We start from the raw sequence: 56004 nt of genomic DNA, 5'->3' as shown, positions 1-56004 counted from the left end.
GCCGGGAACCCGGACCACGGTGGGGCTGGCAATGCCGGCGTCGGCCGCGCCGCGTAGCGCGCCGGCCAGCAGCCCGTCCATGATTTCGGTGTGCCAGCTGGCGGCAATGATGGCCAGTTTCAGCCCTGAGGCCTGGCCCTGCTGTTCAGTGCTGAAGCCGATGACGGGTGCTCCGTGGCCGCTCATTGGATGGGTCCTTCCGGTTGGGTGGGGTTGAGAACTTCAAGGGTGTGGTGCATGCGGTCGCGCTTGGTTTGAAGGTAGCGCAGGTTTTCGGTGCGGGCAGGCACTTCGGTGGGGACCACTTCGGTGACGGTGATGCCGTGCCTGGCCAGGTCCTGGGACTTCAGCGGGTTGTTGCTCAGCAGGCGGATCCGGGACAGGCCCAGCGCCTGCAGGATGCCGGCAGCGTCCGCGTAGTCGCGGTTGTCCACGGGCAGGCCCAGCTGCTCGTTCGCCTCAACGGTGTCGGCACCTGCTTCCTGAAGGCTGTAGGCACGGATTTTGTTGGCCAGCCCGATCCCGCGGCCTTCGTGCCCGCGCAGGTAGACCAGGGTGCCGCCCTGCCGGTGGATCATGCCCAGGGCGTAGTCCAGCTGTTCGCCGCAGTCACAGCGGTAGGAGCCGAAGACGTCCCCGGTGAGGCACTCGGAGTGCAGGCGGACCAGCGGCACCAGGGAACTGCTGCTGTCGTCCGTGCCGTCGGCGCTTACACTGAGGTGCTCGGCGCCGGTGTCCGAATCCACCCACGCCTGGGCCCGGAACAGCCCAAATTGTGTGGGCAATTTCACTACCGGTCCGCCCGTAACATTGGCGTCCTCATCCACGCGGGCCTCCTCTTCCCTGGGCTCGGCGGCGTTACTCATGGTGCACCCCGGCGGCAGCGGCGTTGAGGGCCGGGCCTGCTTCCAGGTGTGCCACGAGGTCGGCAATGGAGATGAGCACCAGCTGGCCGGCGTCGGCAAACTCGCGCAGGCCCTCGAGCCTGACCATCTGGCCGGCGTCATCCACCACCTCGGCAATGCACGCCACCGGCTCGCAGCCGGCCAGCCGGCACAGTTCGACCGAGGCTTCCGTGTGCCCGGGCCGCTGCCGCACTCCCCCGGCCACGGCGCGAAGGGGGAACATGTGCCCGGGCCGGGTGACGGCGTCGGGCCTGGAAGCCGGGTTGGCGAGGATGGTGGCGGTCAGCGAACGGTCGGTGGCGCTGATGCCCGTGGTGACCCCGTGGGCCGCGTCGCAGCTGACTGTGTACGCCGTGCCCTTGGCGTCCTGGTTGTGCGCCACCATGGGCGGGAGGTCCAGGGCGTCGGCGCGGGCATCGTCCATGGGAACGCAAACCACCCCGGAGCTGTGTCTGATGGTCCAGCCCATGAGGGCCGGGGTGCTGTGCTGGGCCGCAAAGATGATGTCGCCCTCGTTTTCACGGTTTTCGTCGTCGACCACCAGCACGGCCTCGCCGCGGGCAATGGCGGCGATGGCCGCGGGGACGGGGTCCAGCAGGGTGTCGGAATTCGTCAGGGCGGTCATGATTGCACCCCCTGCGTGCCGGCGCCTGCCGAGACGGTGCCGCCGTCAATGGGGCCTGCGGCGGAAGGGACCACGAATTGGAGCAGCCGCTCGGCGTACTTGGCCAGGACATCCACTTCCAGGTTGACCGTGCCGCCGGCGGCCTTGGCGCCCAGGCCGGTGTTGGCCAGCGTGACAGGTATGAGCCCCACCTCGAACCACTGTTGCGCCTCGCCGGGCGGACTGACGGCCGTGACGGTGAGGGAGACGCCGTCGACGGCGATGGAACCCTTTTCGGCGATGTAGCGGGACAGTGCGGCGGGCACGGAGAAGCGCAAACGGTCCCAGTTCCCCTGGTTTTCGCGCTCCAGCAGTGACCCCACGCCGTCCACGTGGCCCTGGACCACGTGGCCGTCCAGGCGGCCTCCGGCGGGCACGCAGCGTTCCAGGTTGACGGTGTTGCCGGGGCGCAGGTCGCCGGTGGTGGTGCGCAGGAGCGTTTCACCCATGACGTCCACCTCCACCATGGTGCCGTTGATGCGCACGGCTGTCAGGCAGACCCCATTGACGGCGAGGGAGCCTCCCAGGCCGAGCCCGTCCACGGTGTTGCCCATTGTCGCGGTGTCCAGGACCAGCGTGGCGCTGTCCGTTTCCGTGTGGGTGTCCATGCTGACCACGGTGCCGCGGCCTTCGATGATTCCAGTAAACATTTCTACAGTCCTTCTGCGGGCGTGGCGGGCGCCGGCACCTTTGCCGGCATGAGGGTGAGTTTCAGGTCCGGGCCCAGGCGTTCCACGGGACCGGTGGTGGTGCCGTCCCATTCCCACTGCTGGGCCTGGTCCAGTGTTGTGATGCCAAGGTCGTTCAGCGCCGGCATGCCTGTGCCCAGCAGCGTGGGGGCCAGGTACACGATCAGCTCATCCACCAGCCCGGCCGCCAGGAACGCGGCGTTGATCTTGGAGCCGCCCTCAATCATGAGGTGCCCCACGCCGCGCCGGTGCAGTTCGGCCAGGACCTCGGCAGGGTCGTGGGTGTGGAGTTGCACGAAACCCGGCCCGCCCTGGTGGCGTGCGGCGGCGCCGGCGTCCACCTCGCGCATCCCCATGACCACGCGCAGCGGCTGATGGGGGGATTCGGTGCCGTCCGCGGCACGTGCTGTCAGGCGCGGGTTGTCCGCCAGGATGGTTCCGGTGCCCACCACAATGGCATCCACCCGGCCGCGCAGGGTGTGTGAATCCTGCCGGGACTGGGAGGAGGTGATCCACTGGCTGCTGCCGTCTGCGGCCGCAATGCGGCTGTCCACCGTTTGGGCCAGGCGCGCCGTGACAAAGGGCCGGCCCTCGCGGACGGCAACAAACCACTGCCTGTTCATGTCCTGCGCCTGGCGGGCCATGAGCCCGGAGCGCACATTGATGCCTTCCATGCGCAGCTTGTCGGCGCCACCTGCTGCGGGCGTGTGGGGGTCGTCCACGGCATAAACCACATTGCCCAGGCCGGCATCGAGGATGGCCTGGGTGCACGGGCCGGTCCGCCCCTGGTGGTTGCACGGCTCCAGGGTCACCACAATGGTGGCGGCGGAAAGGTCCCGCTTGACACCCGTGCCGAGCAGCCTGTTGATGACGTCCGCCTCGGCATGGGGGGTGCCGGCGCCGCGGTGGTGGCCGATGGCCAGGACGGTGCCGTCCGCGTCGATGATGACGGCACCCACCAAGGGGTTGGCGCCGCGCACTCCCTGCCGGGCGGCGGCCAGTGCTGTTTCCATGGCAACAATTTCAGCGTCGCTGAAGACGTTGAACTCGGCGTCCACGGTGTCGTCGTGCCCGCTGCTGGCGTTGGCCCGGTTCATAGTTTGACCTCATTCAGGGGAGTTGCGGTGGTGGTTGTGGATGCGGTGTCGCCCTTGCGCCTGATGCGCCACCAAACAAAGAATCCGGCCAGTGTGAAGACACCGTAGAAGATGTACATGAGCGCAGATGCGTAATACCCGGCGCTAAAGAGGAGGGGAACCCCCACAATGTCCACGGCCACCCAAATGAGCCAAAACTCCACCCAGCCCTTGGCCATGCCGTACGTGGCCAGGAGTGAGCCCATGAAAATCCAGGCATCCGCCCATACTGGCTCGTAGGAGCCCATGGCACGGAAGATCGGGGTGAGTGCGGCGGTGCCGGCAACCATGCCGACGACGAGGGCCAGCCGCGCCTTGCCCCCAGCCCAGGCCGGCAGGACGGCGGCAGGCACCTGTCCGTGGCCGCGGGATGCGTCCCGGGACTGCTTCCAGCGGTACCAGCCGTAAATGGAGACGGCAATGAACATCAGCTGCCGGCCGGCCTGGCCGAGCAGGTTGGCGTAGACGGGCGAGCCGAACACGGAGCCCATGAAGACAGTAAAGAGGAGGGCGTTGCCGACGATGCCGACAGGCCAGGCCCAGATTTTCCGGCGCATGCCGCCGAGGGCGCTGGCCAGCCCAAAGATGTTGCCTATGACTTCGCGCCACAGCAGGAATCCGCCACCGGCGAATTCAAGCTTTGCGTCAAAGAGCCATCGCAGAAAGTCCATCGTTACCTTAACCCTTTCGAACCGCGATGGCTCCGGGGGTAACGTTCAGTTCCGGCGCAGCTGCGGGACTGCCCGGCCTGTGTGCCGAAGCGCCCCGGCCGAGGCCGCAGCGAAACTGTTCGTGCTTCTCCCATCCAGACTTTAACTGTCGGTTCCGGAATTTCACCAGATCAACCGTGCACTGCCTGCTGTTTCCAGCCGGCTGAGCGCGGGTCGCGGACTATAACCGCCGGTTCGGAATTACACCGACCCCGGAGCACGTTGATAATTCTTTGCACCGGCTTGCGCCGGTCCACTTACATTATGGCACCTTTCACGGCACCGTTTGCCCTACCCCCTTGCCAACCACACGGGGCGCGGCTTCATTCCCGGGCGGGCGTTCGGCCGAAGGCCAGCTGTGCCCTTGCCCGCAGCGACTCGATGGCTGCCTCAGGTGAATCTTTGCCGTACACGGCCGAACCGGCCACGAAGACGTTGGCACCGGCCTCGGCTGCACGGGTGATGGTTTCCTCCGTGATGCCGCCGTCGACCTGGATCGCGACGGCGGCGCCGGAGCCCTCGATGGCGGCCCGGGCACGGCGGATCTTGGGCAGCGTGACGTCAAGGAATGACTGCCCGCCAAATCCCGGCTCCACCGTCATGATCAACAGCATGTCCAGCTCGGTGAGCATGTCCAGGAACGGCTCCACGGGGGTGGCCGGGCGCAGTGCCATGCCGGCCTTGGCGCCCCTGGCCCGCAGTTCCCGGGCCAGTTTGATGGGGGCATTGGACGCCTCCGCGTGGAAGGTGACCGATGCCAGTCCGGCGTCGGCATAGTGCGGCGCCCACCGGTCGACGTCGGCAATCATCAGGTGCGCGTCCAGCGGAACCGGGCTGATCTCCTGAAGGCGTTCCACGACGGGCAGGCCAATGGTCAGGTTGGGCACAAAGTGGTTGTCCATGACGTCGACGTGGGCGGCGTCGGCATTGGCGATGCGGGCCAGTTCGGCTTCAAGGTTGGCAAAGTCGGCGGAGAGGATGCTGGGGTTGATGCAGCATGTCATCGGGCGGCCGGGCATGGGCGTCCTTTCGGGGTGGGCGGATGGGGGCTGGCGGCTCAGAGCTTGCGGATGAGTGCCAGGAACATGGCGTCGGTTTGGTGGAGGTGGGGCCACAGCTGTGCCGTCATCCGGTGGACCGGCAGCGGCGAGCCGGCATTTCCGGCGTCCAGCTTCCCCGTGAGGCTCACGGCGTCAAGGGCTGCTCCGGCGTCGAGCAGTTCAAGGTCGGTGCGTCCCCGCAACGCGTCGTCCACCACGGCCAGGGTCTCGGCGATGTGCGGCGAACACGTCACATAGGCCACCACTCCCCCGCGTTTTACGGCGGAGAGGGCCGAGTCGAGCAGTTCGCGCTGCAGCGGGCCCAGCTCGGAGACATCGGAGAGCTGGCGGCGCCAGCGGGACTCGGGCCGGCGCCGCAGGGCGCCCAGGCCGGTGCAGGGCGCGTCCACCAGGATGCGGTCAAAGGACTCGGGGTGCTCCCGGCCCACGTCGCGGCCGTCTCCCGTGCGCACCGTCCAGGCGTCTTCCGGAATGGCGGCCATGGCTTGTTCAACGAGCCGGGCCCGGTGCGGCGTGGGTTCGTTGGCCAGGATCCAGGCACCCTGTTCGGCGGCCAGCGCGGCCAGCAGGGCGGCCTTTCCGCCGGGCCCTGCGCACATGTCCAGCCAGCGTTCCTCGCCGTCGGTGCGTTCCGATGTGAGTTCAGCAGCGGCAAGGGCGCGGGCCACCAGCTGCGAACCGACATCCTGGACCCGGACGGTGCCCTCGCGGACGGACGACAGCCGGCCCAGGTCCCCGCCGGGGGAAAGCGCCGAATCAATGACCAGGGGGCCGGGCGTGAACCCGGCGTCAAATGCCTCGTCGAGGCTGCCCAGGCCGGGCAGTGCCACCAGATTCACCACGGGCGCGGCATTGTCGGCTTCCAGCAGCGCCGTGATTTCGGCGGCGTCGCGGCCGTGGGCCACGAGGGCCTGGCGCAGCGAGCGGACAATCCATTCGGGGTGGGATTCGGTGATGGAGGCAATCTTGACATCGTCCGTGAGGCCGTCCGTCAGTTGCGCCAGCCACTCCTGCAGGCTTTGGGCGGACACCCTCCGCAGCACGGCATTGATGAGGGCTGACGGGCCGGCCCCGATGACAGCGCGGGCCAGGCCCACGGTCTGGTCGAGTGCCGCATGGGCCGGCACGCGCATGGCCAGCAGCTGGTGGACGCCGATGCGCAGCGCGTCGAGGATGGCAGGATCAAGTTCGGACAGCGGCCGGTCCACGCAGCGGGCCAGGATGGCGTCGTAGCTGCCCTGCCCGCGGAGGGCGCCATAGGCCAGTTCGGTGGCGAAGCCGGCGTCCCGCCGGTCCAGATGGTGGTGGCGGATGCGTGCCGGCATGACCAGGTTGGCGTAGGCGTCATCGGCTGAAACAGCCCGCAGTACTTCATAGGCCACCAGCCGGGCCGGGTCTGCGGCCCGGGTGCGCTGGGACGGTGCCGCAGTGGTGCGATTCCGCCCGGTGGCGCGGTTGCGTTCGCGCCCCGCGCTGTCCCGGCGGCGTACGCCGCCATGCTCACTGGTCATTCAAACACCACATCTTCCTTGTTCGCCAGGCCGCGGGCCCAGTCGCTTGCGTTCATCAGTTTCTTGCCGGCGGGTTGCACGTCCGCCAGTTGCACGGCGTGGGAGCCGGTTCCCACCAGGACGGCCCGGCCGTCAAGGCGCACCCTGCCGGGGGCCAGCCCGCTGACGTCCGGGCGGAGTGCCACCGGGCCCAGCTTGAAGCGCTGTCCGCCCAGCGTGGTCCAGGCGCCCGGCTCGGTGGTGACGCCCCTGACCCTGCGGCTGATGGCCAGCGCGGGGTGGTCCCAGCGCACATGGCCGTCTTCCAGCGTGAGCTTGGGGGCAAGGGAAACGTCGCCTTGCTGGGGCACCCCGGCCGCCTGCCCGGCGTCGAGCGCGGCAAGGGTCTGCGCGAGGAGCACGGCCCCGCTGTGGGAGAGGCGTTCAAGCAGCGCGGCGCTGGTGTCGGTGGCGCGGACGGTTTCGGTCATGGTGCCGTAGGCAGGGCCGGTGTCGAGCCCTTTTTCCAGCAGGAACGTGGTGGCCCCCGTGACCTCGTCGCCGTTGATGAGCGCGTGCTGCACGGGTGCCGCCCCCCGCCATGCGGGCAGCAGCGAAAAGTGCAGGTTGATCCAGCCGTGGGGCGGAAGGGACAGCGCGTCCTCGGGAATCAGGGCCCCGTAGGCCACGATGGCGGCCACATCGGGGGCAGCTTCGGCGATGGCGGCAACGGCCGCGGCGTCAATGCGGCCGGCCTTGATGACCGGAAGGCCAAGGTCCTGGGCGCGTACGGCAACGGGCGACGGCGTGAGTACCCGTTTGCGCCCCACCGGCGCGTCCGGACGGGTCAGGACGGCGACGATTTCATGTCCGTCCGCCCGCAGGGCTTCCAGGGACGGCAGGGCGACGGCGGGCGTGCCGGCAAAAAGGACCCTCACTGCGCCGCGCCTGCACCAAAGGCGGAGCCAACGGTGCGGGAGCGCTTGGCAACGGTCTGGGCAGTCACGTCGTGGTAGTTGGCCGTGCGGATGGCGCGCAGGGCGTCCTTTCGGTCGTCCCCGTCCAGCCGGTCCACGTACAGCTTGCCGTTGAGGTGGTCGGTTTCATGCTGGAAGCACTTGGCCAGCTGGCCTGTGGCCTCCATGTCAAGGGGCTCACCGTGCAGGTCGACCCCCGTGATCCGCACCCAACGGTGCCGGCGTACGTTGAATCCCAGCCCCGGAACGGACAGGCAGCCTTCGGGTTGGTCCGGCTGGAAGTCGTCGCTGGCCACGATGACGGGGTTGATGACGTGGCCTTCCTGGCCGTCCACGGAATAGGTGAAAATGCGTTTGCTGACGCCCACCTGCGGTGCGGCCAGGCCCGCCCCCCGCACATCCACCATGGTCTCGGTCATGTCCTCAATGAGCTTGGCCAGTTCAGGGCCGAAGTCCGTCACGTCCCCCGCTACAGTTCGCAGGACGGGGTCGCCGATGATGCGGATGCTCAGGATGGCCATGGGTGGGGACCTCACTTAGATGTTGAATTGCTGTCCGTCCAGTCTAGTTGGCGATCGTCACCTGGCGGGCGGGACAATGGGGAGCAGGGGCTGCCCGGCCCGGGCGGCGTCAAGGGAGGTTTGCCAGACCCGCCGCAGCGACGCGAACTTGAACCAGTGTTCCTTCAGGACGGCGGGGTTGGCGCGTTCGGTGCGGACTTCCGTTTCGCCAATCGCCACGCCCAGCAGCACCGGATCCTGCCCGTACCTCCAGGCCTCCCAGGTCCCGGCCGCCTCATCCACAATGGATTCCTCGGCCTTCATCCCGGCCACCAGCTGCATGACCACCTTGGCATCCAAGGCCTTGACCTGGCCGTTGCGGTCGGTTCCCTTGGTTTTGTAGTCGATGATGCACAGCTTGCCGCCAATGGTGGCGACCAGGTCCAAGGTGCCGGCGTATCCGAGGGACTCATTCCACACCGTGATTTCAGGGGCCAGCGGCTGCACTTGGTATTCATTCCACCAGGCGTCAAAGCGGTCGGCGAACTTTTCCTCCCCCTTCTCAGCAAGCGACGCCCGTGCCGCCAGCAGCTGTTCCGGGCGTCCCAGGGCCCGCAGCGAGACCTGTTCACAGTAGTAGTGGACCCGGTCCCCGCGCGAAGCGGCGGCGTCCCGGTACTGTTCGGCGGCATTGGAGCTGTCGCGCACCACGGTGCGCAACTGCCGGGGATTGCCGACGGCGGTGCCAAGGTCAGGGTGGTTCGCCACGGCGTTGGCCGCCATGTAGCCGATCCAACCGTCCAGGCTGTTCGCCTGCTGTCCAATCACTGTGGTGATAGAGGGAACCTTGGGCGGTTCAGTCAAGGAGCGGGCGTACATGCGCCCAAGTTCTGTGGAGTGTGCCAATGCCGGTGCCGTCATGGTTCCACTATTTCACCACCGACGGACACGGTGCACCCTGCGCGGCGCAACTGTGGATAACCCAGGCCGAGACCGAAATGTGCGGCCCTGCCAGATATCGGCCTGATAACAATAGTCCACTCGAATGCCAAACCCGTTGCCGGTGCCGCTATCCACCTGTACAGTCAAAAATGTTGGCCTGCACGGCCGAGGCCGGACAGTAGCTGTCACATTTTTGGGGGAGCCTCGGAAAGCAACCCTCACGAAAAAGCCCCGCTCCCTGCGTTGAAAGCAGGTGAGCGGGGCTTTTATTCTGGTGGGCGATACTGGGTTCGAACCAGTGACCTCTTCGGTGTGAACGAAGCGCGCTACCACTGCGCCAATCGCCCAAGCAAAGGCTCCATCCGCTGATGTTTCCACCTGCGGGCCAAGCTCTTTCCTCGTTGCGTTCAATAGACTAGCCCAAACTTTCCCGTGGTCATAATTGAGCCAAAATACGGGAACCGGCGGCCGGGACAGAGCCGCAATATGGCCGCGGAATCCGGCCCGCACCGCCAACCGCGTGACCACCGACACATCAACGTGTTGTCGAAAAGGTGGCCCCGGCACCCCAAAAAACGGCCCAAATGACAGGCCTGTAATTCGATTCCCGGCCGCAAAAACCCCGCCAATTCAACGATCCAGGCGGCACGCGGCGGGAGGCTCCCACCCGAAGGGATCCTCGATTTGGCATTTGGGAAAAGGCTCGGGTACAGTTTTCATCGCAGCAACACGGAACACCGAAGCGGAAACGCAACGGCCTGGGAAATGTAGCTTCTGCGGTTGTAGCTCAGCTGGTAGAGCACCACCTTGCCAAGGTGGATGTCGCGAGTTCGAATCTCGTCAACCGCTCGCAGGACACCGTTCAGTTTCACGGTGGGGTGGCCGAGAGGCGAGGCAACGGCCTGCAAAGCCGTGTACACGGGTTCGAATCCCGTTCCCACCTCCATATATGGCTGAACCAAAGTGTTTCGCTGGACAGTGATTGTGTACAGTACAGTGGAATGCATTGGGCGATTGGCGCAGCGGTAGCGCGCTTCCCTGACACGGAAGAGGTCACTGGTTCGATCCCAGTATCGCCCACGAATGATCCTTTAAGGATCATTCCCCGGTGAAAACCGGACAATGCAATATAGCAACAAATGGCAATACAGCAACAAAATGCGGTCGTAGCTCAGCTGGTAGAGCACCACCTTGCCAAGGTGGATGTCGCGAGTTCGAATCTCGTCGACCGCTCGGATTGACCATGAACTGCCGGAATCCCTCGGGTTCCGGCAGTTTTGGTCTCAATCCGGATTTTCCAAGAATGCTCTTGGGCGATTGGCGCAGCGGTAGCGCGCTTCCCTGACACGGAAGAGGTCACTGGTTCGATCCCAGTATCGCCCACCACGGCATGTTCGACGGCGGCGCAACCTTGGCGCCGCCGTCGGCCGTTTAAGAGGGTGTGCCTAGTGGGCCAGCTTCAGCCCCACAATGCATGAGATAAGCCCCAGCAGCAACAGCACCTTGAGCAGGGAGACCGTCTCGGCGCCCGTGGCCATCGCATACGCCACGGTCAGGGAAGCGCCGATCCCCACCCACACCGCGTAGGCAGTGCCCGTGGGAAGCGTGCGCATGGCCCAGGCCAAACCGGCCATGCTTCCCACCAGGGCCACTGCGAACACCACCGTGGGTCCCGCCTTGCTGAATCCCATGCTCCGGCCCAGTGCCGTCGCCCAAACAGCCTCGAGCACTCCTGAAACAACTAAAACAATCCATCCCATGACAACGTCCCTTCGGGTGAGGTGAACCTGCGCCTGCTGCTGCAGGCCACGCGCCGTCTTGTCGCTGGCCGGGTACGGCGCACCTCGTCCGGGTGCCTGGTGGCTTCCTGCAATTCTGGCACAGACGGCCCCACCCCGCCCTTGGACCTCCTGCGACTGCCCTAAAAAGTCGTTGACATCTCGGCTGGGACCACTAGGCTGTTTAGGAGTTGGGGCGCCAATGGCCCCACGAGTGAAGGGAGGTGCCTTGTGTCTATTTTTGACGATATCAAGGGCAAGGCCGAGGAACTGATCGGAAGTCACGGAGATCAGGTCAAGGACGGCATCGAGAAGGCCGGCGACTTTGTCGACGACAAGACCGGTGGCAAGTTCAAGGACCAGGTCGACGGGATTCAAAAGGCAGGTTCGGACTACGTGGACGGACAGAGCCAGGCCGGGCAGTAAACTCAAGCCCCTTCGCCCCTGAATTGGCGTCAAGAAGGGCGCCGGTCCCGTCGAGAGACGGCACCGGCGCCTTTTCGCTTTTAAGCGATGTTTGCAAGGCCTCGCGGGATGTTTTAGGAAATGGCCGGGGAAACGGCGGATGCCACGGGCGTGTCCGCCGCCACGGCTTCCGGGGCAGGAGATTCCTGCGCCTCGCGGGCCAGCGCCATGAGCCGCGAGACAGCCCGGAAGTACTTCTTTTGGTATCCCCCGGCCATCATTTCGGGGGTGAACAGGGCGTCAAGCGCTGCGCCGCTTCCAAGGATCGGCACGTCCTTGTCGTACAGCCGGTCTGCCAGCACCACAAAACGCAGGGCCACCGATTGCTCCGTAATGGTGCGCACATTGCGCCACACGACGGCGTCGATTCCCTCGAGCAGCTGGCGGTAGCGGGAAGGGTGGACGCCTGCCAAGTGGTCCACCAGGGTCCCGAAATCATCCACCGCCACCGTCCTGCCGGCAAACTCCCTGCGCATGGCCGCGTCCAGTTCACTGTTGGCCAGCGGCTCCGGCGGTGTCGGAAGGCCGCGGTGGCGGAAGTCCTCGCCGTCAATGTGCAGGATGTCGAACTGGTCCGCCAGCACCTGTATTTCGCGCTTGAAGTCAACGGCGGCAAATCGACCGTCGCCCAAGGCGCCGGGCAGGGTGTTGGACGTTGCAGCCAGCTTCACCCCGGCGTCCGCCAGCTCCCGCATCAAGCGGGACATCAGCACGGTGTCGCCCGGGTCATCAAGCTCAAACTCATCAATGCAGACCAGCGTGTAGCTGCTGAGCGCTTCCACCGTCTTGCGGAAGGAAAGGGCCCCCACCAGGTTGGTGTACTCCACAAACGTGCCAATGGCCTTGGGCCCGTCCACCTGGTGCCACAGGGCAGAGAGCAGGTGGGTCTTCCCGACGCCGAAGCCGCCGTCAAGGTAGATGCCGGCGCGGGTTTCGGCCTTCTTGGCCTTGCCGCCAAACAGCTTTCGCAGCCCGGATACCGGCTTGGCGGCGGCATGGCTGCCAAACTCCTCCAGCACCCGCACCGCTTCCGCCTGTGACGGCTGGGACGGATCGGGACGGTAGCTGGCAAAAGACACTTCGCCAAACCGCGGTGACGGGACGAATCCCTTTAGCAGTTCGTCCACGGACACTGCCGGCCGGCGGGTGGAGAGTTGCTCAACTTGTACCAAAGACTGATCCGTTTCATCAGGGATAACCAATAACTGCCACTTTTCACGCGGACGCGCACCCCCCCAAGTTTACGCACGCGGATATTGCGCCACGTTAACGCGGGGAAGTATTCAACCCCATGAATGGTTACTGTTGAAAACGAGGACATCACTTACGCTGCAGACCTACAGCGTTCATCCAGCCTCAGTCCGTGCCAACGAATCGTCCCGGAATTTCCCGGCGGCGCCTGGAAGCGGGCTGTCCAAAGGAAGGGGCATCATGCCTGTTGCAGTTGAAACGAATGAGAAGTTTGCCACCTACGCACACCCGGAGCGCCTGGTATCCACCGAGTGGCTTGCCAAGGCCCTGGCCGACGGCGCCACGAACGACGGCAGCCTGGTGGTTGTTGAATCCGACGAGGACGTGCTCCTCTACGAGACCGGCCACATTCCCGGCTCGGTCAAGATTGACTGGCACACGGACCTGAACGACGACGTGGCCCGCGACTACATTGACGGTGCGGCTTTTGCGAAGCTCGCCGCCGCCAAGGGCATCTCCCGGGACACCACCGTGGTGGTTTACGGCGACAAGTCCAACTGGTGGGCTGCCTACGCCCTGTGGGTCTTCACCCTGTTCGGCCACGAGGACGTCCGCCTGCTCGACGGCGGCCGCGACAAGTGGATTGCCGAAGGCCGGGAACTGACCACCGACGCCACTGCGGTCACCCCCGCCGCCGGCTACCCGGTTGTGGAGCGCAATGACGCACCCATCCGCGCGTACAAGGAAGACGTGCTGGCCCACCTGGGCAAGCCGCTCATCGACGTCCGCTCCCCGGAAGAGTACTCGGGAGAGCGCACCCACATGGCCGCCTACCCGCAGGAAGGCACGCTGCGCGGCGGGCACATCCCGACGGCTGCCTCCATCCCGTGGGGACGGGCTGCCGACACCGACGGCACCTACCGCAGCCGCGAAGAGCTCGAAGCCCTCTACCTCGGCGAAGCCGGCCTGAAGCCGGGCGACGACGTGGTGGCCTACTGCCGCATCGGCGAGCGGTCCAGCCACACCTGGTTCGCCCTCAAGTACCTGCTGGGCTTCGAGACCGTCCGCAACTATGACGGTTCCTGGACGGAGTGGGGCAACAGCGTCCGCGTTCCGATCGTGAAGGGCACCGAGCGCGGCGAACTGCCCTCGGCAAACTGACCCCAGCGGTTACACACCCAACTGAAAAGAAACGTACGCTTGAGTCAATGACTACTTCACAAGCACTTCCACAGGCGTTGGCAGAGATCGTGAACGATTTCCAGGAGCTCGAAGAGCGTGACCGCTTGACCCTCCTGCTGGAATTCTCACGGTCGCTGCCGGCCCTGCCGGAACGACTTTCGAACCATCCGGAACTCCTAGAGCAGGTGGTGGAATGCCAGTCGCCGCTGTTCCTGACCGTCGAATCCGAAAAGACAGACCACGGCGACGTCATCCGGCTGTTCTTCCAGGCACCCCCGGAGGCACCCACCACGCGTGGCTTCGCCTCGGTCCTCTTTGAGGGCCTGGACGGCCTCACGGCCGAGGAAATTCTGGCAGTGCCCGACGACATGCCGGAACAACTGGGCCTGACCCGGGCCATCTCCCCGCTGCGCATGCGCGGCATGTCGGCCATGCTGGGGCGGGTCAAGCGCAAGATCCGCGGAGGGGTCCGCCCCGCCGCCTAGCGTGCTCCGGGTGGCATACTGCTTCCATGGCCAAGAATAAAGCTGCTGGAAGCGCCGGCACCCCCGCCACGGTCGCACTGACCGCGGCAGGGGTGCCTTTTACTGCCCACGCCTACGCCCACGACCCGTCCGCGGCGAGCTTCGGCATGGAGGCCGCAAATGTCCTCCAGGTGCCGCCGGAACAGGTGTTCAAGACCCTCATGGCCGACGTGGACGGGACCCTGGCCGTCGCCGTCGTGCCTGTCAACGGCACACTTGACCTCAAGGCCCTGGCCCACGCCATGGGCCGCAAGAAGGCGGCCATGGCCGATCCCGCCACCGCCCAGCGCCGCACCGGCTACGTACTCGGTGGCATCTCGCCCCTGGGCCAGCGCCAGCGCTCCCCCACCGTGGTGGACGAATCCGCCCTCTCCTTTGCCACCATCTTTGTCTCGGGGGGCCGCCGCGGCTTTGACGTGGAGCTCTCCCCCGCCGACCTCATCACCCTGACAGGCGCGACGACGGCGAAAATCGGCCACCCCGCGTAATCGCACAAGGGACTCTGGCGTCCTCCACGGGATGGGGGCTGGTGCCCGCACCGCGCCACACACGACTCCGTCGGTGTGTCCGCGGCGACGCCCACCACGCCGCCAGCCCCCATCCCGCTCCGGACGCCTCCGTCCCGCCGGCGCTAGTCCCGCGGCAGGCCGTATCTTCCCAGGCGTGGCCGCAGCCAGGATTCCACGACGTTTTCCCAGCGGTCCGGATCCACATTCCATTCCTTGGTGTGGCGGGCCTTGCTGAAGGGTTCGAAGGTGACCATTTCGGGGTTGCGCTTGGCCAGTTCTGCCGTGGGCTCGTAGGGAACGAAGTCGTCGTCGATGCTGTGCAGGATGAGGGTGGGCGTGCGCAGTTCTACGGCGCGGCCCACCCAGTCCATGCTCTTGAGGTTTACGGGGGCGGCCAGGCCGGTGATGCGCCGGCCCAGGGGGTGGCTGAGCATGAACTGCCCGTAGCGCCCCACATAGTCGGGGATGCGGTTGAGCTGGGCTTGGTGGGCCAGCACGTTGACCCAGTCGATGACAGGGGCGTCCAGGACCATGGCCAGGATGCGCTTGCGGTTGCGGGCGAGGTCGGCGGCCTGCAGGCTGATGGCCCCGCCCATGGAGAAGCCAAAAAGGACCACATCCTTGGCACCGTGTGCCACCGCGAAGTCGATGGCGGCCTCAACGTCCGCCCATTCGGTGACGCCCAGCCCGTACCGGCCGTCCGGCGCGGCGGGGGCGTCGCCGTCGTTCCTGTAGGAGATCAGCAGGGAATCCATGCCGAGCCTGTGGGCGGCGGCAACGGCGCGCAGCCCTTCGGAGCGGGTGGCCCCGCGGCCGTGGACCATGATGGCCCAGGTTGGCAGCGCGTTGGGGGCCCGGACCAGCCAGGCCGGGGCGGGGCCGCCCGGCAGCGCGAGCGTGACGTCCTCGCTGTCAAGGCCAAGCTCGTCGGGATGGGCGTAGATGCTGCCGGACCACCAGCCCTGTGTCGCCGTGCGCAGTTCGCCGCCATGGACGGAAAGGACGTCCCGGGTGACGCTGCCCTCGCGGGGAACATAGTCCACAATCCGGCCCACCACGGCATGGGCCAGGCCGCCGTCGAAGTAGATGGCGAAGGTGCCGTCAATGATGGTGTCGGCCGTGGCGTCCAGCACCACCTGCATCCGGGGCCCGTCGGAAATGACCGCCAGGATGGAGAGGTCGTCGGCCCGGGTTTTCTCGGGGGTGACCACCTTGCGGGCGAAATACGCGGCCAGCGCGGACGTGGCGGACGCCACTGTCAGCGCCGCGGCTCCGGCAGCACCGGCACCCAGCGCCCCCCACTTGAGCCACTTGCTGGACTGTTGCACCGAGGTTGCCATACCCCCATTCTGCCCACCGCCAGTGGGAGCGTCGAGCGGCGCACCGGAGGGGCGGAAACTTTCACCGGCAACATTTTGGCCAGGTGGCGGGCGAAACTTCCCCCCGGACGCCTAAGCTGGTGCAATGAGCGAGTCGATCATCATCCTGACCGAAGAACCCCTGAGTGCTGTCGATGCCGAAAACATCATGGACCTGTATGGGCCCGACGACGACGTCGAGCTGGTGCTGCTGGTCCCGGCCAACACCAAGCGAAACCTGCTGGTGGACGTCATCGACCAGCTGACCATGCTGGATGTCCCGGGCGCCCTGCGCGAATTCCGGGAGAAGCCGGACACAGAGACAGTCCGGGCCGGGGCCCGGGACATACTGCAAGCTTCACTGTCGGTGCTGCTGGCCGCCGGCGCCAAGGCCAGCGGCCGGGTGGCCGACGGCGACGCCGTGGCTTCCCTGGTGGCCCAGGTCAACGACTCCGACGCCCGGCAGGCAGTGGTGGTCACCCGCCCGCACGCCGTGGCGGACACTTTCCGGCAGGACTGGGCACACCAGGCCCAGCGCAAATTGGGCCTGCCCGTGCTGCACCTTTATTCCGGCTCGGGATTTATTGGCGACTCCTGAACGTTGTAGAAATTATGAGCGAAGCTGTAACCCCCACCCCCCAGTCCCCCACCGTGGTCAAGTCTGAATCCGAATGGCGGCAGGAGCTGACGCCGGACGAATTTGCCGTGCTGCGCCAGGCCGCCACCGAGCGGCCCTTTACGGGCGAGTACTGGGACTCCACCCAGGAGGGCGTGTATGCGTGCCGCGCGTGCGGCGCGGAGCTGTTCACGTCCAAGGAGAAGTTCCATTCCCACTGCGGCTGGCCGTCCTTCTTTGCCCCGCTGGCGGATGGGACGGTGAGGTACCTGCACGACAAGTCCCTCGGCATGGAACGCATCGAGGTGCGCTGCGCAGCCTGTGACTCGCACCTGGGTCACCTGTTCAAGGGCGAAGGCTACGACACCCCCACGGACGAGCGGTTCTGCATCAACTCCGTTTCGCTGCGCCTCAAGCAGGCCGGCGGGTAGGCGGCAGCCCCGCGGGGAGCCCGAGCGGGCAATCCAAAAGCGGCGCCGGCCAAGCACTGACAATGCTGTGGCAGCGCCGCTTTTTCCGGTCCGTCAGCATGACAATTGCTTATGCTTGGGAATATGGCACATAAGTTTTGCTGTTCCATTGGTACGCTCGAAAAAATTCGTTCAGCACCAACGCAAAGGACTGGCACCCATGAGCATCACCATGGCCGCACCCGGCACAGCCCCCGGAATCGACTACACCTCCCTGGCCGCGGAACCGGCATGGATGTCCCTCAAGGGGGCCGCCACCGAGTTGCAGGGCCTTCAGGCCAAGGACGGCTCCGTGCCCGATGCGGCCGACCATGCCCGGGCGAAGGAGCTCATCGGCACCGTCACGGCCTCGATCACGGAACTGGCCCCGCACTTCCCCCACGACGCGGACTACCTGCGCCTTGCGGTGGCCGATTTCACCAAGTGGGCCGATGCCGGGCTGGGCGTCCCCGACTTCCTTGATTCGCTGCTGGCCTTTGCTCCCGCCGCACACCGCGTGAACGGCCTGGGCCACCTGGTGGTCTTTCCCATGTACACCCAGAACGGCTCCACCTCCCGCCTGGTCGAGGCAGTCCTGGTGGAGGTCATCTGGCCCGAGTTCATTGGCGAACTGGAGGCCGGCAGCTACTCCAACAAGCTGTTTGTACCGCTGCGCTTCATCGACTTCACGCCCGGCTATGACAGCAACTCCGCCGTGCTGTTCCCGGAAAGCGTGGCCGTCCGGGAAACCCCTTCCTTCACCTGGGGCGCCATCTTCCAGGACCGCGAGGCCGCACGTTTCCGCCGCGTGGTCCGGGAGGCCGCCGCGGTGACCCGGCTGGATTTGCCGGCAGACGCCGTCGAGCTACTGGACAACCAGGCCCTGACCCAGGAAACCTTTGTCATGTGGGACCTCATCCATGACAGGACGCACATGCGCGGTGACCTGCCCTTCGACCCCTTCATGATCAAGCAGCGCATGCCCTACTTCCTGTACTCGCTGGAGGAACTGCGCTGCGACCTCACCGCATACCGGGAATCAGTTGCCGTTGAGAAGGACGAAAAGGCATCCCCGGAGGCCCGCCGGCACGCCAAGCTGGTCCAGTACGCCGTGATCTTTGACAGGATCTTCCGCTTCGCCATCACCGGCAGCCGCGTGCGCAACTATGACGGCCTGGGCGGGCAGCTGCTCTTCGCGTGGCTCCACCAGCACCACGTCCTCCACTGGACGGACACGAAGCTGACCATTGACTGGGACGATGTCCCGGACATGGTGATCGCCCTGGGCCACGCCATCGAGGAGCTCTACTGGCACTCGATCGACCGGCCCAAGCTGGCCCACTGGCTCGCCGCCTACGAGCTGGTCTCCGGCACGCTGACCCCGAACCCGGCGTCGACCTGGGCCAAGGGCCCCGACGCCCTGCCGCTGACGGCCCCGCTGCGGGAGATCACCGACCAGGTCATGGACGACGAATTCCCGCTCTCCATGTTCTACGAAGCGCTGAACAAGAAAATGCGTGGAGTCATAGAGTCCACCTCCGGCATCACCGGTTCCAGCGCCGCGTAAGTGGGTACTGTTGGAGGCATGAACACAACAGCCCCCATCGTGGTGGCCGGCGGCAGCAGCGCCGCCGGCATCGCCGTGGCATCCGCCCTGGTCTCCGCCGGTTTCCCCGTCATCACCGTGGGGTCCGACGCCGGACGCATAGGGGCGGCGGCCGCCCTCACCGGCGGTGCCGTACCCCGGGTGTGCGACCTTGCGGACCCTGCGGCCGTGCAGGAACTGGCGGACACCGTCCGGCGCGGGTACGGCGCCGCGGGCGGGCTCATCCACCTGGTGGGCGGCTGGCGCGGCGGCAAGTCCCTGTCCGCGCAGGTGGATGCGGACTGGGACTTCCTGCACCGCTCCGTGCTCACCACGCTGCGCAACACCAGCCGGGCGTTTTACGACGACATCGGCGCCCACGCCAACGGCCGCATCGCCATCGTCTCCTCCACCGCAGTGACGTCCCCGACGCCGGGCAACGCGAACTATGCCGCAGTCAAGGCCGCCGCCGAGACCTGGGTGATGGCCCTGGCCGCGGGACTGGCCGCGGATGCAGTGGTCGGCGCTGCCGCCGGCGAGCTGCTGCCCTCGGCCGGACTGGCCACGGCGGATGCCGGCGCAACCACGGCGCAGGCCGCGCGCGCCGGCGACGGGCCGGCCGCCGTCGTGCTGGTGGTGAAGGCCCTGGTGGACGACGCCATGCGCGCCGCCTCCCCCGAACGGAAGTTCCCGGGTTTCACCGACGTGGCCGCCCTGGGGCAGACTGTGGTGGGGCTCTTTTCCACTCCAGCGGGGCAGCTCAACGGCGCCCGCATCGTACTCAACTAGAAGGCTTGCAGTGACCACTGACACCATTTCGTCCCCCTCCCGCCTGCACGACCCGGCCGTGCGCAGCTTTGCCTCGGACAATTACTCCGGCGTCCATCCGGAGGTGCTGGCAGCCCTGGCCGCAGCAAACGAGGGGCACCAGGTGTCCTACGGCGAGGACGTGTACACCGCGCGGCTGGGCGAAAAACTGGCGGAACTGTTCGGCAAGCCCGTGGACGTGTTCCCCGTTTTCAACGGCACCGGGGCGAATGTGACGGCCCTGCAGTCCCTGCTGCCGCGCTGGGGCGCCGTGGTGTGCGCCACGACGGCGCACATCAACTGCGATGAAAACGGCGCGCCCGAACGCGTGGGCGGCATGAAACTGCTGGCTGTGGCCACACCCGACGGCAAGCTGACGCCTGAGCTCATCGACAAGGAAGCCTGGGGCTTTGGCGACGAGCACCGCGCGCAGCCCCTGGCCGTCTCCATCACACAGACCACCGAGCTGGGCACCTGCTACACGCCCGCCGAGGTCAAGGCCATCTGCGACCATGCCCACTCCCTGGGGATGAAGGTCCACATGGACGGCGCCCGGCTGGCCAACGCGGCCGCCTTCCTGGACGTGCCGGTGCGGGAGTTCACCTCCGACGCCGGCGTGGACATTCTCTCCTTCGGCGGCACCAAGAACGGCATCATGTTTGGCGAGGCCGTGGTGGCCCTCAACCCCGCGGCCGCCGACGGTTTGATCTACCTGCGCAAGATGAACATGCAGCTGGCCTCGAAGATGCGCTTCATCTCCGCCCAGCTGCTGGCCCTGCTTGAGGACGGCCTGTGGCTGAAGTCGGCCGGCCACGCCAACGCCATGGCGGCCAGGCTCCGGGCAGCCGTGGACGGGATTCCCCAGGTGCATGCCACGCAGGCCACCGAGTCCAACGGGATCTTCGCAGTGCTCCCCGAGGGCGTGGCCGACCGCCTGCGCGAATCGTTCCGCTTTTACGACTGGAACGAGGCCGCCCGCGAGGTGCGCTGGATGTGTTCCTTCGACACCACCGAAGAGGACATTGACGCATTCGTGGCGGCCATCCGCCGCGAAGTCGGCGCCTGACCGCTGCGGACCCGCTGCGCCCTGTGGGCCCGGCGCAGGCGCCCAGCGGCGCGCCTGCGCCGGAACCAGGTGCGAACGCAATAACCTGCCAAGGTGAGCACACCGCAGCTGCTTCCCCCCGATTTCCAGGCCGCCCTGGCCTCGCTGCGGGCCGCCCAAAACCGCAGCGAACTCACGCTTGAGGAAATACCCGCCCCCACCAGGCTGGCCCCTTTCGGGGTGGCCTTGGGTGCCGAGGTCATGGCCGACGGCGAGGAACTCGCCACGGGGCGTTTCATCCTGCTCCACGATCCCAACGGGTCCCCCCTGTGGGAGGGCACGTTCCGCATTGTCACCTACATCAGGGCGCAGCTGGAGGCCGACATCGGCAACGACGCGCTGCTGGGCAATGTGGCCTGGGCCTGGCTGGTGGAAGCCCTTGAGGAGCACGGCGCGGGCCACCGTTCCGCCGGCGGCACGGCCACCCGGATTCTCTCCGAAAGCTACGGCACACTGGCGGCCCGCCCCGACGCCGTTGACATCGAGCTCCGGGCTTCGTGGACGCCAACGTCCGCGGCCGTCCAGCCACATCTGGAGGCATGGTCGCAAATGGTCTGCACCTTTGCCGGGCTTCCCCCCGTGCCCGACGGCGTCACCCTCCTCCCGCCGCGGCGCCGCCGTTAGGCCATTCGCTAGACTGGACCCATCATGATCAACCCAAAAACCAGCGCACACAGCCGCGCCCGGAGCAAAAAAGCCGACGCAGCACCCGCCCCCTCCGCAGACCCGGCCCCCGCCGTTGACCTTGCGGAGATGCCGCTGACGTCCGTGGTGATTGACGGCGTCCGCGTGGAACTGGGCGAACTGCCCGACGTGGTGGAGCTCAACGACCCCCGCGAGGGCATCCCGGAAGTGGTCTCGACGGAGCCGGCGCTCCGCCGCTGCGCAGCCGCCCTGGCCGCGGGCCACGGTCCGGCCGGCGTGGACACCGAACGGGCCTCCGGCTTCCGCTACGGCCAGCGTGCCATGCTGGTGCAGATCCGCCGCGACGGCGCCGGAACGTGGCTCATCGACCCGGAGGCATTTGACGACCTGGCCATCATTGGCGAGGCGCTCCGCGGCGTCGAATGGATCCTGCACGCCGCCAGCCAGGACCTGCCGTGCCTGGCCGGCGTGGGCATGTGGCCGGACAGGCTCTTTGACACCGAACTGGCCGCCCGCATTGCCGGGCTGCCCCGGGTGGGACTGGGTGCCGTCGTCGAATCCCTGCTGGGCTACCACCTGGCCAAGGAACATTCCGCGGCCGACTGGTCCACCCGCCCGCTGCCCGAAGCCTGGCTGCGGTACGCGGCCCTCGACGTGGAAGTCCTGGCCGAGCTGGAGGAGGAACTGGTTGCCGTGCTTGCGGCTGATGGCAAGCTTGACTACGCCGCGCAGGAATTCCAGCACCTGATCGACGCCGGGGTGCCGGCGCCGCGGACCGACCCGTGGCGCCGCACCTCCGGCGCCCACACCATCCGCAACCGCGTGCAGCTGGGCGCCGTGCGGGAGTTGTGGGAAACCCGCGAACGCCTGGCCGAGCACCGCGACATTGCCCCCGGCCGGCTGATCCCCGACTCCGCCATTGTTGCCGCCGCCAAGGCGATGCCCACCACCGTGCCGGCGCTGCTTGGCCTGGCAGGGTTCCACGGCCGGGCCGCCAAGCGCGACGCCCCCAAGTGGCTCCACGCCCTCCAGACTGCCAGGAACAGCTCCGACCTTCCGCCCCTGCAGGCCCACACCAACGCCCCTCCCCCGCCGCGCGTCTGGGCTGACCGCGACGCCGAGGCCGCGGCCCGGTACGCGACAGCCAAGGCGCGCCTGGGGGCACTGTCCGCGGAGCTCAACATTCCGGCGGAGAACATCCTCACCCCCGACCACCTGCGCCGCGTCTGCTGGCGGCCGCCGCTGCCCGTGACGGAATCGTCCGTCTCAGCAATGCTGGCGGAGTTGGGCGCCCGCGCCTGGCAGCTGGAGCTGACGGTGCCGCTGCTGGCAGATGCCCTGGCCCACCCGGAGCCGCTGCCGCCGAAGGAACCCCGGAACGCCTCCTAGTCTCTCCCGAGCGGGCACTTAACGTGGATGTTCCACGAAAACATCCACGTTAAGTGCCGGTTCGCGGGGGTGGAAGGGGCCGTGTTGAAGTCTAAGTTACCGACGAGTAACATGATGCGTGACACAGTCGTGCACTTCCTGGGAAGCGTCCGGCGCACACGCATGTCTTTCGCTAAGAGGAGTTACAGGTGAGCCAGAATCGGCAGATCAGGGACGTCGTGTTTGTGGACGGCGTCCGCACCCCCTTTGGACGGGCCGGGGAAAAGGGCATTTACGCCTCCACCCGGGCCGATGACCTGGTGGTGAAGTGCATCCGCGAACTGATGCGCCGCAACCCTTCACTGCCGCCGGAACGCATTGACGACGTCGCCATTGCCGCCACGTCGCAGAACGGCGACCAAGGCATGACGATCGGGCGCACCGCCGCCCTGCTGGCGGGGCTGCCCCGGTCCGTGCCCGGCTTTGCCATCGACAGGATGTGCGCCGGCGCCATGACCGCAGTGACGACGACGGCCTCCGGCATCGGCTTCGGCGCCTACGACGTGGTCATTGCCGGCGGCGTGGAGCACATGGGCCACCACCCCATGGGCGCTGGGGCCGATCCCAACCCGCGCTTCCTCGCCGAGCGGCTGGTGGACCCCGCTGCCCTGAACATGGGCAACACGGCCGAGAACCTGCACGACCGCTTTCCGGCCATCACCAAGGAACGCGCGGACGCCTATGCCGTGGCCAGCCAGGCCAAGTTTGCGGCGGCCAGCGCCAACGGGCAGATCCAGCCGGACCTGGTGCCCGTGGCCACGCTCAAGGCCGAACAGGGCTGGACGGTCCAAACGGTTGATGAGCCGCCCCGGCCCGGCACCACCCTGGAGGACCTCGCCGCCCTCCGCACCCCGTTCCGGGCCCACGGCCGGGTCACGGCAGGCAACGCCGCGGGCCTGAACGACGGCGCCACGGCCGCCATCCTGGCCTCGGCCGAGGCTGCGCAGGAACTGGGCCTGCCAGTCAAAATGCGCCTGGTCACCTACGCATTTGCCGGCGTCGAGCCTGAAGTCATGGGAATCGGCCCGGTCCCGGCCACCGAAAAGGCCCTGCGCCTGGCCGGGCTCACGATTGACGACATCGGCCTGTTTGAAATCAACGAGGCCTTTGCCGTCCAGGTGCTCAGCTTCCTGGACCACTTTGGTCTGGACGACGCCGACCCCCGGGTCAACCGCTACGGCGGCGCGATCGCCGTAGGCCACCCGCTGGCCTCCTCCGGCGTGCGGCTCATGAACCAGCTGGCCCGCCAGTTCGCCGAAGACCCCTCGGTGCACTACGGCCTGACCGCCATGTGCATCGGCCTGGGCATGGGCGCGGCCGTCATTTGGGAAAACCCGCACTTCACCCCCACCGAAGCCCCAGCGGTTTCGACAAGCTCAACCACCGAAGGGAGCGCAGCATGAGCGCCCAGGATTACGGCCAGCTCACCGCCCTGTTTCCCGACGAGGTGGTGACACACTCCTACGTCCAGGACATCGCCCTGCCGGGGGTGGATGGCGCACCGAGTGCCGGCACCCTGGCCCTAATCACCCTCGACAACGGCCTGGACCACCGGCGCCCCAACACCCTGGGGCCGAACACCCTGGTGGAATTCGGCACGGTGCTGGAAACCCAGCGTGGACGGGCCGCCCGCGGGGAAATCAAGGGCGTCGCCGTCATCGGCAAGCCGTACTTCCTGGCGGCGGGCGCCGACCTGTCCGCCGTCAAGGGCCTCAAGGACCGGGAGGCCGGGCTGCACATGGCCCGGCTGGGCCACGACGTCTATTCGACCCTGAACGAGCTGGGCGTGCCCAGCTTTGTGTTCATCAACGGCCTGGCCCTGGGCGGCGGGCTGGAGATTGCACTCAACGCCAACTATCGCACCGTGTCCACTGGCGCGGGCGCCCTGGCCCTGCCCGAGGCCTTCCTGGGCCTGGTGCCCGGCTGGGGCGGCGTCTACCTGCTGCCGCGCCTGATCGGCCCGGCCAACGCCGTCCAGGTCATGATCGAAAACGCCCTTTCCAACAACCGCACGCTCAGCGGCGCCGCAGCCTTCAAGCTGGGCATTGCCGACGCCCTCTTTGAACCCGCCGACTTCCTGGAGCAGTCCGTTGCCTGGGCGGCCCGCGTGCTGGCCGGCACCGAAACGCCCGGCCGCCCCAACGCCGTCCCCGAACCCCTCAGCGAGGAAAACAGCACAACTTGGGATGCCGCCGTCGAGCGTGCCAAGAAGTTTGTGGAGGCCAAGACCTCCAACGCCGCCCCGGCGCCGGCGAAGGTGATTGAACTGCTGGAAAAGGGCAGGAACTGGACCAAGGAGGAGTCCTTTGACGCCGAAAACGAGGCCCTCGCGGAGTTGATGCTGACACCGCAGTTCAAGGACACCGTTTACGCGTTCCTGGACCTGGTGCAGAAACGCGGCAAGCAGCCAGCCGGGGCGCCCGATGCCAAGCTGGCCCGGCCCGTCACAAAGGTGGGGGTGGTGGGCGCCGGGCTCATGGCGGGCCAGTTTGCCCTGCTATTCGCCCGCCAGCTCAAGGTGCCCGTCGTCATGACGGACATCGACCAGGCGCGGGTGGACAAGGGTGTTGCGTACGTGCACGGCGAGGTGGAGAAGCTGCTGGCCAAGGGGCGGATCAGCCAGGACGCCGCAAACCGGACCAAGGCTCTGGTCACGGGCTCGGTCTCCAAGGAAGCCTTCGCGGACGCCGACTTTGTCATCGAAGCCGTGTTTGAAGAGCTGAATGTGAAGAAGGCTGTTTTCGCCGAGGTGGAGGCCATCGTCTCGCCGGAGTGCATCCTGGCCACCAACACCTCCTCGCTGTCCGTCACGGCCATGGCGGCGGACCTCCTGCACCCCGAACGCGTGGTGGGCTTCCACTTCTTCAACCCGGTGGCGCTCATGCCGCTGCTGGAAATTGTCCGGGCCCCCAAGACCGACGACGCCGTGCTGGCCACCGCGTTCGCCACCGCCAAGGCCCTGCGCAAGACGGCAGTGCTGGTCAAGGATGCAGCCGCTTTCGTGGTGAACCGGGTGCTGCTGCGCCTCATGGCCGAGGTGTCCAAGGCCTTCGATGAGGGCACCGACGCGCACACTGCGGACAATGCGCTGCGGCCCATGGGCCTGCCCATGACGCCGTTCAACCTGCTCGCCATGGTGGGCCTGCCGGTGGCCCAACACGTCACCGAGTCAATGCACGCCGCGTTCGGGGACCGCATTGCCGTCTCCGCGAACATCCAGGCTCTGATCGACGGCGGCAAAAAGGGCTTGTGGGAGCTTTCGGAGGACGGCACCCGGCACATCCCCGAGGAGACCCTCGCCCTGCTGAGCTTCGGCAGCAATCCTGCCACGGCGGAAGAACTGCTGCGCCGGACCCAGGACGCGCTGGCCGAGGAGATCGGGCTGATGCTGGCCGAAGGCGTGGTGGCCGGGCCGGAGGACATCGACCTCTGCATGATCCTCGGCGCCGGCTGGCCCATGCACCTGGGCGGCATCACGCCGTACCTGGACCGGGTGGGCGCTTCCGAACGGGTCAACGGCAGGCACTTCCACACGGCCTAAGCCTGCTCCACCGCACGACGGCGGCTGCCCACCCGGGGTGCGCAGCCGCCGTCGTGCGGCATTTGGCTTTCACCCAGCATTGGCTGGAACAATGGGCCCATGACCTCACCACCTCCCTCCCGCCGCGCCGTTTTGCGTTCGTCCACCGTCGCCGCGGGCGGTGCCTGCGCGCTGGCCCTGGCGGGGTGCGTGCCCGCTGTGTCGGCTGGCCCCAGCCAAGGTTCCACTCCCGGCACCATCCCGACCACTGGAACCCCCGTCCGGGTGGGCAAACTCTCCGACGTGCCCGTGGGGTCCACGGCACAGGGCAAGGCCAACAACGTCAACATTGTGATCTTCCGTGCAGCCCAGGACAAGGTGTACGCCTACTCCGACGTGTGCACGCATGCCGGCTGCGAGGTCGCCCCGAGCGGGGCGGACTTCAAGTGCCCTTGCCACGGCTCCGTGTTCAAGGGCGCGGACGGAACCGTCATCACGGGACCGGCAAAACAGGCCCTGCCCCGCTACGCGGCCGCGATTGACGGCGAGTGGATCACCGTCAGTGTCTGAATCCGCCAGGGCAGCCCTGTTGCCGGGCAACGTCACGATCCGGCCCGTGCGCGCGGTCGATGCCCAGGCACTCGCGGACGCCTACGTGCTCAACCGCGCATTCCTGCAGCCGTGGGAACCCATCCGGGACGAAAGCCACTACACCGCCGAGGGGCAGCGCACTTCTCTGGACGGCGCGCTGGCCGAAGAGGCCGCCGGCCGGGGCGCCTTTTGGCTGTTGGTGGACGGCCAGCGGGTGGTGGGGCGCATCTCACTCACTGACATTGTGCGCGGCGCCTTCCAGAACGGGCACCTGGGCTACTGGGTCGCCGAGGATTTCCAGGGGCGCGGACTGGCCACGGCGGCGGCACAGTTTGTGTGCGCCCATGCGGAGCGCGAGCTGGGGCTGCACCGGATCCAGGCCGGCACGCTGGCGCACAACATTGGCTCCCAGACGGTGCTCCGGCGCTGCGGCTTCACGGCCATTGGGACCGCGGAGACGTACTTGTTGATCAACGGCACGTGGCAGGACCATGTGCTGTTCCAAAGGATCCTGCCGCGCTGAGTGTGGCTGCCCACTAAGTCCGGCGCCGCCCTGGCGCCGGACCCTGGCGCCGCACCCCGGCGCCGCCTAGAAGAGTGCCACCCGGGGGTTCTTGGGGAAAATGGTGTCCAGCTCGGCCAGCTCGGCTGCCGAGGGCTTCCAGGAGGCCGCCTGGGCATTCTCGCGCACCTGCTCCGGCCGGGTGGCCCCTGCGATGATACTGGCCACCGACGGCTGGGCGGCGAGCCAGGAAAAGGCCACCTGGACCTCGCTCAGGCCCCGGGCCGCGGCAAAGTCGCCAAAGGCAGCCAGCTGGGCCAGGTCCGCCCCGGCCAGCATGTGTCCGCGGGTGTACGTCAGCCGGCTGCCCTCGGGCGCCTTGCCTGAACTGTACTTGCCGGTCAGCAGCCCGTTCGCCAGCGGGTAGTACGGCATGACGCCCAGGCCGTAGGCCTCCGCGGCCGGCGTGACTTCAAGTTCGGCGCGGCGGTCCAGCAGGTTGTAGTGGTTTTGGCTGGCGACGCAGCGGTTCCCGCCGGACATCCTGGCCGTGAATTCCGCTTCCGCAATCTGCCAGCCCGCCATGTTGGAGTGGCCAAGGTAGCGCACCTTGCCCGCGGTGACCAGCTCATCCATGGCCGCCAGCGTCTCTGCAAGGGGCGTGTAGCCGTCCGGGGAGTGGTAGTAGTACAAGTCGATGTAGTCGGTGTCCAGGCGCCGCAGGGAGGCCTCCACGGCCTGCATGATGTACTTCCGGGAGCCGCGCCGGCCCCAGTCCACGCCGTTGGCGCCTTCGGCGTCGAGCCCGAACTTGGTGGCCACCACCACGTTCTCCCGCTCCCCGCCCAGCGCCTTGGCCAGCATGGCTTCGCTTTGGCCGGGGAAGCCTCCGTACATGTCCGCGACGTCAAAGAGCGTGATGCCGGCTTCCAGCGCCGCATGCACGACGGCGTTGCTCCCCTCCTGCGTTTGTGTCGCCGATCCAACGCGGCCCAGGTTGTTGCACCCCAGCCCCACGGTTGAAACGGTCAGTCCGGAATTGCCCACTTGGCGAAAGTCAGTCATGCTTCCACACTATCGAATCCGCTGCATCGAATCCGCCGCCTAGAGGGAGAAGGCAGTGCCGCCCGTGGGCGAGTGCCGGGCCTTGATGGCGGAGAGGTCCCCGGCCGGGGCCACGCCGATGCTCAATTTTGTAAAGTCAAGCTTTTCCTCGCGGATGCAGGTCTTGACGTTGGCCACGGCCCGGGCCGGTTCCGGGGCCAGGATGTAGATGTTCAGCTTGCCGGTGGAATGGGGCCCGGCCACAAACTCGCTCTTTTCCACCACGCCGCTGCCGCGCCAGGCCAGGTGCGCCGTGAGCGCCTCGCGGGCCTTCTCTTCCAGGTACTTGTCCCGCTCGCCGGCCTTGGCATTCTTCAGGGCAAATTGGGCCACCACGGTGAACTGCTCCGCGCGCGAAAGCTCGGCGTAGCCGTCGGCGTGGCATTGTTCGGTGAAGGCGGCAAGCATGCCCAGTGCCTCCTCAACAGTGTCCACCTCGGCATCCTTGGACGTGCTTTGGTGCCCCACGGCGCCGTGGTTGACCACAAACCAGGAGGCGTCGCCGTCGGCCTCCCCCGCCTCAACCCAGGCCTCCCGGAAAACCAGGGCGCCGGCGTCGTCCGTCTTGTACATGCGGACAATGTTGGGATCGGTCCCGCTCATGGGAGTGTCCTTCCTAAGGTGAACCAGGCCGAGTCTCGGCCGTCAAAGGGTGCCTGGCGGTCTGCAACCGCAGCCGCCAGGCTGGCGCAGGCCGCCTCCATGCGGGAGCACAGGGCGGGCGGATAATTCATTTCCAGGCGGTGCCGGGCGAACTCGTCCTCGTCGTCAACATATACGCCGCGGTCCCTGGTGCGGATGACGTCCAGGTCCATGTCGACCAGGTGGAACTCCACCACGCCGGGCCGGATGCGCCGCCAGGACGGCTCCGTGGCCAGGTCGATGTACAGCTCGACGCCGTCCGGGTGGGCGCCGTCGTAGAACGTGGCGACCCAGTCCCCCTGGTGCGGGATCAGCAGGACGGCGTCGGAGGCCGTGTAGAGGGCGGCCCCGGGCCGGGAGATGAACTCGCCCGTGCCCTGGAACACCCAATGCCCGTTGCTGTCGGAGCCCAGGTAGCGCCCCGGCACCACCCAGTGGGCAAAGCCGTTGAACTTGCGGTTGCGGGCCACCACGAGGTCGCCGGGACGGGGCGTGTCCCCCTGGTCCGGTGCGGTCACAGGATGGGCAGCTGGCCGGTGCGGGGCGTTGCGGTTCCGGGCAGCGGCCGGGCAAAGGGAACCTTGGTGCCCAGCACCTGGTCCACCACGTCCTGGGCCACGCGCTGGGCGGTCAGGCCGACCCGCTCCAGCACCTCGGCGCGGGTGCCGTGGTCGAGGAATTCGACGGGCAGGCCCACCTCGTTCAGGGCAGTGTCCACGCCCGCCCCGCGCAGTTCCTGGCGGATTCTCGAGCCCACGCCGCCGGCCCGCACGCCGTCCTCGATGACAATGACAATCCGGTGCCGGGAAGCCAGGGCAATGAGCGAACGCGGCACGGGCAGCACCCAGCGCGGGTCCACCACGGTGGACGTGATTCCCTGTGCGCCGACCCGGCCGGCGACGTCAAGGGCAAGCTCGCTCATGGCGCCCACGCTGACGATCAGCACGTCCGTTTCCGGGTCGGAACCGGTTCCGGGCATGTCATGGGAGGTGCGGGCCAGGATGTCAACGCCGTCGGAAAGACGCTCCAGGGCCTTGACCTCGGGGCCCACCTTGCCCTTCGAATACCGCAGTACGCTGGGGGCGTCCGAGATGGCAACGGCCTCCCGCAGCTCCTCGCGCAGCCTGACGGCGTCTCGCGGGGCGGCCAGGTGCAGGCCCGGCACAATTTGCAGCATGGACAGGTCCCACATGCCGTGGTGGCTGGCGCCGTCGGGCCCGGTCACCCCGGCCCGGTCCAGGACCACCGTGACGCCGGCATGGTGGAGGGCCACGTCCATGAGGAGCTGGTCAAAGGCCCTGTTGAGGAACGTGGCGTACATGGCAACCACGGGGTGCAGCCCGCCAAAGGCCAGGCCCGCCGCCATGGTCATGGCGTGCTGTTCGGCAATGCCGACGTCGATGACCCGGTCCGGGTGCCTGTCGGCGAATTTTTGCAGCCCCACGGGAATCAGCATGGCACCGGTGATGCCCACGATGTCGTCGCGCTCATCGGCAATCTGCGCAATTTCCTCACCGAAAACGCCCGTCCAGGACTTGCCGCTGGGCGTTTCCACGGCGATCCCGGTGGCGGGGTCGATGATGCCGACGGCGTGGAACTGGTCGGCCTGGTGGGCGCGGGCAGGCGCGTAGCCCCTGCCCTTTTGCGTAAAGGCGTGGACGATGACGGGGCCGCCATAATTTTTGGCGGTGCTCAGGGCCGCTTCCATGGCCTTCTCGTCATGGCCGTCCACGGGGCCCACGTACTTCAGGCCGAGGTCGTCAAAGAGGCCCTGCGGGGCCCACCAGTCCTTGATGCCCTTTTTGGCCGCATGCAGCCCCTTGTAGACAAACTGGCCCGCCGAGTTGCCGTCCTGCAGGCGCTTTTTGGCCCAGGACATGGATGCTTCGTATTTCCGGTGGGTGCGGACGTGGTCGATCGCGGGGCGCAGGGACGCCAGGTAGTCGGCCAGCCCGCCAACCGTGGGCGCGTAGGACCTCCCGTTGTCATTAACCACAATGACCACCTTGCGGTCCTTGTCGGCCGCAATGTTGTTTAGTGCCTCCCAGGTCATGCCGCCGGTCAGGGCGCCGTCGCCGATGACGGCCACCACGTACCGGTCCGTCTCGCCATTGATGGTGCGGGCCCGTGAAATACCGTCGGCCCAGGACAGGGACGACGAGGCATGGGAGCTTTCAACAATGTCATGGACGGATTCGCCGCGGTCGGGGTAGCCGGACAGGCCGCCCTGCTGGCGGAGCGTGGAAAAATCCTGCCGCCCGGTGAGCAGCTTGTGGACATAGGACTGGTGCCCCGTGTCGAAGACCACGCTGTCGCGCGGCGAGTCAAAGACGCGGTGGATGGCCAAGGTCAGCTCCACCACGCCCAGGTTCGGTCCCAGGTGGCCGCCGGTCTGGGACACGTTGCTGATCAAAAAGGCCCGGATTTCCTGGGCCAGGGCGTCCATTTGTGCGTCGCTGAGCTTGCTCAGGTCCCGCGGATGCTTGATCGTTTCCAAAAGTCCCATAAGTACCTCCCTGGGTGCACTGTCAACGTCTAACAATATCGCGTCCCGCCGCCACCGCCGGACAGGGAAGGGCGTTAACGCCGCAGGGGCGGGCACCCGGTTTCCCGGCTGCCCGCCCCTGCGGGGGCTGCTGCCTGCTACTTGCTGGCTGCGATCTGGCGCAGCACGTACTGCAGAATGCCGCCGTGGCGGTAGTAGTCGGCTTCACCTGGCGTGTCGATGCGCAGGTCGGCGTCGAAGCTGGTGGTCTTGCCGTCGTCCGCGGTGGCCGTGACCTTCAGTGTTTTCGGCGTGGTGCCGTTGTTGAGTTCGGTCACGCCTTCCACGGAGAACGTTTCGGTTCCCGTCAGGCCCAGCGACCCGGCGTTCTGCCCGGCAGGGTACTGCAGCGGCAGCACGCCCATGCCGATGAGGTTGGAGCGGTGGATGCGCTCGTAGCTCTCGGCGACGACTGCCTTGACGCCCAGCAGCGCGGTGCCCTTGGCCGCCCAGTCGCGGGACGAGCCGGAACCGTACTCCTTGCCTGCCAGGACCACCAGCGGGGTGCCGGCAGCCTGGTAGTTGACGGATGCGTCGTAGACAAATGCCTGCGGGCCACCCTCAACCGTGAAGTCGCGGGTGTAGCCGCCCTCCACGTTGTCCAGGAGCTGGTTGCGGATGCGGATGTTCGCGAACGTTCCGCGAATCATGACCTCGTGGTTTCCGCGGCGTGAGCCGTAGGAGTTGAAGTCCTTGCGCTCCACGCCGTTTTCCAGCAGGTATTTTCCGGCCGGGGTGTCCGACTTGAAGGAACCAGCAGGGCTGATGTGGTCGGTGGTGACCGAATCGCCCAGCTTGAGCAGCACGCGGGCGCCGGCGATGTCCTCGACGGGATCGGCCTGTGCCTTCATGCCGTCAAAGTACGGGGGCTTGCGCACGTACGTGGACTTGGGGTCCCACTCGAAGATGTTGCCCTCCGGGGTGGAGAGCGACTTCCAGCGGTCGTCGCCGTCGAAGATCGTGGCGTAGGAGCTGGTGAACATCTCACGGTCGATCGAGGCGTCCATGACTTCCTGGACTTCCACGGGGTTCGGCCAGATGTCCGCCAGGAACACGTCCTTGCCGTCGGCGTCCTGGCCCAGGGCGTCGGCGTTGAAGTCGAAGTCCATGCTGCCGGCCAGGGCGTAGGCGATGACCAGTGGCGGGGAGGCCAGGTAGTTCATCTTGACGTCCGGGTTGATGCGGCCCTCAAAGTTCCGGTTGCCCGAGAGGACTGCCGTGACGGAGAGGTCGTTTTCGGCAATGGCTGCGGAGATTTCGGTATCCAGCGGGCCGGAGTTGCCGATGCAGGTGGTGCAGCCGTAGCCCACCGTGTAGAAGCCCAGCTTCTCCAGGTACGGAACCAGGCCCGACTTTTCGTAGTAGTCGGTGACGACCTTCGAGCCCGGTGCCACGGAGGTCTTGACCCAGGGCTTGGACACCAGGCCCTTGTTGACGGCATTGCGGGCCAGCACCGCCGCGGCCAGCATCACCGAGGGGTTGGAGGTGTTGGTGCAGGAGGTGATCGAGGCGATGGAGACGGCACCATGGTCGAGTTCAAACTCGACGCCGGATTCGTTCTTCACATGGATCGGGGCGGACGGGCGGCCGTTGGCGCCCGCGGCAGCGGAGACCACCTGGCGGACGACGTCGTGCTGGTGCGTGTCCGGGTGCGTGAATGACGGGGCGTCGGAGGCCGGGAACGACTCCTCCAGTGACTCGTCCACGGTGTTGCCCTCGGCGTTTGCATCCGTGGCAACGTAGTTCAGCAGGTCGGAGCGGAACTGGGCCTTGGAGTTGCTCAGCTCGATGCGGTCCTGCGGGCGCTTCGGTCCGGAGATGGACGGGACCACGGTGGAGAGGTCCAGTTCCAGGTACTCGGAGAACGTGATGTCCACCGAAGGATCGTGCCAGAGGCCCTGTTCCTTGGCGTACGCCTCCACGAGTGCCACCTGCTCGTCGCTGCGGCCGGTGAGGCGCAGGTAGTCGAGTGTGACGTCGTCGATGGGGAACATGGCGGCCGTGGAGCCAAACTCCGGGCTCATGTTGCCGATGGTGGCGCGGTTGGCCAGCGGCACAGCCGCGACGCCCTCGCCGTAGAACTCCACGAACTTGCCGACGACGCCGTGCTTGCGCAGCTGCTCGGTGATGGTCAGCACCACGTCGGTGGCGGTGGCCCCGGCCGGGATCGAGCCGGTCAGCTTGAAGCCGACCACGCGCGGGATGAGCATGGACACGGGCTGGCCCAGCATGGCTGCCTCGGCCTCGATGCCGCCCACGCCCCAACCCAGCACGCCCAGGCCGTTGACCATGGTGGTGTGGGAGTCGGTGCCGACCAGTGTGTCGGGGTAGGCGCGCAGCACGCCGTCCACGGTGCGGGTCATGATGGTCCGGGCCAGGTACTCAATGTTCACCTGGTGGACAATGCCCATGCCCGGGGGGACAACCTTGAAGTCCTCAAAGGCGCCCTGGCCCCAGCGCAGGAACTGGTAGCGTTCGCCGTTGCGCTGGTATTCAATTTCCATGTTGCGCTCGATGGCGCCGGAGTTTCCAAAAACGTCAATCTGGACGGAGTGGTCAATGACCATCTCGGCAGGTGCCAGCGGGTTGACCCGGGTGGGGTCCCCGCCAAGGTCCTTGACTGCCTCGCGCATGGTGGCCAGGTCCACGATGCAGGGAACTCCCGTGAAGTCCTGCATGATGACGCGGCCGGGGGTGAACTGAATTTCTGTGTTGGGCTCCGCATTGGGGTCCCAGGCGGCCAACGCACGGACGTGATCGGCGGTGATATTGGCACCATCTTCGGTGCGCAGGAGGTTCTCCAGCAATACCTTGAGGCTGAACGGAAGGCTCTTAGCGCCTTCAACCGAGTTCAGCCGGAAAATCTCGTATTCGGTTCCGGCAACATTGAGTACGCCTTTGGATCCGAAACTGTCCACATTTGTCATTGATGGACTCCTCTCGCCACTACTTTCATCTTTGTCACGTGGGACCCGGGGTGCCAGTTAGGCATGCCTTACTCACGTTTGGACACCGCACCGCGCGCCAACAGGAACCGGTACAGCAATTCAACGGCCAGGCAACCCGCCGCAGTCACGCCAATCGTAACCGCTAACAGGGCCCCTGAGGGGATGTCGAGGGCAAAGAAAGTGCGGGCGAACGGCACCGCCATGACCAGCACCAGCCCTCCCGCCATGGCGGCAACCAGCAGGGCGCGCCAAAAGTCCAGGGGGCGGGCCAGGGCGCCAAGCACCCACAGCGCCACCAGCAGCACCGTCATGGTGGTGGCCGTTTGTGCCGTGGTGATGGCGGCATCCGCGGACAGCCGCGGGTCGGGGAATGCGCGGGCGAAGGAATACACGGCCATGATGCAGGCGGCCACAATGGTGCCGGCGGGAATGGAGAACATCAGCGCGCGGCGCAGGAACCCCGGCTGGTACCGGCGGGCGTTGGGCAGCAGCGCCAGAAAGAACGCCGGGATGCCGATGGTCATGGAGCTGACAATGGACAGCTGGCGGGGCAGGAAAGGGTACCGCCACAGCAGCACGCCGATCGCGATGGAGATGATGATGGCGTAGGCCGTCTTGCTCAGGAACAGGTTCGCCACCCGCTCCACGTTCGCGATGACCCGGCGCCCCTCGGCAACCACAGATGGCAGGTGCGAGAACTGGCCGTCCAGCAGGACCAGCCGCGAGACGGCCTTGGTTGCTGCGGAGCCCGAACCCATGGCGATGCCGATGTCCGCGTGCTTGAGGGCCAGTGCGTCATTGACGCCGTCGCCCGTCATGGCCACCACGTGACCGCGCTGCTGCAGGGCCAGCACAATGGACTTCTTCTGCTCCGGGGTGACCCTGCCCAGCACGCTGACGCCGGCAAGTTCATCCGCCAGTTCCCCGAGCCCTTCCGGAAGGTTGCGTGCGTCATAGCCGTCGCCCTCAAAGTCAAATCCCACGTCGCGGGCCACTGCCGCCACGGTGCGGGGGTTGTCGCCGGAGATGATTTTCAGCGACACCCCCTGCTCGCGAAAGTAGGCCAGGGTGGCAGCCGCGTCGGGGCGCACCTTTTCCCGGAATGCCAGCAGCGCCACGGGCTCGAGCCCCGCCAGGGAAAATTCGCCCGGGTTTCCGGCGGTGGCGGGTGCAGCTGTTTCCACGCCCGACGCCGGCCGGTGCGCCAGCACCACGGCGCGCAGTCCGCGGCCGGCCGCCTCATGCGCGGATGCCAGGGCGGCGGCAACGCCCGCGCCTGCCAGGCCCGCCCCTGCCACCCCGGAATTGCCGGAGCCTGCCAGCACCACTTCGGGTGCGCCGAGGACCCAGGTCCCGGCCGCCACTGGGCCGAAGGTGACGGCGCTGTACTTGCGCGCGCTGCTGAACGGGACCACGTCCAGCGGCGGCTGCACCGGAGGCACCGTAAAACGGTCAGCCAGCGCGGCGGCAGTGGCATTGGCGTTGGGGTGGGCGGCCGACCAGGCCAGGGCGGCCTCCCAGCCGGGGACGGCCTGCAGCACGGTGGCGGCGGCCAGTTCCATCCGGCCCTCGGTGAGCGTCCCGGTCTTGTCCAGGCAGACCATGTCCACGCGGGCCAGGCCCTCCACGGCGGGCAGTTCCTGCACCAGCACCTGGCGGCGCGCCAGCGACATCGCGGCAAGTCCAAAGGAGATGCTAGTCAGCAGCACCAGGCCTTCGGGAATCATGGCGACAATGCTGGCCACCGCACTGACCACGGCCACGCGCCACTTGCCGGAGGCGATGGATTCGGCCCAGCCGCCGTGCGCGCTCATTTGGCCGTTGACCACCAGCACGATGATGGGGACCAGCGCCCACGTGATGTACAGGATGATGCGGTTGATGGCGTTGCGGATCTCCGAGTTGACCAGGGAGAACCGCCGGGCCTCGGCCGTCAGGGCGCTGGCGTAGGAGTCCGGGCCCACCCGGTGCACCCGGGCGGCGCCGTGCCCGGCCACCACTGAGGAGCCTGACAGCGCCGTATCCCCGGGTGCCTTGGTGACAGGATCGGACTCCCCCGTCAGCAGGGATTCATCCACTTCCAGGGACTCGGCGCTGAGCACCACGGCGTCGGCAGGGATTTGGTCGCCCGTGCGCAGCAGCAGCACGTCATCGTGGAGCACCCCCGCCACGGCGATTTGCTGCTCCGCCCCGTCCCTGAGCACCAGCGCGCGCGGCGCGTGGAGCACGGCAAGCCTGTCCAGGGTGCGCTTGGCGCGGTATTCCTGCACCACCCCGATGGCTGCGTTGGCCAGCACGATGAAGCCGAACAGGGCGTCGCGCGGGTCCCCCACCAGCAGCACCAGCACCAGGGCGCTGCCCAGCACGGCGTTGAAGAGGGTGAAGACGTTGGCGCGGACAATGGCCCACATGCTGCGGCTGCTTTCGTGCGGCACGGCATTCGTCAGCTCGGCGGCCACCCGCTCCTGGACCTGGGCCGCAGTCAGCCCGGTGCGCGCCAGCTCCCCCGCGTCCACCGGCAGGAGCCGGTCGCGGGCCAGGGCCAGCGCCGCCCGCCGGTGTTCGTCGCGGCGTTCGGCCAGGATGGTGCTTTGGGGCTTGCTGCGTGTCAGGTCCCGGGCCGGCCCGGTGCGGGGGCCCCTACCGGCCAAGAACGACCCCGCCGGCACCGGCCGGCACCAGCAGCGCCACTGTTTCCACATGGTGGGTGTGCGGGTACAGGTCGAAGGCCCGCAGCTTTTTCAGCCGCCAGCCGGCGTTGGCGAAATACTGCACGTCCCGCCCAAAGGCGGCCGGGTCGCAGGAGACGTAGGCAATCGCCGAGGGGCTGCTTGCCACCAGCGCCTTGACCACGGCCTTCCCGGCCCCGGCCCGGGGCGGGTCAAGCACGACGGCGTCGAAGTGGCGCCGCTGTCCGGCGGCGGACCGCGCCTGGCGGGCAGGGGCGCCCAGGATCCGTTCAACCCGCCCCTGGACTATCTCCACCTGGGTCGCAGCGTGCAGGTTCTTGCGGGCGTCCCGGCTGGTCCCCGGGGAGCCTTCCACGGACAGCACGCTGCCCTCCGGGCCCACGGCGTCGGCGAGGGGGGCCGTGAACAGCCCGGCGCCGGCGTAAAGGTCTGCCACACTGGCGCCGTCGTCGAGGTGCCCGCCGGCGAGCAGGAAGCCGAGGGCGGCGTCGGTGAGGACCTGCGGGGCCTTGCGGTGGATCTGCCAGAAGCCGTCGCCGGTGACCCTGAACTCGTGGTCCGCCGTGGTTTCCCGGACCCAGCCGCGGCCGCTGGCGATGGTGATTCCGCCGTTTTCAGGGTTCAGGCGGGCCACCGACGGCGGCTCCTCGCGCCCGGCAAGGGCCCGGGACACCCGGGTGACCGCGTGCCCTGCGGCCTTCTCGCTGAGTCCCTCGCGCGTGGACAGCAGCACCAGGGCGGCCGAGCCGTTGGCGGGGGCGGCCACTTCAACACGCTCGATGCCCGTGAAGTCCAGCTCCCACAGGCGCAGGGCGTTCACGGCGGGGACGGCCAGGGGCATCTCCCGGATCGCCAGCACATCGTGGGAGCGGTGGGCGTGCATGCCCAGCTTCCCGCCCGGCGTGACGGCAAAGGCCACCCTCGTGCGCCAGCCGAGCCCGGCCTGCTGCTCCGGCGTGCCCGGGGCGTCAACATCCTCCACGCCGCCAAACACGGCGTCGATGGCCCCGGCGGACAGCCCGCCCAGGCGCTCCAGCTGCTCCCTGACCACAGAGGTTTTCAGGGCCAGCTGGCCGGGACGGGATATATGGCCAAACTCGGCCCCGCCCACCGGCACGGCACCGCGCGCCGCGGCCCGGAGCGCGTCGGCCTCGGGCCAAAAGTGCTCCACCCTCGTCGCCTGCGGTTCAAGCACCCGGGTGACGTCTGCGCGCCAAAACTTGGCGTCGGCGTCGTGCTCGGTCAGGGCAATCTCCACGGTTTCGCCGGGGATGGCGTGACGGACAAAGATGACGCGCCCGTCGTGCCGGGCCACGCAGTGTCCGCCGTGGGCCACCGGGCCAACCGTGACGGTGAGGCGGGCGGCGGGGGTCTCGCTGGGGGAAGTGCTCATGAAAGTTATTCCTGGTATTCCTGGTATTTCCTGGCTTCGGTGGACGACTTCAGCTGCCATGGCACGCTGGCCACCACAACACCGGGTTCAAAATGCAGCCGCGTCTTGATGCGCAGGGCGGTCTGGTTGTGCACCAGCTGCTCCCACCATTTGCCCACCACGTATTCCGGGATGTACACCACAATCAAGTCGCGCGGTGAGTCGCGCCGCATGGCCTTGATGTGGTTGATCAGCGGTGTCAGCGTCTCCCGGTAGGGACTGGCCAACACAGTCAACGGTACCGGGATGTCCAGCCGGTCCCAATCCGCCACTGTCTGTTCCGTCTCGGCGGGGTCCAGGTCCACCGTGATGGCCTCCAGCGAGGACGGCCGGGACGCGCGGGCAAAGGCCAGGGCGCGCATCACGGGCTTGCGCACATGGGAGACCAGGATCACGGCGTGGATGCGGGCGGGCAGGGCCCTGGTGGCCGAATCGGTGTCCACGGCCAGCTCCTTGGCCACGTTGTCGTAGTGCTGGCGGATGCTCCACATGATGGCAAACAGCACGGCCATGGCGAGCAGGGCAATCCAGGCACCCTGCTCAAATTTGGTGACGAGCACAATGATCAGCACCGTCAGCGTCATGGTGAAGCCAATGCTGTTGATCACGCGGGAGCGCATCATGCGGAAGCGGACCGCCTTTTCCTTGACCGTGCGCAATTCGTGGGTCCAGTGCCGCACCATGCCAAGCTGGCTGGCCGTAAAGGAGATGAACACGCCCACAATGTAGAGCTGGATCAGCTTGGTGACGTCTGCGTTGAAGGAAATGATGAGCACCAGGGCCCCGACGGCGAGCAGGATTACGCCGTTGCTGTAGGCCAGCCGGTCCCCGCGGGTGCGCAGCTGGCGCGGCAGGTAGCCGTCCCGGGCCAGGATGGAGGCCAGCACGGGGAAGCCGTTGAATGCCGTGTTGGAGGCAAACACCAGAATGACGCCCGTGGCGGCGACAATGATGAAGAACGGGATGGAGCCGATGCCAAAGACCGTGCCGGCAATTTGGCTGATGGACGGGTTTTGCACGTAGTCGGCCGGCGGGGCCACACCGTTCACCAGGAATTCGGTGGCCGGGTCCCCCACGATGTGCACGCCCGTGGCATTGGCCAGGAACAGGATTCCGGCCATCATGCCGGCCGCGATGCCGCCCAGCAGCAGCAAGGTGGTGGCCGCGTTCTTGCTCTTGGGCTTGCGGAAGTTCGGCACGCCGTTGCTGATGGCCTCCACGCCGGTCAGTGCGGCGGCACCGGAGGAGAAGGCGCGCAGCAGCAGGAAGGCTCCGCCCAGGCCCACCAGGCCTTGGTTGAAGGCCGCCTCCGGAATGATTTCAAAGCCGGCCGACGGCGCCCGGCCCAGTGTGCCCGTGGCGGACTGGAACAGCCCCACGGCCGTCATGGCGAAAATGCAGAACATGAAAATGTAGGTGGGCACGGCAAAGACGCTGCCGGCCTCCCTGATGCCGCGCAGGTTGACGAGGGCCAGGACAATGACCCCGACGACGGCGACCGCGGCCTGGGTGCCGTGCCAGCCCGGCACCGCCGTGGCCAGATAGTTGGCGGCCGAGGACATGGACACCGCCACCGTCAGGACGTAGTCGACCATGAGCGCCGAGGCGACGGTGAGGCCGGCGCTCTTGCCCAGATTGACATTGGCAATCTCGTAGTCGCCGCCGCCGGACGGGTAGGCGTGCACGTTTTGCCGGTAGGAGGCAACCACTGTGAGCAACACCACCATGACGGCGAGCCCCACCCACGGGGCCAGCGCCACGGAGGCGGCCCCGGCCAGGGCCAGCGTCAGCAGGATCTCGTCCGGGGCGTACGCCACGGAGGACAATGCATCGGAGGCAAACACCGGCAGGGCAATGCGTTTTGGCAGCAAGGTGTGTGCAAGCCTGTCGTTGCGATAGGGCCTGCCCACAAGAACGCGCTTGATGGCGTTGAAGAAATTCAGCACGCGGGTAACGCTAGTCCCTTGCGGGGCTAAAGTCATGACGGCACATCACGTGACACACTTCCATATAGGGGCCGGGCCGGTTCTTCCAACTTGACCGGCAGGCACCCGAGGCGTCAGATTAGTAGCCGCACTGTGTTGCAGTGCCCATAACGAGGAGCATCAATGGCACACTTTGTGATCATGGGCTGCGGGCGCGTTGGTGCCACCCTGGCACACACGCTGGAGGACTCCGGCCACTCGGTGGCCATCATTGACCAGGATGAGCGTGCCTTCCGGCGCCTGCGCACCGGTTTTGGCGGGCGCAAGATCACCGGCGTCGGCTTTGACAGGGAAACCCTGCGCCAGGCGGACATTGAAAACGCCTATGCCTTTGCGGCCGTTTCCAGCGGCGACAATTCCAACATCCTGGCCACCCGCGTGGCCCGGGAAACCTTCCACGTGGAACATGTGGTGGCCCGCATCTACGATCCCGGCCGCGCCGAAATCTACCAGCGCCTGGGCATCGCCACCGTGGCCGCGGTGCGCTGGAGCGCCGACCAGGTGCTGCGGCGCATCCTGCCGGAGACTGCCATCAAGGGCGACTTCCGTGAGCCGTCGGGCCGGTTGATCCTTACGGAGCTGGTCCTGAACCCTGCCTGGATCGGCCACCACATTGTGTCCCTGGAACATGCCGCGCCGCTGCGCGTGGCCTACCTGACCCGCTTTGGGGAAGGCATGCTGCCGGGCCCGGACACCAGCTACCAGCAGGGCGACACGGTCCATGCCATGATCCAGGGCACCGATACTGCCGAGGTGGCCCGCATTCTGGCCGCCGCACCACTGAAGGAGAACTAACGTGCTGGTAGTCATTGTCGGGGCGGGCAGCGTTGGCTGTTCCATTGCCCGTGAGTTGCTGGCCCACGGCCACGAACTGCTGCTCATCGACCCAAAGCCCGAAGTGATCGGCAAGAGCGGGCTCCGCGGGGCACGCTGGCTGGTGGGCGACGCCTGCGAAATCAGCACGCTGCGCGAAGCCAGGCTGGAAGAGGCCGACGTCGTCGTCTCTGCCACCGGCGACGACAAGGTCAACCTGGTGGTGTCCCTCCTGGCCAAGACCGAATTCGGCGTGGGGCGCACCGTGGGGCGGGTCAACAACCCCAAGAACGACTGGATGTTTGACGATTCCTGGGGCGTGGACGTGGCCGTCAACACCCCGCGCCTCATGACGGCACTCGTGGAGGAGGCGGTGGAAATCGGCGACCTGGTGCGCCTGCTGACATTGCAAACAGGGGTGGCATCCCTGGTGGAATTCACGGTGCCCGGCGAATCGCACATCATCGGCTTGACCGTGGGCGAGGTGGACTGGCCGCAGGACGCCACGCTGGTGGCCATCCTCCGGGACGAGGCGCCCATTACGCCCAGCAACGACGACGTCATGGAGTCAGGTGACGAGCTGTTCTTTGTCTCCACGATTGGGGCCGAGGACGAGCTCCGCGCCCTGTTGTCGTCAGCGGACTAACTGTCCTTCACGGGGCGGCTGACGAGCCAGGCCACCCAGAGGCCGAAGGCGTACAGCGGAACGCCCATGATCAGGCGCATGGCGCCGAGGGCGTCGACATTGCCGGCGAAGTACAGGGGCAGCTGGACGGCCAGGCGGGCCGCCATGACCCCCACCAGGATCCAGGTGGCTGCCCGGTAGGCCCGGAGGCGTTCGGTCTTGTGGCGCCAGCGCACGCCCTCATTGCGGGCGTAGCCAAAGAGCAGGCCCAGGACGGGCCACCGGACGGCAATGGAGACCACCATGGCCACGATGTAGGCCGCGTTGGTGTAAAAGCCCACCGCGTAAAAGTTCTCCGCCTTGCCCGTCTTCATGGCCAGAAAGGCAGACAGCGCGACGCCGGCAATGCCGGCCAGGGCCTGCGTCAGCGGGGTGTGCTGGGCCAGCCGGGCCACCAGGAAGACGGCCGCCACCGCCACCGAGCCGACCAGGGACACGGCAAGGTCCCGGGTCATGGTGAACACCACCAGGAACACCAGGCCCGGCAGCACGCTTTCGGCGATGCCGCGAATGCCGCCTGCCGCTGCCAGCAGGTCAATGTGGCCGTTTTCCTTCCGGACCAGGGAGGACTTGGCGGCCATCTCCTGGGCGAGCTCGGCGAATCCGCCGGGCTGCTCCGTCCCGGCCGCGTCGGGTGCCGCCTTGTTGCCGGCGTCGTCCCCGGGGCTGCTGTTCGTCAACTTACGTCTCCTGGGTTCCGATGATTTCATAGCGGGGGTTGAAAATGGTGGGCAGGCCGTCCCGCAGGGAGACCATGCCTTCGATCCGCACCCGGGTGCCGACGACCATGCCGGGCACCCTGCGCCGCCCCAGCCACACCAGCCTGAGCCGGTGGCTGCCGCCGTCGTTCGCCACGCGGTGGAACTCCCGGTCGGCGATGATGGCAGAGTATTGCGGCGAGGCCGACGCCGGCACTATGGTGACTGCGTCAATGACGCCCGCGCACACCACGCGGCCGCGCAGGGGCAGCTCATTGATGGCAATCGGTGTGGGCCAGCCTGCTGGCTGAGTGGGCATGCGCCTAGCCGATCGCCGTGATTTCCGGGCCGCGGCGGAAGGGTTCCCCACCTTGCGCGGGGGTTGCATGATCCCCGGGAAGCTGCCCTTCCTGGTTGGTGACTGCGTCCTTGGGCAGGCGCAGCACCAGCAGGTCGCGGGGCGGCAGGGGGGTCTCCCCGCGCACCACCACCACGCCGCGGAAAAGGTCTTCCAGCTCCTGGGCCGCTTCCCTGCTCACGGCCGCATCGCCGCCGAGAACGCCGCGCAGGAACCAGCGGGGGCCGTCAATGCCAATGAAGCGGGCCACCCGGAACCCCATGCTGCCATCGCTGGCCTGCGCGGGGACCTTGGCAAGGACTTCCTTGCCGAAGGTGCCGTCGAGAATTTCAATTTCGCCGCCCTGGGACCCCACTGAAAGGCCGATCTGTTCACGGATGTCCCGCCACAGCTTCTCGGACCGGGAGGCGGCAAAGGCCTGCAGCTGCAGGCTGGAGCCGTTCAAATCCAGTGTGACGGCGATGACGCGGGAGGTGCTTTCCTCCACTTCAAGGCGCAGAGCCAGGCCCTCGCGGGGGGTGATCAGGAGGGCGCCCAGGTCAACGTAGCCGTCGGTGTTTGTGATTTCATCGGCGTCGAGCGGGCCGTGGATGCCGCGGTCGTAGGCCGTGTCCGAGGGGTCCGGGGGCAGTGCGAGGGCTTCCCCTGCCTTGCCCTGGCCCGCGGCCGCTTCCGCGGCGGACTCCTGCTCGCTGTTCTTCTTGTTCTTCTTGCCGAACCCAAAAGCCATGGGGTGGAAACTCCTTGTAAGTAATGGCCGGTGACCAGCCGGTGCCGGCCGGACCGGGTGGCGCCCTTAGGACGTGGCTGTTCCAAAGCCGCCGGTGGAACCAAATCCGCCGGTGCCGCGCACCGAATCCGGCAATTCCTGCACCACGTCAAACGCTGCATGTTCAACGCGTTGAATGACCAGTTGTGCAATTCTATCGCCCCGGGACAGGGTGATGGGATGGCGGGCATCCGTATTCAGCAAGGTGACCGAAACCTCCCCGCGGTAGCCGGCATCGACCGTGCCCGGGCTGTTCACGATGGTCAGCCCGTGCTTGGTGGCCAGCCCCGAGCGGGGGTGGACCAGGGCCACAAATCCAAAGGGCAGCGCCAGCGACACGCCCGTCGGCACCAGGGCCCGCTCCCCCGGCCCAAGAACCACGTCGATCCGGGTGCGCAGGTCCGCCCCTGCGTCGCCGGGGTGGGAGTAGCTGGGGGCTTCGATGCCGTCGTCGAGCATGCGCAACTGGACCGTCACGGTGGGTGCCTGTCCCCCGCCGGCGGCGCTGTCAAAAGTCTGGTTGGTCACAGGAAGACACTCTATCCCGAACGGACGGAGGCCTAGGCACCCCCGGGCAGGGGACCCAATGTGAATAACGGGCCAAAAGGTGAAAAGCTTGGGTCATGTCTTCCGAGCAGGCTCTCAATGCCTCCCCCCTGTCCGCAGCAAGCTACACCGAAAAATTGTGGCCCAACATCTGGGCGTGGGTCATTGTTGTGGGCCTTTCGGCCGCCGGCATCCTGATCTTCATTCCCATCAGCGAACTGGCCGGCATTATCGCGTTTGTGGGGCTGCTGGTGCTGCAGACGGCGCTGCTCATCCTCTCGACGCCCAAGATCGAGGTGACCGCCACCACCTTGCAGGTGGGCCGGGCCGTCATTGAGCGTGAGTTCATCGGCGCGGTGTCTGTTTACCACGGCGACGACGCCACCGAACAGCGCGGCACCCGGCTCAACGGCCTGGCCTACCTGTGCATCCGCGGCTGGATCAAGCCGGTGGTCAAGGTGGAGATCACCGACCCCAACGACAAGACTCCTTACTGGCTGGCGTCATCCCGGAACCCCGAGCGGCTCGCCGCCGCCCTGGGGAGCCGGGCACACCGTCAGGACTAGCCTTCGCAGTCCGTGCAGTACATCAGCACCCCGTCCTGGCGGGCCAGCTGGGAGCGGTGCCGCACCAGGAAACAGGACGAACACGTGAACTCGTCCGCCTGGGCCGGAAGCACCTCCACGGCCAATTCTTCCCCGGACAGGTCCCCGCCCGGCAACTCATAGCTGTCCGCCAGGTCGACCTCGTCCAGGTCAATCACGGTCGATGACTCGGGGCGCGGCGCCAGGGTTTCAAAGCCACGGGCCGCGCTGTCTTCCTCATTGCCGCGCGGCGCATCATAATCCCTTGCCATTTCGACTCCCACCAATCTCCTTTTCCAGTGCATTTCTGCGTGCAGTGCCTGTTGCACCGGCTAGCGGCAAGGCCCTGCAGGGCGTACGGCAACTGCCAATACCCTAGACTTGGAAACGGGTCCCCAGGGGCAAATATGCCCGCGTTCGCGGCAGGCGTACAAACGGCGCCGGTCCCCCACATTTGGCGGGTCCATTCACGCCACGCCTGCACCGGTAGTAGGATTTGCGGCCGTTCGGTGGCAAAGTTTCGAAGTGACACTAAATGACTTTGGAGGGCTGTATGGCGGATCTACGTTTGGTGGGTGTGCATGAAGACGGCGAACACCTGCTTCTCAGTGGAACCGGCGGGGAAATTTACCTGCTGCCCCTTGACGAGGCGCTTCGGCTGGCCACTGCCCGGTCCCCGCGCCGGCCGACCCAGAACGGTTCCACCGGAACACGGCTATCGCCGCGCGAAATCCAGTCCCAGATCCGCGGCGGCGCCTCGGCCTCCGACGTGGCCGAACACTCAGGCCTGCCCCTGGAGCAGGTCCGACGCTATGAGGGCCCTGTGCTGGCCGAACGCGAGCATGTTGCCCAGCTGGCCCGCCGGGTGGAAGTGGCCGCGGCGGACACTGACGGTTTCCGCTCCGTTTTTGGCGACCAGGCCGTGACCCTGGATGAAATGGTCAACCACAGGCTCGGCGCCTTTGGCATTGACACCTCCACGCTTCGCTGGGACGCCTGGCGGGTGCACGACGGCTCCTGGTCGGTCACGGCCGACTTTGCCCCCGGTACCGAGTGGGCCGCCAGCAGCATCGGTGAGCCGCCGCCTGCCCGGTGGACGTTCCACACCGGACGGAAGTCGCTCTTCAATGCCAACCGGTGGGCCCAGCAGCTCAGCGAGCTGGAGCCCGTGGACGGGCCCGTGCCCGAACGCCGTCTCAGTGCCGTCGCGGACCGGCCCTTTGACTTTGAAACAGACGCGGCCGACGGCGACTCCGGGGACGGCGCAGACGAAACTCCGGCAGAGACCGAAGCTCCCGACGGGGACCCCGCGGACGAGTACCCCGGCAACGGGCTCCTTGACATGCTGCGCACCCGCCGGGGCCAGCGGCTGGGCCTGGACGAAGACGGCGACGACGAACTTGCCGCCATGCTCGGCGCCCAAGTCCCGGCAGCCCACGCCCGTGAAGGCGGGGCATGGGGCCAGGACGGTCCGGACGGCGGGCAGGCCGACGACGACGCACACACGGACGCGGCGGATGGCGGCGAGGCTGCCTTGACCGCGCCGGCGGCCACCAAACCGGCCGCCACGGAGGATGTGCCGGCGGAGGCCGATTCCCCGGCGGCTGCCCAACACGGCCGAAAGCGGCTGCGGGCCATCCCGTTCCTTTCCCTCGCCCCGAACCTCCACCACCACCACGACGCTCCGCTGGTGGGCGTGGGCGAGGTGAGCACCGACACCCGGGAAATTACGCTTTCAGGCGCTCCGTCGCTGCGGCACACGCCTGCGGCGCACGGTGCGGACCGGAAATCCCCGGCGCCGGAGGACGAGGCTCACGACGCCCCTTCCGACAGCGAAGTGGCCGAACGGCTCGAACGCAAGGCCACGGCCAAGCCCAAACGGTCCAGCGTCCCCAGCTGGGATGAGATCGTGTTCGGCACCAAGGGCGACTGACGGTCCGGCGGCTTCGTGAACCTTACCGCCGCTTGGAGCCCTTTGGGCTGCGCGCAGTGACGGGGATGCGGAGCAGCGGAACTTCCCGCTCGGCTTTCGTGATGGAACCGTGCTGGCCCACCACCTCGATGGCGTGCGGGCCCACACGGCGCATGTCGTAAAAGGCGATGGTCTCCCGTGCCAGCACCAGGATGTCGCCAATGCGGCCCGAGGCGCCGTCGCGCACTTCGCCAAAGTAGCCGGAGGCCACGGCCTCATCCTTGGTGAGCACCCACGCCTTCGTCCCAAACCTTTCCAGCCAGGCAGCGACGAGCCGCGCACAGGTCCCGGGACCGGCGTCGGGCTCCAGGTACAGGTGGACCATGCGGGGCTCACCTGCCGTGTGCCGGACGCCGTCCACCAGCTCAGGGTACTGCGAGTAGTCGATCCGGGCCGGGCGCGGAACGTCAACCATGCCGTGGTCTGCCGTCAGCAGGATCAGCGTGTCGGGCGGGACGGTCGCGGCCAGGCGCTTCATCCCGGCGTCGAGCTCCTCCAGCTGGGATTCCCACTTGGCGGAGTCGGCGCCATGCCCGTGGCCAGCCTTGTCCAGCTCGCTCCAGTAGAGGTACAGCAGCATGGTGGGGTGCGCAGCCAGGGTCTCCGCGGCCACTTGGACGCGGGCCTGGGGTGAGGTGGCGCCGAGGAAGGTGCTCCCCCGCAGGGCTGCCCGTGTCATGGGCGACTGGGCAAACTTGGGCAGGCTCACCGTGGCGGTGGGAATGCGGCCGTCAAGCTGCTCAAAGACCGTGGGAAACGGCTGCCAGCGCTGGGGGTCGACCCCTCCGTCCCAGTTGCCCAGCAGGTTGACCACCTTGTCCTGTTCGGGGTCCAGGACGTCGTAGCCCAGCATGCCGTGCTGGCCGGGGACCTGCCCCGTGCCAAGGCTGGTGAGCGAGGTGGCCGTGGTGCTGGGAAAAGCGGCATGCAGGGTCCGCGGGTGCTCCCCGCCGCCGTCGGCCGCCATGACGCCGCGCAGGAATGGCGCATGCCCGGCACGCTGGGTCAGCAGTGCCTTGCCGAGCCCGTCCACCAGCACCACGCAGATGCGGCGGGCGGCCGGGAGCCGCAGTACATTGCTGAACCCGGAGGCGCCCATGGCGGCAGCCGCGCTTGTGAGGAGGTCGGCGATGCTTGCCTTGCCGTAGGCGGGGGCGGCCGGGAGCGGCGGCTGTGCCACCCCCGTCAGCGCCGGTAGTGGTTGCGGCCCAGGCGCTGGCCCAGGACAGGGAACTTGGGGCCTTGGGACTGGCTGCCGTGGGCAGGGGGGATGGCACCGGTGTTTACGGTTCGCAGGGCCCGGGCGAAGGCCTTGGCGTCCGCCACGGCCTGCAGGCCCTCGGCCTCGGCGCTGATGCGCAGGGCAATGTCCTCCTGGGCGATGGTCCCGGTGTAGCCGTGGTCGGCGTCGCAGTTGGGGTCCCCGCACGACGCAGGGCCCAGGTCCACGCGCTGTCCGCCGGACCAGGCGATGGAGACGGTAAGTTCACGGGCGGGGTCGGACGGCTTGTAGTCCTGCGGCTGGGCGTAGACGTAGCTGAGGACCACTGAGCGGATCTGGCCCACGGGCACCGACTCGGTCGACACCTGGGCAACCACCTGCTCGCCGGTGTCGTCCAATTGCTGGTCGTCCACGTGGGTGATGACCAGCATCTCCTCCGTCAGGACCAGGACGGTGATGTGCCGGTGGACCTCCGTGCGGTCAAAATGTGTTTCCACGTGGACCAGGTGTGCCAGGCACTCCTGGCCGTCCAGGGCGTCGTTGACCACATCCGACACCAGCCGGGGATAGAAGCCCGCCCGTTGCAGTGCGGATTCCAGGTCCCGGCCCTTGGTCTGTGCCGACGCACCGAAGCTGTTGCTGTTCATGCCCCCATTTTGGCACTGTGCCGGTGGCTAAAGCGAACCGCCGGGCGCCCGGCGTCACGCTGCGGCTAGGAAATCATGGCGCGCCGGGCACTGTCCGTGCGCTGGGCGGCGTTGCCGATGCGCAGCGTCACGGCCAGCACGGTCACGGTTCCGGGTCCCACCAGCACGGGGTTGAACTCCACCCACGCGATCTCGGGATGTTCGTCCTTCATCAGTGCCACCCGGGCGATGAGCCCCTCCAGGGCGGGCAGGTTGCCCGCGGGCAGCCCGGCATAGCCAAACAGCCGTTTCGCCGCCCGGGGCGCCCGCACCAGCTCCGCCACATCATCCACGGTCAGCGGCGGAATGCGGTGCGCCCAGTCGTCGAGCAGGTTGACGGCGTCCCCGGACAGCCCGAAGGAAACCACCGGACCCAGCAGCGGGTCTTCGATGGCGCGCAGTGTGCAGGACTGGCCGACCTCCGCCATGCTCTGGACCTCCAGCCCGACGTTGCCGTAGGGCTCCAGCAGCTTGCGCATGTGGCCGATGTTGCGGCGCAGCGATGCCGCATCTTCAATGTTGATGCGCACCCCGCCCAGGTCCAGCCGGTGCCGCAGCGTGGCCTCAAGGGTCTTGATGGCCACCGGCCAGCCCAGGCGTTCGGCGGCAGCCACGGCTTCGTCGTCGGTGGTGAACGGCACGGATTCAAGCACGTCAATGCCGTACAGTGCCAGCAGTTGACGTGTGCGGGCCGGGCTCAGCTCCACCAGGCCGTCGCCGGCCACCCCCTCCAGCCACTGCTCCAGCAGCTGGCCGGCGGCGTCGGTGTCCACACCCGCGGGCAGGTCAAAGCTTGGCTTTTGCAAGGTGCGCCACTTTGCGTAGCGGGCCACTGCGGCCATGGCCGCAATGGCCGTCCCGGGGCTGGAATAGGAGGGCAGGCCGCCCGCGAGCTGCCGGTTGACGTCGATGCGCCGGTCCACGATGCCGGCAAATACTGCCACCACGGGCTTGCCGGCGTCGTCGGAGCAGGACTTGAGAGTGGCCGCAATGGCATCCACGGTGAGGCCGGCGGCGGGCAGCAGGGTGACGATGGCCTGGTCGACGTCGGGCCGCGCCAGGGCCTGTGCCACCGTGCGGCGGAGCATCGGCAGGGCCCGGGACTGGCCCGTGTCCAGTTCCAGGTCTGCGACGACGGCGGCCACCTCCAGCCCCTCATGCCCGGCGGCATCGGCCACCACCTTGCCCAGGGCCAGCGAATTGCTGAAAATGGCCAGCCGGGGGCCGCCGGGCAGCGGCAGCCCCACGACCAGCTGGGCCACGTCCGTCAACTGCTCAATGGTGTTGACGCGGATGACGCCGGACTGCCGGAGCATGGCGTCCAGCGCCCCGGGAGGGGCCTGGGTGGTCCGGACGGCGTGGCCGGGCGGCAGTTGCAGCCCCATGGTGTCCGACTTCGCCACAATGACGGGCTTGCTGCGGGCCAGCCGGCGGGAAATCCGGGAGAACTTGCGCGGGTTGCCAATGGACTCCAGGTACAGCCCGCACGCCGTGGTGTTGGGGTCGTCCTCCCAGAACTGCATCAGGTCATTGCCCGAAACATCGGCCCGGTTGCCCGCCGACAGCACGGTGGACAGGCCCACGTCCCGGCGGCTCAGCGACGCATGCAAGGACACGCCCAGGGCGGCCGACTGGCTGAAGATGCCCAGCCCGCCACGCAGGGGCAGTTCGGGCGCCATGGAAGCGTTGAGCGAAATGGCGGGGTCAGTGTTGGCCAGCCCCAGGGAAGCCGGACCCACCAGCCGCATGCCGTTGGCCCTCGCCTGGCGCACCAGTGCACGCTGGAGCGCCAGGCCATGGACGCCGTCGTCGGCGAATCCTGCCGTGGCCACCACCACACCCTTGACACCGGCGGCTCCGCACTGCCCCACCACCGTGGCAACCTGGTCGTAGGGGACGGCGATGATGGCCAGGTCCACGGGGCCGGGCACGTCGGCAATGGTGGAGTACGGCATCATGCCCGAAACTTCCAGCGCCTCCTGGTTGACTGCGTGCACGGCCCCCGTGAAGCCGCCCTCCACCACGTGCTCCAGCAATTGCTGGCCGATGCTGCCCCACGCCCGGCTGGCGCCAATGACGGCAATGGAGGCCGGCGCCACCAGCCCGGCCACGCTGCGGGCCTCGGCACGGTGCTCGCGCGATTCCATGACGGCGCGGGACTTCTGGGTGGGGTCGATGTCGAAGGCGAGCGAGACCACGCCTTCGTCGAAATGCCGGTGGACCTCGTAGCCCGCGTCGGAAAACACCTGCAGCATCTTGCGGTTTTCCGGCAGGACCTCCGCCGTGAATTGGCCAATGCCGTTTTCCCTGGCGGCGGCGGCGAGGTGCTCCAGGAGGATGGAGCCCAGTCCGCGGCCCTGGTTGGCATCTGAGACATTGAACGCCACCTCCGCCTCGGAGGGATCGTCCAGGCGGTCATACCGGCCAATGCCGATGATGTCGCCGCCGCGGGTGATGACAAATGCCACGCGGTCCCGGTAGTCCAGTTCGGTGAAGCGGCGCAGCTCCTTGGGCGTCAGGCTGGACTTGTAGGTAAAGAAACGCAGGTAGATGGAGTTCTGCGACTGGGCCATGTGGAAGGCCTGCACGGCGGGGGCATCGGCGGGGGTCATGGGGCGCAGGTGCCCCGTGCTGCCGTCGCGCAGGACGACGTCGGCCTCCCAATGTGCCGGATATACGGGTGCGGGCGCTGGCTTCACCATAGAATCACTGTACCGACTAGTTTGCTCCCGGCCACGTCTTCGCGCGGCCGGGTTCCGTGCCGGAACGCTAGACCCGCAGCACAGAATAGGAACCCCCGCCATCATGGCCAAGCGCCAACCACCCGTCGACGATGACTTCACCGAGAATATTGTTGAGATCGATGTGTCCAGTGAAATGGAAGGCTCGTTCCTGGAATACGCCTATTCGGTGATTTATTCGCGGGCCCTTCCGGATGCCCGGGACGGCCTCAAGCCGGTGCAGCGGCGCATCCTTTACATGATGAGCGAGATGGGCCTGCGCCCGGAAAAGGGCCACGTCAAGAGTGCCCGTGTGGTGGGCGAGGTCATGGGCAAGCTGCACCCCCACGGCGACACGGCCATTTACGACACCATGGTGCGGATGGCCCAGGACTGGACCCTGCGCCTGCCGCTCATTGACGGCCACGGCAACTTTGGCTCGCTCGACGACGGCCCCGCCGCCCCCCGCTACACCGAGGCCCGCCTGGCCGCACCGGCCCTGGAGCTGACAGGGAACCTGGGCGAGGACGTGGTGGACTTTGTCCCCAGCTACGACAACCAGATGACGCAGCCGTCGGTGCTGCCTGCCGCCTACCCGAACCTCCTGGTCAACGGCGCCAGCGGCATTGCGGTGGGCATGGCCACCAACATGGCTCCGCACAATCTGGGCGAGGTCATTGCCGGGGCGCAGCACCTGATTGCCCATCCGGACGCCACGCTGGATGACCTCATGGCCTTCATCCCGGGGCCGGACCTGCCGTCGGGCGGCCGGATCGTGGGTCTGCAGGGCATCCGCGATGCCTACGCCACGGGCCGCGGCTCCTTCAAGACGCGGGCCAAGATGGCGGTGGAGCAGATCACCCCGCGCCGCGTGGGCCTGGTGGTCACCGAACTGCCGTACCTGGTGGGCCCGGAGAAGGTCCGCGACAAGCTCTCCGACGCCATTAACAGCAAGAAATTGGTGGGTGTCAGCGATTTTGTTGACCTGACGGACCGCAAGAACGGCTTGCGGTTGATCATTGAGATCAAAAACGGTTTCAACCCTGCCGCCGTGATGGCCCAGCTGTACCGCTACACGCCGTTGGAAGAGTCCTTCGGAATCAACAATGTGTGCCTTGTGGACGGCCAGCCGCAGACGCTGGGGCTGGTCGAACTGCTGCGCGTGTTTGTGGAGCACCGGATCAACGTGGTTCGCCGTCGAACGGCTTTCCGGCTGGGAAAGAAGCAGGACCGGCTCCACTTGGTGGAGGGGCTGCTCATCGCGATCCTCGACATTGACGAGGTCATCCAGATCATCCGCACCTCCGATGAGGTTGCAGCAGCCCGGGAACGGCTCATGGCCATCTACGACCTGTCCGAGGTCCAGGCCGACTACATCCTTGCCCTGCGCCTGCGGCAGCTGACCCGCTACTCGATGGTGGAGCTGGAAGCCGAACGTGACGAGCTGCGCCGCGAAATTGCCGAGCTCGAGGCCATCCTGGCCTCGAAGGAGCTGCTGCACCAGCTGGTTTCCGACGAGCTTGGCGAGGTGGCGGCAAAGTATGCAACGCCCCGCCGGACGGTGCTGTTGGAGTCCGAGGCCGTGGCGCCGTCGGTGGCGAAGGCCCTCGCGGCGGCCGGTCCGGCAGGAAAGGGCAAGTTGGCCCCGCTGGCACTGGAAATTGCCGACGACCCGTGCTGGGTGCTGCTGAGTGCGACCGGGCAGATTGCCCGCACCAGCAATGCGGATCCGTTGGCGGAGTCCGGGTCACGGTCGAAGCACGACGTCTACGCTTCCGTGGTCCGGACCTCTGCACGGGCCGAGGTTGGCGCACTCACGTCGCTGGGGCGCATGCTCCGCCTTCAAGTGGTGGACATGCCGGTGCTTCCCCCCACGGCGGCCCTGCCCAACTTGGCCGGGGGCGTCGCAGCCAAGGAGTTCATCACGCTCACCAAGGGCGAGGCGCTGGTGGGCTTTGTCCCGCTGGACAAGGTCTTTGCTGTGGGAACGGCGGCCGGGGTGGTCAAGCGCGTCATGCCCGAATACCCCCTGAACCGGGATGAATGGGAATACATTTCACTTAAGCCCAAGGATTTCGTGGTGGGTGCGGCTCCCGCGGGGGACGGCGACGAGCTGGTCTTCATTACCGCCAATGCCCAGCTGCTGCACTACGGCGCCGCCACTGTCCGGCCGCAGGGGCGCACGGCCGGCGGCATGGCCGGCATCAAGCTGGGTGCCGGCGACCAGGTGCTCAGCTTCACCGTGGTCTCCCCGCACGACGGCGACGCCGTGGTGGTCACGGTGGCCGGCGGGCAGGATGCCCTTCCGGGCACGCCGTCGGGCAGCGCGAAGGTCACAGCCTTCTCGGAGTACCCCGCCAAGGGCCGTGCCACCGGAGGCGTCCGGGCACATCGCTTCCTCAAGGGCGAGGACCGGCTGACGGTCTCCTGGGCCGGGCACGGGCCCGCCAAGGCTTCCTCGGCCGCCGGAGTGGTGCGCGCCCTCCCCGTGGAGCATGGTCATCGAGACGGCTCCGGCGTGGCATTGTCCGCCACCATCGACCTGGTGGGTCCAAGTCTCAACGGCACCCCCACCGCTGCGACAGGCGCGAGAGAGCCAGCAACGCCGCCTTCATCGGCACAGATGGCTGGACTACCCGCACCGGCCAACGATCCCGCCCCGCTCCCGCAGCTTACGCAGGAGGCATTCGAGCTCCCCACCGACTGAGCTGCGGCATAGACTGGCCGCATGCCAATCATCCCCGATGCAAAAGACTGGACATGGGTGCTGACCAAGCCGTGCCCGGAGTGCGGCTTTGACGCCTCAAACACCACGCCGGCCATTGCAGCCACCACCATCCCCGCGCTGCTCCCCCGCTGGCAGTCCGCACTCAAGCGTGCCGGCGTGGAAATCCGCCCCAACGACTCGACGTGGTCAGTCCTGGAGTACGCGGCGCACGTGCGTGACGTCTTTGACGTGTTCGAGGGCCGCCTGGAGCTGATGCTGTCCGAAGACAACCCCACTTTCGCCAATTGGGACCAGGACCAGGCGGCCTTGGAAGGCAACTACGGCGGCCTTGACCCTGCGCTGGTTTCGCAGGACCTGGTCCAAAACGGCGAGGACGCAGCATCTGCATTTGCGGCCGTGGGCCCGGCCCAATGGGGGCGGCGCGGTCTGCGCAGCAACGGATCCGAGTTCACGGTCCTCACACTTTCCGGGTACTTCCTGCACGATCTCATCCACCACCTGCACGACATCAACGCGTAGACGACGGGACGGCCCGGTGGCCGAGCTTGTCCCGGTGGTCGAGCTTGTCGAGGCCCTGGTTTTGCCGCCGTTTCCGCACTTTTGGCGCCGCCGTGTCGGTGGCGCATGTGCAGGGGCGGCGGCTTTTGTTGTTGTTAGCCCGGCTGGTGGGGCTGGGTTTTGTAGGTGAGGAGGTTTTCGAGGGGGCTGCGGCGCAGGTCGAAGCGTGGTGCCGGGCCTGTTCGTGCGGGGCCGGGCGTGGTGGTGCCTGCGGGGCCGGGCGTGGTGGTTCGGCTGGTGCCTTTTTTGGGTCCGGGTTTTTGGGTGAGTTGTTTTTTGAGCCATTTGGGGTAGGCGGGTGGTTCGGTGGTGCGGGGCTCGGGCGGGTGGTATTTGCCCGTGGGTGAAGTCCAGCCGACGCGCCCGTCGGGGGTGCGGTTCGGTGTCCAGCCCCGGAGCGTGATGGCGGCCCGGTCGGGGTCCAGGTCCTGGCGGTGGCGGCCGTGTTTGTCCTTGTCGTCGCGGAAGTGCTTGTAGGCGTGGTGGCGTTTGCAGAGGGCATGGGAGTTCGCGGGGGTCGTGGGCCCGCCCAGGGCGTAGGCGGTGAGGTGGTCGGTTTCGGTGTCCAGGGCGGGGTTGGTGCAGCCCGGGAAGGAGCAGGTTTCGGCCAGGGCGCGCAGCAGCGCCTTCTCCGCGTCCCGGAGCCGGTACCTTTCCGGGGGCACGCCCTTGAGGGGTTCGGCGGTGACGGGGTCGGTGAGCACGCGCAGGAAGCTCCCCGCCCCTCCCAGGAGTTTCCGGGCGGTCACCTCGTCGATGGGGCCGTGCCCGGCCAGGACTGCGGGTTCGTTCGTGGCCCCGAGCAGTCCCAGGACCGGGACGGTGAGGATGACCTGGGCGTGGGGTTGGGGCGGTTCGGCCACGGCGAGCCCGGCCCGGGTTGCCTCGAGCTGGGCGAAGTACTCACCCACCGGGTCCTCCACCACCCCGTCCACCATTCCCTCCACCACGGCACCGGCCAGGGACCCGAGCAGCTCCCCCACCGGCACA

52 protein-coding genes, 6 tRNA genes and 2 riboswitches (1 of these 60 only partly in view) are annotated in these 56004 nt (G+C 67.3%); of the genes, 26 read left to right on the top strand and 32 right to left on the bottom strand.

From position 1 onward, the window contains the following. The 12 genes from ribH to G6N77_RS14445 form a co-directional block, all read right to left on the bottom strand. Positions 1-186 carry the 5' portion of a 6,7-dimethyl-8-ribityllumazine synthase gene (gene ribH, locus G6N77_RS14500; protein ID WP_165182876.1) on the bottom strand. Its footprint begins 303 nt before the window's first position, so 186 of the gene's 489 nt are visible here — the first part of the coding sequence; its start codon is at positions 184-186; its stop codon lies beyond the left edge, outside the window. Further along, positions 183-866, bottom strand: a complete 684-nt coding sequence (gene ribA, locus G6N77_RS14495; protein WP_165182875.1) for a GTP cyclohydrolase II — start codon at positions 864-866, stop codon at positions 183-185. Before ribA ends, ribH begins: the two co-directional genes overlap by 4 nt. Next, positions 859-1530 (bottom strand): 3,4-dihydroxy-2-butanone-4-phosphate synthase, encoded by a 672-nt coding sequence (gene ribB, locus G6N77_RS14490; protein ID WP_165182874.1) that lies wholly within the window; start codon positions 1528-1530, stop codon positions 859-861. Before ribB ends, ribA begins: the two co-directional genes overlap by 8 nt. After that, complete coding sequence (locus tag G6N77_RS14485; protein WP_165182873.1) at positions 1527-2219, bottom strand: riboflavin synthase; 693 nt, start codon at positions 2217-2219, stop codon at positions 1527-1529. Before G6N77_RS14485 ends, ribB begins: the two co-directional genes overlap by 4 nt. A gap of 2 nt (positions 2220-2221) precedes the next feature. Beyond that, positions 2222-3355 carry a bifunctional diaminohydroxyphosphoribosylaminopyrimidine deaminase/5-amino-6-(5-phosphoribosylamino)uracil reductase RibD gene (gene ribD, locus G6N77_RS14480; protein ID WP_165182872.1) on the bottom strand — a complete coding sequence of 378 codons (1134 nt, stop codon included), beginning with the start codon at positions 3353-3355 and terminating at the stop codon, positions 2222-2224. Next, the gene (gene pnuC / locus G6N77_RS14475) at positions 3352-4065 is read right to left on the bottom strand and encodes a nicotinamide riboside transporter PnuC (RefSeq protein WP_165182871.1); all 714 of its coding nucleotides are present in this window, start codon (positions 4063-4065) and stop codon (positions 3352-3354) included. The genes ribD and pnuC overlap by 4 nt, the downstream gene beginning before the upstream one ends. A gap of 118 nt (positions 4066-4183) precedes the next feature. Next, positions 4184-4328, bottom strand: a riboswitch (FMN riboswitch). Positions 4329-4427: 99 nt separating this feature from the next. Further along, entirely contained in the window at positions 4428-5123 is a 696-nt protein-coding gene (rpe, locus tag G6N77_RS14470) for a ribulose-phosphate 3-epimerase (protein WP_240902195.1), read from the bottom strand. A 38-nt stretch (positions 5124-5161) separates the two neighbouring features. Continuing rightward, positions 5162-6676 (bottom strand): RsmB/NOP family class I SAM-dependent RNA methyltransferase, encoded by a 1515-nt coding sequence (locus tag G6N77_RS14465; protein ID WP_165182870.1) that lies wholly within the window; start codon positions 6674-6676, stop codon positions 5162-5164. Further along, a complete protein-coding gene (fmt, locus tag G6N77_RS14460) occupies positions 6673-7593 on the bottom strand; it encodes a methionyl-tRNA formyltransferase (RefSeq protein WP_165182869.1) in 921 nt (306 codons plus the stop codon). The genes G6N77_RS14465 and fmt overlap by 4 nt, the downstream gene beginning before the upstream one ends. Then, positions 7590-8153 carry a peptide deformylase gene (def, locus tag G6N77_RS14455; protein WP_165182868.1) on the bottom strand — a complete coding sequence of 188 codons (564 nt, stop codon included), beginning with the start codon at positions 8151-8153 and terminating at the stop codon, positions 7590-7592. The genes fmt and def overlap by 4 nt, the downstream gene beginning before the upstream one ends. Before the next feature lie 57 nt (positions 8154-8210). Then, positions 8211-9053 (bottom strand): PD-(D/E)XK nuclease family protein, encoded by an 843-nt coding sequence (locus G6N77_RS14450; protein WP_165182867.1) that lies wholly within the window; start codon positions 9051-9053, stop codon positions 8211-8213. Between the two features lie 293 nt (positions 9054-9346). Beyond that, a tRNA-Val gene (locus tag G6N77_RS14445) sits at positions 9347-9421 on the bottom strand. Between the two features lie 429 nt (positions 9422-9850). Between G6N77_RS14445 and G6N77_RS14440 the strand changes: the two genes are divergently transcribed. The 5 genes from G6N77_RS14440 (at position 9851) to G6N77_RS14420 (ending at position 10460) form a co-directional block, all read left to right on the top strand. After that, positions 9851-9923 (top strand) — tRNA-Gly (locus G6N77_RS14440). 23 nt (positions 9924-9946) lie between these two features. Then, a tRNA-Cys gene (locus G6N77_RS14435) sits at positions 9947-10020 on the top strand. Between the two features lie 62 nt (positions 10021-10082). After that, positions 10083-10154: transfer RNA gene (locus G6N77_RS14430), tRNA-Val, on the top strand. An 80-nt stretch (positions 10155-10234) separates the two neighbouring features. Next, a tRNA-Gly gene (locus G6N77_RS14425) sits at positions 10235-10307 on the top strand. Between the two features lie 78 nt (positions 10308-10385). Then, a tRNA-Val gene (locus tag G6N77_RS14420) sits at positions 10386-10460 on the top strand. Positions 10461-10519: 59 nt separating this feature from the next. Here G6N77_RS14420 and G6N77_RS14415 read toward each other — a convergent pair. Next, entirely contained in the window at positions 10520-10834 is a 315-nt protein-coding gene (locus tag G6N77_RS14415; RefSeq protein WP_165182866.1) for a DMT family transporter, read from the bottom strand. 47 nt (positions 10835-10881) lie between these two features. Continuing rightward, positions 10882-10943, bottom strand: a riboswitch (guanidine-III (ykkC-III) riboswitch). Between the two features lie 140 nt (positions 10944-11083). On the opposite strand from G6N77_RS14415, the gene G6N77_RS20165 reads away from it, so the two are divergent. After that, positions 11084-11278 carry an antitoxin gene (locus G6N77_RS20165; protein ID WP_165182865.1) on the top strand — a complete coding sequence of 65 codons (195 nt, stop codon included), beginning with the start codon at positions 11084-11086 and terminating at the stop codon, positions 11276-11278. 113 nt (positions 11279-11391) lie between these two features. On the opposite strand, the gene zapE is transcribed toward G6N77_RS20165, so the two are convergent. Continuing rightward, on the bottom strand, positions 11392-12489 hold the full coding sequence (gene zapE / locus G6N77_RS14405) for a cell division protein ZapE (protein WP_165182864.1): 1098 nt from the start codon (positions 12487-12489) through the stop codon (positions 11392-11394). A 259-nt stretch (positions 12490-12748) separates the two neighbouring features. Between zapE and G6N77_RS14400 the strand changes: the two genes are divergently transcribed. Genes G6N77_RS14400 through ybaK form a run of 3 tightly spaced genes read left to right on the top strand, consistent with a single transcriptional unit; the run spans position 12749 to position 14702 of the window. Continuing rightward, positions 12749-13669, top strand: a complete 921-nt coding sequence (locus tag G6N77_RS14400; RefSeq protein ID WP_165182863.1) for a sulfurtransferase — start codon at positions 12749-12751, stop codon at positions 13667-13669. Positions 13670-13716: 47 nt separating this feature from the next. After that, positions 13717-14175, top strand: a complete 459-nt coding sequence (locus tag G6N77_RS14395) for a SufE family protein (RefSeq protein WP_165182862.1) — start codon at positions 13717-13719, stop codon at positions 14173-14175. 26 nt (positions 14176-14201) lie between these two features. Continuing rightward, a complete protein-coding gene (gene ybaK, locus G6N77_RS14390) occupies positions 14202-14702 on the top strand; it encodes a Cys-tRNA(Pro) deacylase (RefSeq protein WP_165182861.1) in 501 nt (166 codons plus the stop codon). A 143-nt stretch (positions 14703-14845) separates the two neighbouring features. On the opposite strand, the gene G6N77_RS14385 is transcribed toward ybaK, so the two are convergent. Next, positions 14846-16063 (bottom strand): alpha/beta hydrolase family protein, encoded by a 1218-nt coding sequence (locus G6N77_RS14385; RefSeq protein ID WP_165182860.1) that lies wholly within the window; start codon positions 16061-16063, stop codon positions 14846-14848. Positions 16064-16187: 124 nt separating this feature from the next. On the opposite strand from G6N77_RS14385, the gene G6N77_RS14380 reads away from it, so the two are divergent. The 11 genes from G6N77_RS14380 to G6N77_RS14330 all read left to right on the top strand — a co-directional run bounded on the left by G6N77_RS14380 (position 16188) and on the right by G6N77_RS14330 (position 27350). Continuing rightward, the gene (locus G6N77_RS14380; protein WP_165182859.1) at positions 16188-16679 is read left to right on the top strand and encodes a hypothetical protein; all 492 of its coding nucleotides are present in this window, start codon (positions 16188-16190) and stop codon (positions 16677-16679) included. Between the two features lie 14 nt (positions 16680-16693). Continuing rightward, the gene (msrB, locus tag G6N77_RS14375) at positions 16694-17128 is read left to right on the top strand and encodes a peptide-methionine (R)-S-oxide reductase MsrB (protein ID WP_165182858.1); all 435 of its coding nucleotides are present in this window, start codon (positions 16694-16696) and stop codon (positions 17126-17128) included. A 211-nt stretch (positions 17129-17339) separates the two neighbouring features. Then, positions 17340-18713, top strand: coding sequence for a DUF6421 family protein (locus G6N77_RS14370; RefSeq protein ID WP_165182891.1), 1374 nt, complete (start codon positions 17340-17342; stop codon positions 18711-18713). Positions 18714-18731: 18 nt separating this feature from the next. Next, a complete protein-coding gene (locus tag G6N77_RS14365) occupies positions 18732-19520 on the top strand; it encodes an SDR family NAD(P)-dependent oxidoreductase (RefSeq protein ID WP_165182857.1) in 789 nt (262 codons plus the stop codon). A gap of 10 nt (positions 19521-19530) precedes the next feature. Continuing rightward, positions 19531-20604 carry a threonine aldolase family protein gene (locus tag G6N77_RS14360; RefSeq protein WP_165182856.1) on the top strand — a complete coding sequence of 358 codons (1074 nt, stop codon included), beginning with the start codon at positions 19531-19533 and terminating at the stop codon, positions 20602-20604. A 93-nt stretch (positions 20605-20697) separates the two neighbouring features. Beyond that, positions 20698-21267, top strand: coding sequence for a DUF3000 domain-containing protein (locus G6N77_RS14355; RefSeq protein ID WP_165182855.1), 570 nt, complete (start codon positions 20698-20700; stop codon positions 21265-21267). Positions 21268-21396: 129 nt separating this feature from the next. Beyond that, the gene (locus G6N77_RS14350; protein ID WP_165182890.1) at positions 21397-22677 is read left to right on the top strand and encodes an HRDC domain-containing protein; all 1281 of its coding nucleotides are present in this window, start codon (positions 21397-21399) and stop codon (positions 22675-22677) included. 188 nt (positions 22678-22865) lie between these two features. Then, positions 22866-24119, top strand: a complete 1254-nt coding sequence (locus G6N77_RS14345) for a thiolase family protein (RefSeq protein ID WP_306986494.1) — start codon at positions 22866-22868, stop codon at positions 24117-24119. Next, on the top strand, positions 24116-26257 hold the full coding sequence (locus G6N77_RS14340; RefSeq protein WP_165182854.1) for a 3-hydroxyacyl-CoA dehydrogenase NAD-binding domain-containing protein: 2142 nt from the start codon (positions 24116-24118) through the stop codon (positions 26255-26257). Before G6N77_RS14345 ends, G6N77_RS14340 begins: the two co-directional genes overlap by 4 nt. A gap of 99 nt (positions 26258-26356) precedes the next feature. Further along, positions 26357-26806, top strand: coding sequence for a Rieske (2Fe-2S) protein (locus G6N77_RS14335; RefSeq protein WP_165182853.1), 450 nt, complete (start codon positions 26357-26359; stop codon positions 26804-26806). Further along, on the top strand, positions 26799-27350 hold the full coding sequence (locus G6N77_RS14330; RefSeq protein WP_262454812.1) for a GNAT family N-acetyltransferase: 552 nt from the start codon (positions 26799-26801) through the stop codon (positions 27348-27350). Before G6N77_RS14335 ends, G6N77_RS14330 begins: the two co-directional genes overlap by 8 nt. Positions 27351-27416: 66 nt before the next feature. On the opposite strand, the gene G6N77_RS14325 is transcribed toward G6N77_RS14330, so the two are convergent. The 8 genes from G6N77_RS14325 to G6N77_RS14290 all read right to left on the bottom strand — a co-directional run bounded on the left by G6N77_RS14325 (position 27417) and on the right by G6N77_RS14290 (position 40672). Next, a complete protein-coding gene (locus G6N77_RS14325) occupies positions 27417-28394 on the bottom strand; it encodes an aldo/keto reductase (RefSeq protein ID WP_165182852.1) in 978 nt (325 codons plus the stop codon). Between the two features lie 39 nt (positions 28395-28433). Then, the gene (locus G6N77_RS14320) at positions 28434-29036 is read right to left on the bottom strand and encodes a hypothetical protein (protein ID WP_165182851.1); all 603 of its coding nucleotides are present in this window, start codon (positions 29034-29036) and stop codon (positions 28434-28436) included. After that, complete coding sequence (locus G6N77_RS14315) at positions 29033-29593, bottom strand: ribonuclease FAU-1 family protein (RefSeq protein ID WP_165182850.1); 561 nt, start codon at positions 29591-29593, stop codon at positions 29033-29035. The genes G6N77_RS14320 and G6N77_RS14315 overlap by 4 nt, the downstream gene beginning before the upstream one ends. Next, positions 29590-31581 (bottom strand): 1-deoxy-D-xylulose-5-phosphate synthase, encoded by a 1992-nt coding sequence (gene dxs / locus G6N77_RS14310; RefSeq protein WP_165182849.1) that lies wholly within the window; start codon positions 31579-31581, stop codon positions 29590-29592. Before dxs ends, G6N77_RS14315 begins: the two co-directional genes overlap by 4 nt. A gap of 137 nt (positions 31582-31718) precedes the next feature. Next, positions 31719-34547 (bottom strand): aconitate hydratase, encoded by a 2829-nt coding sequence (locus G6N77_RS14305; protein WP_165182848.1) that lies wholly within the window; start codon positions 34545-34547, stop codon positions 31719-31721. A gap of 68 nt (positions 34548-34615) precedes the next feature. Then, positions 34616-37219 (bottom strand): HAD-IC family P-type ATPase, encoded by a 2604-nt coding sequence (locus tag G6N77_RS14300; protein WP_306986490.1) that lies wholly within the window; start codon positions 37217-37219, stop codon positions 34616-34618. Further along, positions 37209-38651 carry a class I SAM-dependent RNA methyltransferase gene (locus G6N77_RS14295; RefSeq protein ID WP_165182846.1) on the bottom strand — a complete coding sequence of 481 codons (1443 nt, stop codon included), beginning with the start codon at positions 38649-38651 and terminating at the stop codon, positions 37209-37211. Before G6N77_RS14295 ends, G6N77_RS14300 begins: the two co-directional genes overlap by 11 nt. 5 nt (positions 38652-38656) lie before the next feature. Continuing rightward, complete coding sequence (locus G6N77_RS14290; protein WP_165182845.1) at positions 38657-40672, bottom strand: APC family permease; 2016 nt, start codon at positions 40670-40672, stop codon at positions 38657-38659. Positions 40673-40798: 126 nt separating this feature from the next. On the opposite strand from G6N77_RS14290, the gene G6N77_RS14285 reads away from it, so the two are divergent. Together G6N77_RS14285 and G6N77_RS14280 are read left to right on the top strand one after the other, a co-directional pair. Further along, positions 40799-41470 carry a potassium channel family protein gene (locus G6N77_RS14285; RefSeq protein WP_165182844.1) on the top strand — a complete coding sequence of 224 codons (672 nt, stop codon included), beginning with the start codon at positions 40799-40801 and terminating at the stop codon, positions 41468-41470. Between the two features lies 1 nt (position 41471). After that, positions 41472-42134, top strand: coding sequence for a potassium channel family protein (locus G6N77_RS14280; RefSeq protein WP_165182843.1), 663 nt, complete (start codon positions 41472-41474; stop codon positions 42132-42134). Here the strand turns inward: G6N77_RS14280 and G6N77_RS14275 are convergent. The 4 genes from G6N77_RS14275 to dut form a co-directional block, all read right to left on the bottom strand. Further along, positions 42131-42853 carry a DUF3159 domain-containing protein gene (locus tag G6N77_RS14275; RefSeq protein ID WP_240902193.1) on the bottom strand — a complete coding sequence of 241 codons (723 nt, stop codon included), beginning with the start codon at positions 42851-42853 and terminating at the stop codon, positions 42131-42133. The genes G6N77_RS14280 and G6N77_RS14275 overlap by 4 nt on opposite strands. Before the next feature lies 1 nt (position 42854). Then, positions 42855-43190: an OB-fold nucleic acid binding domain-containing protein gene (locus tag G6N77_RS14270; protein WP_165182841.1), complete on the bottom strand. Its 336-nt coding sequence runs from the start codon at positions 43188-43190 to the stop codon at positions 42855-42857. 4 nt (positions 43191-43194) lie between these two features. Beyond that, positions 43195-43959: a DUF3710 domain-containing protein gene (locus tag G6N77_RS14265; RefSeq protein ID WP_165182840.1), complete on the bottom strand. Its 765-nt coding sequence runs from the start codon at positions 43957-43959 to the stop codon at positions 43195-43197. A 66-nt stretch (positions 43960-44025) separates the two neighbouring features. Then, on the bottom strand, positions 44026-44526 hold the full coding sequence (gene dut, locus G6N77_RS14260; RefSeq protein WP_306986485.1) for a dUTP diphosphatase: 501 nt from the start codon (positions 44524-44526) through the stop codon (positions 44026-44028). Between the two features lie 95 nt (positions 44527-44621). Between dut and G6N77_RS14255 the strand changes: the two genes are divergently transcribed. Then, positions 44622-45110: a DUF3093 domain-containing protein gene (locus G6N77_RS14255; RefSeq protein WP_165182839.1), complete on the top strand. Its 489-nt coding sequence runs from the start codon at positions 44622-44624 to the stop codon at positions 45108-45110. Here the strand turns inward: G6N77_RS14255 and G6N77_RS14250 are convergent. After that, positions 45107-45400 (bottom strand): DUF4193 domain-containing protein, encoded by a 294-nt coding sequence (locus G6N77_RS14250; protein ID WP_165182838.1) that lies wholly within the window; start codon positions 45398-45400, stop codon positions 45107-45109. The two genes, G6N77_RS14255 and G6N77_RS14250, sit on opposite strands and share 4 nt — an antisense overlap. 281 nt (positions 45401-45681) lie before the next feature. On the opposite strand from G6N77_RS14250, the gene sepH reads away from it, so the two are divergent. Next, positions 45682-47061, top strand: coding sequence for a septation protein SepH (gene sepH / locus G6N77_RS14245; RefSeq protein ID WP_165182837.1), 1380 nt, complete (start codon positions 45682-45684; stop codon positions 47059-47061). 22 nt (positions 47062-47083) lie between these two features. Here the strand turns inward: sepH and G6N77_RS14240 are convergent, their stop codons facing one another. The 3 genes from G6N77_RS14240 to G6N77_RS14230 all read right to left on the bottom strand — a co-directional run bounded on the left by G6N77_RS14240 (position 47084) and on the right by G6N77_RS14230 (position 51710). Next, on the bottom strand, positions 47084-48280 hold the full coding sequence (locus G6N77_RS14240) for an alkaline phosphatase family protein (RefSeq protein WP_306986481.1): 1197 nt from the start codon (positions 48278-48280) through the stop codon (positions 47084-47086). 5 nt (positions 48281-48285) lie between these two features. After that, positions 48286-48969 (bottom strand): DUF5998 family protein, encoded by a 684-nt coding sequence (locus G6N77_RS14235; protein WP_165182836.1) that lies wholly within the window; start codon positions 48967-48969, stop codon positions 48286-48288. A gap of 65 nt (positions 48970-49034) precedes the next feature. Further along, the gene (locus G6N77_RS14230) at positions 49035-51710 is read right to left on the bottom strand and encodes a bifunctional acetate--CoA ligase family protein/GNAT family N-acetyltransferase (RefSeq protein ID WP_165182835.1); all 2676 of its coding nucleotides are present in this window, start codon (positions 51708-51710) and stop codon (positions 49035-49037) included. Between the two features lie 103 nt (positions 51711-51813). On the opposite strand from G6N77_RS14230, the gene G6N77_RS14225 reads away from it, so the two are divergent. Together G6N77_RS14225 and G6N77_RS14220 are read left to right on the top strand one after the other, a co-directional pair. Then, complete coding sequence (locus G6N77_RS14225; RefSeq protein WP_165182834.1) at positions 51814-54435, top strand: DNA gyrase/topoisomerase IV subunit A; 2622 nt, start codon at positions 51814-51816, stop codon at positions 54433-54435. A gap of 21 nt (positions 54436-54456) precedes the next feature. After that, the gene (locus G6N77_RS14220) at positions 54457-54975 is read left to right on the top strand and encodes a DinB family protein (RefSeq protein WP_165182833.1); all 519 of its coding nucleotides are present in this window, start codon (positions 54457-54459) and stop codon (positions 54973-54975) included. A 134-nt stretch (positions 54976-55109) separates the two neighbouring features. Here the strand turns inward: G6N77_RS14220 and G6N77_RS14215 are convergent. Next, positions 55110-56004, bottom strand: an 895-nt coding sequence (locus G6N77_RS14215) for an HNH endonuclease signature motif containing protein (RefSeq protein ID WP_165182832.1), incomplete at its 5' end; no start/stop codon positions are given.

The sequence above is a fragment of the Arthrobacter silviterrae genome (assembly GCF_011045165.1).
Taxonomy (GTDB): domain Bacteria; phylum Actinomycetota; class Actinomycetes; order Actinomycetales; family Micrococcaceae; genus Specibacter; species Specibacter silviterrae.
This window is presented reverse-complemented; position numbering and strand designations above follow the sequence as displayed.

Excerpts from the sequence above, each read along its gene's own strand:
- ribA (WP_165182875.1), bottom strand. The coding sequence starts at position 866 with ATGAGTAACGCCGCCGAGCCCAGGGAAGAGGAGGCCCGCGTGGATGAG.
- ribB (WP_165182874.1), bottom strand. The coding sequence starts at position 1,530 with ATGACCGCCCTGACGAATTCCGACACCCTGCTGGACCCCGTCCCCGCG.
- G6N77_RS14485 (WP_165182873.1), bottom strand. The coding sequence starts at position 2,219 with ATGTTTACTGGAATCATCGAAGGCCGCGGCACCGTGGTCAGCATGGAC.
- ribD (WP_165182872.1), bottom strand. The coding sequence starts at position 3,355 with ATGAACCGGGCCAACGCCAGCAGCGGGCACGACGACACCGTGGACGCC.
- pnuC (WP_165182871.1), bottom strand. The coding sequence starts at position 4,065 with ATGGACTTTCTGCGATGGCTCTTTGACGCAAAGCTTGAATTCGCCGGT.
- rpe (WP_240902195.1), bottom strand. The coding sequence starts at position 5,123 with ATGCCCGGCCGCCCGATGACATGCTGCATCAACCCCAGCATCCTCTCC.
- G6N77_RS14465 (WP_165182870.1), bottom strand. The coding sequence starts at position 6,676 with ATGACCAGTGAGCATGGCGGCGTACGCCGCCGGGACAGCGCGGGGCGC.
- def (WP_165182868.1), bottom strand. The coding sequence starts at position 8,153 with ATGGCCATCCTGAGCATCCGCATCATCGGCGACCCCGTCCTGCGAACT.
- G6N77_RS14450 (WP_165182867.1), bottom strand. The coding sequence starts at position 9,053 with ATGACGGCACCGGCATTGGCACACTCCACAGAACTTGGGCGCATGTAC.
- G6N77_RS14415 (WP_165182866.1), bottom strand. The coding sequence starts at position 10,834 with ATGGGATGGATTGTTTTAGTTGTTTCAGGAGTGCTCGAGGCTGTTTGG.
- G6N77_RS14400 (WP_165182863.1), top strand. The coding sequence starts at position 12,749 with ATGCCTGTTGCAGTTGAAACGAATGAGAAGTTTGCCACCTACGCACAC.
- G6N77_RS14395 (WP_165182862.1), top strand. The coding sequence starts at position 13,717 with ATGACTACTTCACAAGCACTTCCACAGGCGTTGGCAGAGATCGTGAAC.
- ybaK (WP_165182861.1), top strand. The coding sequence starts at position 14,202 with ATGGCCAAGAATAAAGCTGCTGGAAGCGCCGGCACCCCCGCCACGGTC.
- G6N77_RS14385 (WP_165182860.1), bottom strand. The coding sequence starts at position 16,063 with ATGGCAACCTCGGTGCAACAGTCCAGCAAGTGGCTCAAGTGGGGGGCG.
- G6N77_RS14380 (WP_165182859.1), top strand. The coding sequence starts at position 16,188 with ATGAGCGAGTCGATCATCATCCTGACCGAAGAACCCCTGAGTGCTGTC.
- msrB (WP_165182858.1), top strand. The coding sequence starts at position 16,694 with ATGAGCGAAGCTGTAACCCCCACCCCCCAGTCCCCCACCGTGGTCAAG.
- G6N77_RS14370 (WP_165182891.1), top strand. The coding sequence starts at position 17,340 with ATGGCCGCACCCGGCACAGCCCCCGGAATCGACTACACCTCCCTGGCC.
- G6N77_RS14365 (WP_165182857.1), top strand. The coding sequence starts at position 18,732 with ATGAACACAACAGCCCCCATCGTGGTGGCCGGCGGCAGCAGCGCCGCC.
- G6N77_RS14350 (WP_165182890.1), top strand. The coding sequence starts at position 21,397 with ATGCCGCTGACGTCCGTGGTGATTGACGGCGTCCGCGTGGAACTGGGC.
- G6N77_RS14340 (WP_165182854.1), top strand. The coding sequence starts at position 24,116 with ATGAGCGCCCAGGATTACGGCCAGCTCACCGCCCTGTTTCCCGACGAG.
- G6N77_RS14335 (WP_165182853.1), top strand. The coding sequence starts at position 26,357 with ATGACCTCACCACCTCCCTCCCGCCGCGCCGTTTTGCGTTCGTCCACC.
- G6N77_RS14325 (WP_165182852.1), bottom strand. The coding sequence starts at position 28,394 with ATGACTGACTTTCGCCAAGTGGGCAATTCCGGACTGACCGTTTCAACC.
- G6N77_RS14320 (WP_165182851.1), bottom strand. The coding sequence starts at position 29,036 with ATGAGCGGGACCGATCCCAACATTGTCCGCATGTACAAGACGGACGAC.
- dxs (WP_165182849.1), bottom strand. The coding sequence starts at position 31,581 with ATGGGACTTTTGGAAACGATCAAGCATCCGCGGGACCTGAGCAAGCTC.
- G6N77_RS14305 (WP_165182848.1), bottom strand. The coding sequence starts at position 34,547 with ATGACAAATGTGGACAGTTTCGGATCCAAAGGCGTACTCAATGTTGCC.
- G6N77_RS14295 (WP_165182846.1), bottom strand. The coding sequence starts at position 38,651 with ATGAGCACTTCCCCCAGCGAGACCCCCGCCGCCCGCCTCACCGTCACG.
- G6N77_RS14290 (WP_165182845.1), bottom strand. The coding sequence starts at position 40,672 with ATGACTTTAGCCCCGCAAGGGACTAGCGTTACCCGCGTGCTGAATTTC.
- G6N77_RS14285 (WP_165182844.1), top strand. The coding sequence starts at position 40,799 with ATGGCACACTTTGTGATCATGGGCTGCGGGCGCGTTGGTGCCACCCTG.
- G6N77_RS14270 (WP_165182841.1), bottom strand. The coding sequence starts at position 43,190 with ATGCCCACTCAGCCAGCAGGCTGGCCCACACCGATTGCCATCAATGAG.
- G6N77_RS14265 (WP_165182840.1), bottom strand. The coding sequence starts at position 43,959 with ATGGCTTTTGGGTTCGGCAAGAAGAACAAGAAGAACAGCGAGCAGGAG.
- G6N77_RS14255 (WP_165182839.1), top strand. The coding sequence starts at position 44,622 with ATGTCTTCCGAGCAGGCTCTCAATGCCTCCCCCCTGTCCGCAGCAAGC.
- G6N77_RS14250 (WP_165182838.1), bottom strand. The coding sequence starts at position 45,400 with ATGGCAAGGGATTATGATGCGCCGCGCGGCAATGAGGAAGACAGCGCG.
- sepH (WP_165182837.1), top strand. The coding sequence starts at position 45,682 with ATGGCGGATCTACGTTTGGTGGGTGTGCATGAAGACGGCGAACACCTG.
- G6N77_RS14235 (WP_165182836.1), bottom strand. The coding sequence starts at position 48,969 with ATGAACAGCAACAGCTTCGGTGCGTCGGCACAGACCAAGGGCCGGGAC.
- G6N77_RS14230 (WP_165182835.1), bottom strand. The coding sequence starts at position 51,710 with ATGGTGAAGCCAGCGCCCGCACCCGTATATCCGGCACATTGGGAGGCC.
- G6N77_RS14225 (WP_165182834.1), top strand. The coding sequence starts at position 51,814 with ATGGCCAAGCGCCAACCACCCGTCGACGATGACTTCACCGAGAATATT.
- G6N77_RS14220 (WP_165182833.1), top strand. The coding sequence starts at position 54,457 with ATGCCAATCATCCCCGATGCAAAAGACTGGACATGGGTGCTGACCAAG.